We start from the raw sequence: 53,320 nt of genomic DNA, 5'->3' as shown, positions 1-53,320 counted from the left end.
ATCGGATGCTTGGTCATAGGACTACTCCTAGTGTTTGCACTAGGACTTCCGATGTTCGCATCAACCTCGCAAGACGGCCCTCACCGTGGGCTTACTCTGTGAGATCGATCGCGGCAATTCTAAAGTTGGCCGTGGCGCTGAACATAGTTCCGAAATATGACCCTGCGTTATTGGTGTTGAGATGGACACCGCGGCCAACTTCACCATCCGACCCCATATTATAAGGTTTGCCGATGTTGATGCTCAGAACTTGCCTCCGACGAAGCAGATCCGTCCCATGGCAGAACAGGTCCAACTCATAACCCACTGTTGACCCGGCGGTATCCGCATCAAGGACTTCAGGCAGGTCCATCACTTCGGTGTAATTGCCAAAGATCTGATCGCGCGGCCCGAGGCCATCAGCCAAAGCGTCGGCCGGCCGCTTCATCGCGGATACAAGGCCTGCATGCTGACCGCCGCCTCGCCCCTTGCTGGATGTGACGAATAGGCCGCCCCATACAAAGTTAGGCGAGTTCGTCTCGATGGTCGTGTTGACGAGAAAACTGTTTATGACGTTGCCTTCGACGCCGCCAACGTGATCAAACTTTCCGTCAATGCGGACGATAGGGCCTGCATTCGGATAGCTGGCGGTGCGCAGGAAGAACTTCGACCCGAGACCGAAGAACTCCTGCGTGTCGGCGCCGCTGTAGACGCCGATAACCGGGTTGCCGCTTTCGCCGGACGTCGCACCGTGGAACTGCCAGAGCTTTGCTTTGTCGCCGGCCTTGATACCCGTTGGCCATGCCGAAATATTGAACTTGCCGGGCGGGACTTCGATCGTGCCCCCACTCGGCGCGGCAGCGTAAGCCTTGGCCACCGCGGCCGTGTCATCGACGCCGGTAATCATTCGGGCGCCGTGATTTTTAATGTTCTGTGGTCCGGTGTCCTTCAGCGACGGAGCAACCTGGAACACATTGCCGCTCGCGTCTTTCGCGTGCAGCTTCTGGTCAGGCATGTTCAACCCGAGTTCGCCCTCGAGAAGCTCGCTGGGCGCGAAGACCTTGCCGGCCGTGGGCGTGCGACGGGTCTGGAAGCGAGTAGGGGTTGAAGCCATCAGATGGACCCTCCGTCGGTTATGTCGAATGCTGCCTTCACGGCGGCCATTGTCGCAATTTGCGTGGTGTTCGTGCCAAGGACCGCGGTGGGCGCGTTCGAATAGGAAAATTCAGGGAAGGTCTCAGCGGGCATAGGCGCTCCATAACGACCACATCGAGCAAGGCAGCGCATGGGCTGCCGCGTTGGCTTGATGTTGGTTGACGTCCTTCCGGTCGTGACCGGAAGTGGTGAGCGCGGTGCCTCGAATTCCGCAATTAGCGAGAGCGTTTTGCATAGCAGAATTCCTGCGCAGATGCCAGCGCACGGACCAGCGCGACACGGCGTTTCCGGGCTCTTTCGTTAATTTCCTGGAGCAGGACCTGGTTGTGCGCGGCATTACGAAGCCAACGCGCGTGCGCCGTCGCATCCGTCATCAGATGCCGGCTCTTGTTGCGTTCACCTGGCAACATGGCCCAGAACTCGACGTTGAGGAACAGCGCGCGGATGCACCGTTCCATCAGCTCGGTCGGTTCGAGAGAGAACACGTCCTGAATGATCGGCGCCGCGACCCGGATTTCGTTGATTAGCCGATCGCGGAGCTCGACCGGAAGCCGCGGGGCGTTGGCTCCGACGGCCGCCTGCAGGCTGTAGATCGCTTCCGACAGGTTCGCCGCGGCGTCGGCCTGGGGCTGCACCCTGACCCGCGCGAAGGCGCACACGATGTTCTCCGCCCGCTCGACGGTTCGTTCGTCGGGAGCTTCGGCGTCTCCGGGGAGTGTGGCTTTGAGGGCAAGGCGCTCGTTCATCATGGTCGGATGATCATGCGTTCCCCTGTTCGAAGAAATGGGCAAACGTGCTTGGCGGTTTCGAACACTATTCGGCTCGCAGGGACGGGCCTGAAAGTTCCAGCGGGGCGGATTTTGGTAAGGGCTTCTGATGCCGTTTCCGCGGGCTCGCGGCGACTATGCCGGGGGGCGGTCCCCGGGGTGGCCGGGGTCTCGTCCGGCAACCTACCGGGCAACGACGCGACTGTCTGCCAATGTCTTTCTACAGATAATACAGTTAGATAGGTTGGTTTACCGAAGCGTGGTCCAGCGTTAATAACGTCGCCATGGATAGCACGAGAAAATCGCAAGAGTTCCTTTTCATCATACAGGGCATGATCCTGACCTCGTTCGCGCGAAGCGGCGGCAAGCTCCCAAGTATGGCGTCCTATCTTTCGATCGCGCACAGTGCATCGGAACGCTTGCCGAACGACAGAGATGCCTTGCTGTGCGCATTGGACTTCGCGCAAGCGGCGTTGCCAGAGTTTGCAACGGGCAGGCAACTTGCAGGTTATCGTCTACCAGATTGGACAGGGCTATCCGATGATTGGATTAACAGCCCGACTGAAGAGCGCATAGACGGCAAGTGGCAGCCGGAGAACCCGCGCTGGGCAGGCTTGCCAAGTGACAGATCAGACCATCTGGAACTCATGGCGCTGCTGCGAGACGGAGGAAGGAAAACCGTCTTCGAACTCAACAAGGCAACCGGTCATTCGCACGCAAAGATAAGAGCACGTCTTCGTGCCATGGAGCGTCTCGGCACTGTCACCTGTTTGGACGTCGAGAAGCAATGCTGGACCTTAGCAGACCTTAAAAGCTTGCCCGATTAGCATTCGCGTGTCCGCACTCGCATGTCCGCAAGGGTATACCGCCGCGGACAGCTGATTATCCGCACACGGACATGTCCGCATGGGTTGACATCATATCAGCGTACACTATTATCAAAGTACACACCCAAACGGACATTGACGCAGGATTGATCATGACCAGAACCGTTTTCTATGCTCGCGTCTCCACAAGCGATCAAACCCTCGAACATCAGATCACGCAGGCCGAACAGGCGGGGCATGTGATCGATGAGGTCGTGGCAGATCATGGCGTCTCCGGTGTGAACATTCCACTCGCCGACCGCGCACAGGGCCGACGTCTTTTCGATATGCTTCGCCGAGGCGACACCCTTGTCGTGCGCTGGGTCGATCGCCTGGGGCGGAACTACGATGACGTGACGGCTAGCCTTCGGGAGTTCCTTAAGCGCGGCGTGATTGTCCGGACGGTCATCAACAACATGACGTTTGATGGTGCGACGCGCGACCCAATGGCAATGGCGGTCCGCGACGCGCTGATCGGCTTCATGGCGGCAATGGCCCAAGCGCAATCCGAAGCGACGAAGGAGGCCCAGAAAGCCGGCATCGCCCATAAGAAGGCGCAGGACCAGCCCAAGGCCTACCGGGGGCGGAAACCATCCTATTCGCGGCCGCAGTTCAACATGATAACCGAAATGCTCGACGCCGGTGCCGGTCCTTCGGAGATCGCAAAGGCTTCTGGCCTCACGCGTCAGACGGTCATTCGGGTGCGCTCCGACAGGAACGCCGCGGAAACTGGCCTTCGGGATTGGGGCCTGTAGGCTTTGGTTGGCGGATGCACGTCGTCAATCGAAGATCCCCAAGTCACGGCGCCGCAAGTTCGTTTCCAGATTGCCGATAGCTGACGCGAGCTCATCCGCCGTCATCTCGTGCGGCTCTTTCCCGCCCGCGGCAGTCGTGGGGGCGTTGAAATATCCAGCGACACGAAACAGCGTGGCTGCCGCGGTCGCTCTTGCCGGGCTCGTGCTCTTCGGAGAGCGGCAAACGTCGAGCGCGGTTTCGTAGGCGACCAACACGCCTTCGGTCTGAATTCGCCTCAGCAGTTCACGCTGCGTTTCGACCACTTCCTGCATATTTGCTCCTACTGAAAAATATCTATGTCCGCGGTGTCGATACTTGAGGCCGCAAGCAGGGCTTCCAGGCGGTCGATCTTGCGCTGTAGCTCGGCTGCTTCCGGGCTGAAGACCTCGGGCAACGCGGCGGCCTGCCGGATCTCTTTCGCCATAGCCCGCTGACGGCGCTTCTCCGCGCGGGGTGCCGCGGGGCCCGGTTGCCTGGCTTTGTGCCAAGCGTCGTGGCGCTCGCGTTCGGCCGGCGTCATGGCCGCAAGGCGCGCTTCCCGACGTTTCTGATCGCGCCTGACCTGACGGAGCTTCGCCTGAAGCTTCTTCTCTCCGCCATCGGGGCCCTTAGCGCTCGGCAAGCTTGTGACGTGGAACTTGTCACCGCGCGGCGTCGCGCCGCCGTGAAAGCGGCATTTGCCGTTGGTCATGGGCAGCTGCCGGCATTGCTCGCCCGTCCGCTTCGCCTTTGCGGTGCACGTCGGCAGCGTCGCGCGTTTCAGGTTCCAGGCGGTGATCGCCGCTCTACCAATAGCGCGGAACGCGGCGGACTGCGACCAGCCGGGCGTGCGCGTGGGCTTGGCCATGATCAACCCCGCCCTGTTCGAGAAAAGCCCCGATGGGGTATACCGATGTTCAGCGCAGACAGATGCAGCGATCGAACCCACGACCCCAAGACGGCCAGTTCGGGAAGCAACCGTTCTGGACAGAATGTCCATGCGACGGCCTTGTTTTGATCCTGAAGAATTGCGCCAGTTATTGGAAGGGTCACTCGTCTTTTGAGCCGTTGCGCCGCTCCAGTGTGCTCCAGTCCTATAAATAGGGACTGGCGCACTGGCGCACTGGCGCAGTACAGGTTTGCGCCAGTTCTTGCGCCAGTTATTTGAGGACTGGCGCACTGGCGCAAATCACCCAAAAATGCTGTTTTCGCGGACATCTTGTCCCTCCGCCACTCGAACAAAGGTTCTTTGCTTCCTGCTGGCGTCTTTCCTATTGAACTCGACAAGCCTCTTGCTCTTGATCCAATCGGACACAATGCTGCTTATTCGACCTTTGTCCTCCGCGTCTTGGACGTCCAACCCCATCGCTTGAGCAATGGCGACGCCGACCCAAGCTTCGCCTGCTCGCACGTCGCGACGCCATTCGCCGGCACGAATGATATCAAGAGCAGCCGCTTGTTCGTCGTAATCGACCTCCACTGCCTCAGACGAGACAGTCCGACTTGTTACAACGCCGACTTGGTCGCCGTTCAAGAAAGCGTCTGCAGCATCGCCGGATCCGTTGCCGAGCGGACGATTTACCAGCTCGAACCAGCGTGTTTTGTCGTCGGCTGGAAGTGCCAGATTGTTCTTCCCGTCGCCGAAACGAAACAAGCGCTTGTGCGCGGCCTCCAGCCCTAGCTTAAGCCCTTCTTGCCTGGTCATGCGGCTGATGGCCCGCGCTGAACGAGAAGTAGCAAGCAAGGCTGACGCCCCGCGACTGTCTTCAACGGTGATCTCTTGCCCGTTCAACTTCCTGACGTGGTGCACGAGTTCGACCGAGCAGTTTCCGACGTCGGCGATTTTCGCCCATTGCTTAGTAACGGCGTCGATCGCGCCGTTATCGTTTTCGGACACCCGATGCGAGGAAACGAACGGGTCGATCTGCAGCACGTCTATTTTATTTTGCTGGATCTGCTGAAGGACCGCTTGCGCGACAGGCACCGATATCTTCGCGCCTTCGCGTGTGTCACTGGCCAGCAAAATTTCAGTGTCCCGGCCACTATCGACAAAAAGGCGGTCACCGATATCATCCGAAGATAACCCGTAATGCAGCATCGCAGCACCTATGCGTCTGTCCAGTTCGTCGCGCGGGTCTTCTCCGTTCCAAAGCCACACGCGGAACTGCCCCTTCGGCTCTACGCCGAGCAGAGGCTTTCCAGATGTCATCGCCAACGCCTCTACAATTTCGAGGGACGATTTGCCGACCCCGGAAGGGGCAACCGTCGCTGAGACAAATTTTCGGATATAATGCTGGCCATAAAGCCATTGGCGCGGCTGGATCCGGCCCGGTTCCGGAAAGTCGTAAGGCGTTGCGCGTATCATCGGCGCGGCGGTTGTCTCAGAGGAAGGCAGCGTGGCGAATGGGTTGTCGGGATCATCGAGGTCGTTGAACCAAACTTCGGCAACGGAAAACGTGTCGTCGGATGCAAATCGGTCAGCCTTCTCGTAAAGCCATCCCGCACCCAGACCATAAGGAGGCTTTATACCGCCCCAGTCCTTTTCCCATAGTTCAGGAGTACCGCCCTCGTCTTTGGCCGCCCAGTCACACCATAGATCGAAAGCCAAGCGCTCATGATGCGGCAACGCAGCTTTGAGCGCGACGCCGACGCGGATGTAATCGTCGCGATCAGGGAAAAGGTCACGGTTGTTCGGGAGCGCCTTCGCAGCACGCTCGACAAGCTCAGGCTTGCCGAGAAGTCCTGCCTGGTCGATGTTTTGTCGTTCCGAAGCGGCCTCATGCTTGCTGTGTTTCGCTCTTGGCAGCTTCGCTTCCTGCGAAGCTATGAAATCGGCCAGCTTTTGGGGCGTGATGCACGTCAGCTTATCGATAGCGACAAGAGGCCGACGCCATTCGTAGAACTTGCCTGTCTTCGGGTGCACGCCGGCAACAACCATCTGCCGCCCGCGCGCCGCGATCTCTATCTTTTCGTCATCTCCATCGACACCCGCAAAGACAATCTGCTGGTAAGGCACGTCTTTCGTGATGCTGTAGAACAGCGCGCGCCGCGGCCATCGTCCGACACGCATGGGAGATGGTCCAAGAATGTCGAGCGCGTCGGCCTCGATCGCGTTTGCGGTTCCAAGATCCGCAGCGTCGATGTCGACCGAAATAAGTCCGTCGCCCATCCGCAGGCCGACCCCGGCGCCCATGCCAAACCACTCGTCCAGATGCTCGTCAGTCGCAACAATCGTTTGCCACTCGCTAAGCCCTGTCCATTTGCCGTTCCGTTCGATGCCGGGCGTTTTGCCTCGAGCGTCGTTTGTCGTGCCTGCGAGCTTCGCAAGGCGCGACTTCTCATGCAAGGGCGCGTCAGGCGGTATAATGGGTAGGATATTCCTATAGCCATACTCACGGAGGCGCCTGAAGGTGATTTCCGGCACCGTCGGAACCGATCCATCTAAGGCTTGGGCTGCCGCTTGCTGCTGACGAAACGACAATTGCGGTATTTGTGCCTGCGGCGGCGATGTGGTATTCTGGGAATGCATTGGAAAGTGCCTTTCGGCCGGTTGCGCATTGCCCGCGCGCCGGCCTTTCCTTTTGGGGTCAAGCGTTGTTGATGACGCGGAACTGGCGACGCAGCGCTTCAGCCTTCCGCTTCCGGCGCGTCGCGGCTGCAGTAAGGCGCGAGGTATCCGCCAGCACCAGGCGATCAACATCACGGACGTCGATCAGTATGCGGCCGCGGCTGCGGTCTGCAGGTAAACGGCCATCGGCCACCCGGTCGTAAATCCAGCCCTGGCACCTACCCGCCCGTGTTGCGGCTTCGCTGACGGTAAGAAATGTGTCGTCCAATTGCACCTTCATGCTCCGTCCTCTTCTCTCGAGCGGACAAGGTGCAATGATGGTTTGTTCGATAATAGAGGCGATCGTGGAGGATCAATTCGACCAAATCGACGGCCGGAGGCGATACCGAGGACGTTGGATACCGCCTTCAGCGCTGCAGGGCCGTCGTCTTCAAAAAGCATTTTCCCTGCCTTGCTTCTGAAGATCCGGCGGACGACACCGCGGTCGACGCCAAGCTTTTCGCCGACCCGTTTGAAGTTCTCGTTCAGCGAACGACCGCCGACATAGCAAGTCATCAGCGTTGCAAGGATAGCCAACTCGGCCGCCCATGCCGTGCTCACTTCCTGCGGGCCCCGCCTATGCGCAGCGGCCTCCCGTTCGAGCCTCTCTGCATGTAGTTTAGCGTAGTCCCGGAGCGTCGAAGGCGTTTCAAGGTGCGCCTGCACTGCTGCGGCGCCGTTCTGCGCCTCAATAAGCGGCAGCACAATTTCCTGAATGAAAATGTGCTCCGGCCATTTCCAAGACCGTAATTCCTGCTGCTTCAGGCTATATATGCCCAGAGCGCGATAGCGCTCGTCTTCGCTATCCCAAAGCTGTTTGTGCCAGAGAGCATTCAATTCCTCGACATACTTCGCCAGAATTGTGCCGTGAGGCGGATTATGCTTGATCGACATGGCCGCCTCCCTGGACAGCGTTACGGAAGAGCGGATGCGCAGCAGCGTAGCGCCGGGCCGCCGGCGTGCGGGCCGCGGCCTTCAGGTGCTCGAGCTGCCGGGCTGCATCCGGGTTCTGTGCCTCAACGAGCGCCAGGGCGAGCCGGATGTTCTCGGCACTTGGCGCCCGGTACTCAGGCGGCACCCACACGGGCACCTCAAGAGACATAGCGTACTGCCCACCCCCGTCAGCCAAAGGCGGCGTTTGCATGCGCAACAGCATCAGGTCGGGCCGATACTCGTAGCCTGGGATCATGTCGGCGAACCGCATGGGTCGGAACTCGACGAACCGCATGGGTCGGAACTCGACGAACAACGGTGCCGATGGGCCATGCTCTGATTTGCGGTTATTCCGCGTTGTTCGAGCGCGCTGGGTCATCCGAAAATTCCGAGATCAGGATCTGCACGTCGTCCGCGGCCGGCCGGGTTCCTGGCAATACCGGCGACGAAAGGCTTACCGGCGGTTCCAATCAGGCGCTGGAGGTCCGTGCGATGAATGAGCGTACGCCCGCCAACCTTGACCGCGTCCAGTTCACCCCGCCGCAGCAGCGCGTATATCTGACCCCTCGACGAGCGCAAGTATTCCGCCGCCTCCTTGATGCTTAGAACAGGAAATTCATTCGTCATGTTCACCCTCAATCTAGTGAGGGTACATGATGAGATGAAGGAATAAGACTGTCAATATAGACCATGCAATTTATTCACGATCATTGCTTTTAACATATTGTCCACGTCTCGTGTAATCCTGATATTCAAGGATATAGACTATGGTGACATACAAGTGACATACATAATCATAGTATATCTCCGATAGAGGCGGGCGACCCAGCAAAATTCGTGCGTGGAACCGCGTCAATGCACAGCGCAAGGAAGCCAAGCGGACACGCGTAGAGCCGCGCTTGGGTAAACTCTAGGGCGAGCGACCAAGAACGGAAATTTACGCAATGAAATCAATGGGAAGTGGCGGAGAGGGTGGGATTTGAACCCACGATGCCCTTGCAGGCATGCCGCATTTCGAGTGCGGTGCATTCGACCACTCTGCCACCTCTCCGCGGGGTCAGATGGCGCTCTGGGAGCGCGACGCGGTTCATAGCGGCAGTTCGGGGGGATGGCAAGAGGGGGAAAGGCTTGAATTTGAGGGATTTGAGGGGTTTTATCTTGACAGTTTTCTAAAGCTCGCGTAACGGGCGCATCTGAAGTGGTGCGAATTCCGTCATGGGGTTGCGGTGCCGCATCAGACCGAATGTTCGAAAGGATGTTCGTTTCGTGGGCCGGGGAGAACCTTCCCTTGGCCATTCCGACTGATAAAAAGACGGCCGTTCTCTTCGCTCGAAGAGGCAGAGCCGGACCGAACAGACAAGGACAAGACATGTTCGCAGTCATCAAGACCGGCGGTAAGCAGTACCGCGTAGCCGCAAACGACGTCATCACCATCGAAAAGCTGGATGGCGCCGAAGGCGACAAGATTGAATTCACCGAGATCCTGATGGTCGGCGTCGGCGCCGACGCCACGATCGGCCTTCCCTTCGTCGAAGGCGCTATCGTCAGCGCAGAAGTCGTCAGCCATGGTCGCGCCAAGAAGGTTATCGCCTTCAAGAAGCGCCGTCGCCAGAACTCCAAGCGCACGCGCGGCCATCGCCAGCACCAGACGACTGTCCGTATCCTGGACATCGTAGGCGCCAAGTAAGATCGATCGAAGGTTTAAAGGAGAAGACCCATGGCACACAAAAAAGCTGGCGGTTCGTCGCGTAACGGTCGCGATTCGGAATCCAAGCGCCTTGGCGTGAAGAAGTTCGGCGGCGAAGCCGTCATTCCAGGCAACATCATCCTGCGCCAGCGCGGGACGAAGTGGCATCCGGGCGCCAATGTCGGCCTCGGCAAGGACCACACCATTTTCTCGCTGACGACAGGCAACGTGGACTTCCGCACGAAGGCCAATGGCCGCGTGTACGTCTCGGTGATGCCGAAAGCAGAAGCAGCGGAATAAGCCGGTAGCGCTCTAAAACAGCCGGCGTCTCATCGACCCGGCTGGCCGTTTCAGGTTCAGACCACGACAAAAGGGGAGATGGGGCAAGACCCAGCTCCCCTTTTTTCACGTCTGGAGGACGAGACATGCAGAGCGAATTGTTACGGGAAGACCGGTCAAGGTCTCCCGAAGAGCGGCCAAGGCCGCAACGGACAAGGACCGATTGCCCGATATTATTGTCACCAAGGCTCGTGCTGCGCGCGCCCCATGAAGACGATATCGACGCCCTTGCCCATCTTGCCAACAACGCCAACATCGCCACCATGGTTTCGCGCATGCCGCATCCCTACACGGTGGCGGATGCCGCGGATTTCGTGCGACGCACGAATGCCGGCACGATTGGCAAGTGCGTCTACGCCATCACCAAAGCGGACACAGGCGCATTTCTCGGGTGCTGCGGCGTCGAGCCGCATGAGGACGGGCGCACGGCCGAGCTAGGCTACTGGTTGGGAGAGCCCCACTGGAACAAGGGCTATGCGACGGAAGCAGCCCAGGCGCTGATCGACATGGCTTTCCGCACGCGTGACATCGCGCAGCTGGATGCACGCTGCCGCGTTATGAACATCGCCTCGCGGCGGGTCATCCAGAAGTGCGGCTTTCAGTACCAGGGTGGCGGCATGGTCGGGAGCCTCGCGCTCGGTGGCATGGTGCCGGTCGAATGGTTCCGACTGGACCGCAAGACCTGGATCTCGCTCAGAAGCTGGGGAGGCGGACGATGACGCTCGACCTCGACATGCCGGCACGGCACAGGCCCGAGATGTCAGGCTCCATGAGCCGGACAACCGGAAACCTGCCGCCCTGCCCGGTCATCCGGACACCGCGTCTGACCTTGCGGCCGCATGTTCTCTCCGATGCGGAGGCGATCACCGCCTCGCTTTGCGACTTCGATGTCGCCCGCATGCTCCTGCGCGTGCCCCAGCCCTATCATCCGGGTGACGCGCGGGATTGGCTGGAGACGGAGGCGAATGGCGACACTGCCTGGAACGCCGCCATCACCGGGAAGGGCGGCGCTCATATCGGCGTGGTCTCGATCGAGAGGCAGCAGAACGCCTGGCATCTCGGCTACTGGCTGAACCGGCAGGCCTGGGGCCGCGGCATCATGAGCGAAGCCGCATGGGCGCTCATCGATGCGTTCTTCCGGGAACGGCCGGACAGCACTGTGCGTTCCGGCGTCTTTGCCGACAACACGGCCTCGCTGAAGGTTCAGGCAAAGCTCGGCTTCACCATCTCGGGCATTTCGGATGTCTATGTCCCGGCGCGAGGCGCGACGGTGAACCGGATCGAGACGCATCTGACACGGGATGCTTTTACGCCCGCACGATCATGACGCTGCGGGCGGCTTCAGTCATCAAGGCTGGAGCCGCCGGCATGAAGGATTTCTTTGACCTGTCCGGGCCACGCCTATATCGATGGCGGCATTTCCGGCAGTAACCACGAACGGCACGACGATGAAATTTCTTGATGAGGCTAAGGTCTATATCCGCTCCGGCGACGGGGGTGCCGGCGCGGTATCCTTCCGGCGCGAGAAGTTCATCGAGTTCGGCGGGCCGGACGGCGGCGATGGCGGCCGTGGCGGCGATGTCTGGGTGGAGGCCGTCAACGGTCTGAACACGCTCATCGATTTCCGCTTCCAGCAGCATTTCAAGGCCGGCACCGGTATCCACGGCATGGGCCGCAACCGCACAGGCGCTGGCGGCGATCACGTGACGCTGAAAGTGCCGGTCGGTACGCAGATATTCGAGGAGGACGGCGAAACCCTGATCATCGACATGATCACCGAAGGGCAGCGCTTCCGCATCGCGGCGGGCGGCAATGGCGGCTTCGGCAATGCGCATTTCAAGTCCGCCACGAACCAGGCGCCGAGCTGGGCCAATCCCGGGCTGGAGGGTGAGGAAAAAACCATCTGGCTGCGGCTGAAGCTGATCGCCGATGCCGGGCTCGTAGGCCTGCCGAACGCCGGCAAATCGACGTTCCTCGCCACCTGCACGCGCGCTCGGCCGAAAATCGCGAATTACCCCTTCACCACGCTGCACCCGAATCTGGGCGTCGCCACCATCGATGGACGCGAATTCATTCTGGCCGATATTCCCGGCCTGATCGAAGGCGCGCATGAAGGCGTCGGCCTTGGCGACCGCTTCCTCGGCCACGTCGAGCGCACGCGTGTCCTCCTCCATCTTGTCTCCGGGCAGGAAGAGGATGTGGCCAAGGCCTACAAGACTGTAAAACACGAGCTGGAAGCCTATGGCGGCGAGCTGACGGACAAGCCGGAAATCGTGGCGCTGTCGCAGGTCGATACGCTCGATCCGACGGAGCTCAAGAAGAAACAGAAGGCCTTGGCGAAGGCTTGCGGTACGACGCCATTCCTGCTTTCGGCCATCGTCGGCACCGGCATGACGGAAACGCTGCGCGCTCTGCGCGACATCATCGTCACCGCCCAGACGGCGGGGAGCGACGACTGATGCGCGCTGCCCGCAAGCCCCTTTCGACCTATCGCCGGATCGTCATCAAGATCGGATCGGCCCTGCTGGTCGATCGGGCGAGCGGGCTGAAGACAGCATGGCTCGATGCCATCTGCGCCGACATCGCCGCCCTGAAGGCAAAGGGCGTCGACGTTCTCGTGGTCTCCTCGGGCGCCATTGCACTCGGCCGCTCTGTGCTGAAGCTGCCGGCCGGCGCCCTCAAGCTGGAGGAAAGCCAGGCGGCGGCGGCCGTCGGGCAGATCGCGCTCGCACGCGCCTGGTCGGAGAGCCTGTCGCGGGATGCCATCATCGCCGGGCAGGTGCTGCTGACGCTCGGAGATACGGAAGAGCGCCGCCGTTACCTCAATGCGCGCGCGACCATGAAGCAGCTCCTGAAAATGGGTGCCATTCCCATCATCAACGAGAACGACACGGTCGCGACGAGCGAGATCCGCTACGGCGACAATGACCGTCTGGCAGCGCGGGTCGCCACCATGATCGGCGCCGATCTGCTGATTCTCCTTTCCGATATCGATGGCCTGTACACGGCACCGCCGCATCTCGATCCGCAGGCGCAGTTCCTCGAGATCATCCCGTCCATCACGCCCGAGATCGAGGCGATGGCCGGCGGGGCCGCATCGGAACTGTCGCGCGGCGGCATGCGCACGAAGATTGACGCGGGCAAGATGGCGACGGGCGCGGGCTGCGCCATGATCATCGCCTCTGGCAAGGTGGACTACCCCTTGAGCGCACTTGGCGAAGGCGCCCGCTCCTCGTGGTTTGCGCCCTCCACCACGCCGGTCACTGCGCGCAAGACATGGATTGCCGGGCAGTTGCTGCCCTCCGGCAGCCTGAGCATCGATGCAGGCGCCGAAACAGCCTTACGCTCGGGCAAGAGCCTGTTGCCGGCCGGCGTGCGCGACGTCACCGGCTCCTTCAGTCGCGGCGATACGATCGCGATCCTGAGCGCGAACGGGCGCGAGATCGCCCGCGGCCTTGCCGGCTACGATGCCGATGAAACGCGGCAGATCGCGGGACGAAAATCGGGAGAGATCGCGGATATTCTCGGCTATGCCGGGCGTGCCGCCATGGTGCATCGCGACGATCTGGTGATGACCGGGGCGACGCAGGAGCCGATGTCTCGGGAGCCCGCGTCTCGGGAGCCCGTGACCGAGGAAACGGAGAGGAGCGACATCCATGCTTGACGATCCCCGCAAGCGCGAAATCCAGGACCTGATGGCGACCATCGGCCGGCAGGCGAAGGCATCGGCCCGCCCGCTTGCCATGGCCTCACCGGATCAGAAAACCGCCGCCCTCAAAGCCATGGCGGATGCGATCCTGAAGCGGACCCCGCAGATTCTTGCCGCCAATGCGCTCGATCTGGAAAACGCCCGGGAAACCGGCGTTGCCGCCTCCTTCATCGATCGGCTGACGCTGAGCGAAACCCGCGTCGCGGACATGGCGAGCGCCATCCGCGATATCGCCGCTCTGCCGGATCCGGTTGGCGATGTCATGGCGGAGTGGGACAGGCCGAACGGCCTTCGCATCCAGCGCGTTCGCACGCCGCTCGGCGTCATCGGCGTCATCTACGAGAGCCGGCCGAACGTGACGGCGGATGCGGGTGCGCTCTGCCTCAAGGCTGGCAATCCGGTGATCTTGCGCGGCGGCTCCGATAGTCTCAATTCCTCGCAGGCAATCCATGCCTGCCTGCTCGAAGGCCTGGCTGCGGCCGGCCTCCCCGAACATGCGATCCAGATGGTTCCCGTTGCCGATCGCGCCGCTGTCGGGGCCATGCTGACCGGGTTGAACGGCACGATCGACGTTATCGTGCCTCGCGGCGGCAAGAGCCTCGTCGCTCGCGTGCAGAACGAGGCCCGCGTTCCCGTGTTTGCCCATCTCGAAGGCCTCTGCCACGTCTATGTCGATGCTTCGGCCGATCTCGACATGGCGCGCGCCATCATCGTCAATGCCAAGATGCGACGTACCGGCGTCTGCGGATCGGCTGAAACCCTGCTGATCGACAAGGCCGGCGCGGGGCGCTTCGTCGAGCCGCTTGTCATGGCCCTGCAGGCCGCCGGCTGCGAGGTACGCGGCGATGAGACGGTTCGCGCCATCGTTCCCGGCCTCATCGCTGCGACGGACGAGGACTGGGCGACCGAATATCTCGACGCCATCATCGCCGTGCGCATGGTGGATGGCATTGCCGGGGCCATCGAGCATATCGGCCTCTGGTCGTCATCTCACACCGAAGCCGTCATCGCCGAGGATCCGCACGTCGTCGGCCGCTTCTTCACCGAAATCGATAGCGCCATTCTCCTGCACAATGCCTCGACCCAGTTCGCCGATGGCGGCGAGTTCGGCATGGGCGGCGAGATCGGCATTTCCACCGGCAAGATGCATGCGCGCGGGCCGGTCGGCGTCGAGCAGTTGACGTCCTTCCAGTATCGCGTGCACGGCACCGGCCAGGTTCGGCCCTAGGTGACGCAGAACGAAGCCGTCGCCGAACGTTATCTCCGGATGCCGCATGTCGAGCCGGGCATGACGGTCGGCCTTTTCGGCGGCTCGTTCAATCCCCCGCATGACGGCCATGTGCTGGTGGCGGACATCGCCTTGCGCCGCCTGCGGCTCGATCAGCTCTGGTGGATGGTAACGCCCGGCAATCCGTTGAAGAGCCGGCGCGAACTGGCTCCGCTTGCCGATCGCATCGCGCTCAGCGAGGCCATCACGGAAAACCCGCGCATCAAGGTCACCGCGTTCGAGCAGTCGCTTGGCCAGAGCTACACGGCGCGGACGCTCGAAAAGATCCGCGCGCGCAACCCGGCCATTCATTTCGTCTGGGTCATGGGCGCGGACAACCTGAAGACGTTCGATCGATGGCAGCGCTGGCAGGAGATCGCCCGCAGCGTTCCCATTGCCATCGTCGATCGCCCGGGCGCCACGCTCGCCTACCTCTCCTCGAAAATGGCGCAGACGTTCGACTATGCCCGTGTGGACGAGGAGGATGCCGCTCTTCTCGCGCGCAGACCCGCGCCCGCCTGGACATTCCTCCACGGCCCGCGCTCGCCCTTGAGTTCCACGGCGCTGCGGGCGGCGAAGCCTGTGCGGAGCTGACGATCTTTTCAGCGGCGTCTTGAAACATTAAGGCTTTGATGACTACATTTATGAAGCAGGCTGTCCGACAAGCAGCTGCCCGGCGCGAGACGCGTCGAACGTGCATGTTCTGGTCATTGGGAAAGGAAAAACTCTGACAACAGTACACGCCAAGGGAAATGTTACCCGCATCTTCCCGAAAAGCACGGAACGTGGCGACGATGCCGCCGACCGGGCGCTTCAACTGGTTCTCGCAAGCCTCGAGGACTCAAAGGCAGAAGATATTGTCACGATCAACATTGCCGGGAAGTCGGCGCTGGGCGACTACATGGTTGTGGTCTCCGGACGATCGAGCCGCCATGTTGCAGCGATCTCAGACCACCTGGTGTCCGACTTGAAGGATGAAGGCCTGGGCGCTCCCCGGGTCGAGGGCCTCGAGACGGCAGACTGGGTTCTGATCGACGCTGGCGATATCATCATCCACGTGTTCCGTCCCGAAATCCGCGAATTCTACAACATCGAGCGGATGTGGGCGGCACCCGAGATGGATGACGGCACGCGCCATTGATTCCTGATCCCGGGCTTTCGACGGCTTCTGCAAGGGATCGTCGAAAGCTCCATCTTGCAGCCTTTGACGGCCCGTTGTCGCTGCGGATCATCCGGCCGACGGCCGACAGCAAATGTCGGTTCACAAAATAGCTGCGCCGGAGGCCAGGGTTGAAAATCGGACTTTTTGCTGTCGGGCGCCTGAAAGCCGGCCCGGAGAAGGATCTTGCGGCGCGCTATCTCGACCGTTTTGCCAAGGCTGGCCCTGCCATCGGCCTTGAAGCCGGCCGTATGACGGAAATTCCCGAGAGCCGCGCTTCCTCCAGCGACACGCGCAAGCGGGAGGAAGGTTCCCAGCTTCTGAAGTCTCTCCCCGACGCCGGTCTTCTTATTCTTCTGGACGAACGCGGCAAACACCTCGACTCCCCCGATTTCGCCAACCTCATCGGAGGTTTTCGCGATCAGGGTAAACGCGATATGACCATTGCGATCGGTGGCGCCGATGGCCTAGACCCCGACCTGCACGCCCGCGCGGACGCCGTGATCTGCCTCGGACGCATGACATGGCCACACCAGCTCGTGCGGATCCTCATTGCCGAGCAACTCTACCGCGCGGTTACGATTCTCTCCGGCCACCCCTATCATCGCGTCTGATCTCCCGGTGAACGCCATCAAGCTTGCGTCATCACGCTGTCTGGCCACGCGTCCGCCGCATTTGTGCCAATAGGCTTGGACCTTCACTCCACCCGCAAGCTTCGGGCAAGGCGGACGACGGCAGATGGCGGGATGACCAGAAGCGGGCAGACCAGACGCGGGACAGCCGGGGCAGGCGACCGGACGATGCGGCACGGCCATAGACTCCTTTGCATTCTTCTCGTTTCCACGGTTCTCGCCGCCTTCGCACCGCTCGGCCCTGCGGTACATGCTCAGGATGCGGAACGCGGCGACCGCCCGGCAGCCACCGCGCCGGAAGATCCCGCTGCCGCCCTCTCGCAGCGGCGCAACAATACCCGCATCGAACTCGAAGCCCTGTCGAAGACGATCAACCTCTCGCAGGAGCGGGCGCTCGCGCTCCAGTCCGAGATCGCCGATATCGAGAAGACCAATGAGTCCCTGCGGCAGGCTTTGGTGGAGTCCGCCGGAAAGCGGCAGGCGCTCGAACAACAGATCGCGGATGGCGAGACGAAGCTTGCCGATCTGCGCGTTCGCGAAGAGACCGTACACCAGTCGCTGAAGGCCCGGCGCGGTGTGCTGGCGGAGGTTCTCGCCGCTCTCCAGCGCATGGGTCGCAACCCACCGCCCGCCCTCCTCGTCACCCCGGAAGACGCGCTCGGTTCCGTGCGCAGCGCCATCCTGCTTGGCGCCGTCGTGCCGGGCATCCGCCACGAGACGGAGAATCTTGCCGCCGACCTTCAGGCCTTGGCAGGTCTGCGCACCGAGATCGTCAATCAGAAGCAGGCACTGGGCAACGACATGACCGCGCGGCTCGAGGAAGAGCGGCGGATGAACTTGCTGGTGGCCGAGAAGGAAAAGCTCAAAGACCGCAATACCAGCGAGCTTGCCGCCGAACGGCGCAAGGCCGAACAGCTCGCCTCGCAGGCAACAAGCCTTCAGGGCCTGATCGGTTCGCTCGAAACCGAGATCGGCTCCGTAAGGGCCGCTGCCGAAGCGGCCCGTGCGGAGGAGGAAGCCCGCACGCGCCTGTCGGATGCCGAACGCGAGGCAGCGCGCGAACTGGCGCGCAACGCGGTGCCCGACAAAAACCGTATTGCCCCGGCATATGAATTTTCCGAGTTGCAGAAGAAACTCGCCTTTCCCGTCGCCGGCTCCGTCCTGCGCCGCTACGGCGAAGACGACGGCACCGGGCATTCCTCGCAAGGCATGATGCTGCGCACCGAAGCCGGCGCGCTGGTGACTGCTCCGGCGGACGGATGGGTCATGTTCGCAGGCGCATTCCGTAGCTACGGACAGATGATCATCCTCAACCCGGGCGATGGCTATCTCGTTGTTTTGTCGGGGATGGAAACGGTCGCCGTCCAGCCGGGCCAGTTCGTCGTTGCCGGCGAACCGCTTGGCCAGATGGGGGCAAAAAGAGTGGCGAGTGCTGCGGCTTTGGCGCTGGAAACAGATCGACCAACGCTTTACATTGAATTCAGAAAAGACGGTAAACCGGTTGATTCTCGACCATGGTGGACCGCCTCAGACACCGGAAAGGTACGAAATGATTCGTAGGGCTTCACTAGTTCTGGTTGGGGCATTGATGGGCGCGACGGCGATGAGCGTCGTCTACTCCGCAGTCGTTCCGGCCGTTGCGGCCAATCCGTCCACCTATCGTGAACTGTCGATCTTCGGCGATGTCTTCGAGCGCGTCCGCGCCCAGTACGTCACACCGCCGCAGGACGACAAGCTGATCGAGAACGCCATCAACGGCATGCTCTCTTCCCTCGATCCGCATTCGAGCTACATGAATGCGACCGACGCGGAAGACATGCGCACCCAGACCAAGGGTGAATTCGGCGGTCTCGGCATCGAGGTCACGATGGAAGACGAGCTGGTCAAGGTGACAAGCCCGATCGACGATACGCCCGCCGCCAAGGCCGGTGTTCTCGCTGGCGACTTCATTTCCAAGATCGATGGCCAGGACGTTCGCGGCCTGAAGCTCGAGGAAGCTGTCGACAAGATGCGCGGCGCCGTTGGCAAGCCCATCAAGCTGACCATCCTGCGCAAGGGTGCCGACAAGCCGATCGAGCTTACGATCGTGCGCGACGTCATTGCCGTGCGGGCCGTCAAGTCGCGTGTCGAGGGCGATGTGGGCTATGTCCGCGTCATTTCCTTCACGGAAAAGACCTATGACGACCTGAAAAACGCGATCGAGAAGATCAAGAAGGATGTGCCGGCCGACAAGCTGAAGGGCTACGTGCTCGACCTGCGTCTCAATCCGGGCGGCCTGCTCGATCAGGCGATCAACGTCTCCGACGCCTTCCTGGAGCGCGGCGAAGTCGTTTCCACCCGCGGCCGCAATGCCGACGAGACGCGTCGTTTCAACGCGACGCCGGGCGACCTGACGGACGGCAAGCCGGTCATCGTGCTCGTCAATGGCGGCTCGGCTTCGGCATCCGAAATCGTTGCCGGCGCCCTGCAGGACCTCAAGCGCGCCACCGTTCTCGGCACGCGGTCCTTCGGCAAGGGCTCCGTCCAGACGATCATCCCGCTCGGCGAAGCCGGTGCGCTCCGCCTGACGACGGCGCTCTATTACACGCCATCGGGCAAGTCGATCCAGGGCACCGGCATTTCGCCGGACATCAAGGTCGATCAGCCGCTGCCGCCGGAACTTCTCGGCAAGGTCGAGAACACCAGCGAATCCAGCTTGCGTGGTCATATCCAGGGCCAGAACGAAACGCAGGAAGGCTCTGGCTCCATCGCCTATGTTCCGCCGGAACCCAAGGACGATGTCCAGCTGAACTATGCGCTGGACCTGCTGCGCGGCAAGAAGAGCGATCCGAGTTTCCCGGCTAACCCGCAGAAGGCCGAACTCGCACCGTAAGGTCGAGTGCCCTGGCTTTTCCTTTTAAGCGCCGTCCGGTTCGCCCGGGCGGCGTTTGTGTGCGAGGCGTCGGTGACGCACAAGCTTCGGCCGGTAAGACGTTCGGCAGAGCCGGGGCAGATGGCTATCTGACCACAGGCCCCCGCCTGACGTATTCGACGGTCGGGCTGACGACACCGCTGCAACATTCCTGTCGGGATGCTTCAGCTATCAGTACAGGACAACTTTGGGGACGGATCTCAACGCACCGCTTGGCCAGGACAGGCGACCGGCAAAGACAAAGGCGCGGCTCCGCAAAGGGCAGGCGACGCTTGGCCTGTTTGCAGCTGCCATCGCCGGCGTCACCGTCTTCACGCTGATGTCGCCCTCGGGTCTTCTGCCTCCGAAGCCGGAGGACGTCGCAATGGCGCCAACGAGCGAACCGGTCGATAGGACGCAGGACGCAGCAGAAGCACGCACCCGGTCCGCACCTGAGGCATCTTCATCGGGCGCGAACGTCAACCGGACGCTCCTCAACGACGGCAATGTCGTGACGACCTATTCACCCGGCAAGCGTGGCAAGGACGGCCCTGCCATCATCGAGGTCGGGCCGATACGGGGCCAGGATCCGCGCATGGCGGCACAGCCGAACGACCTCCTGCTGGAAGACGCGCCCGAAGGTCGCCTGCCGGTTGTCGGGCCGGATGGGTTGCGGCCGATGGATCAGTATGCGCGGCCATGGTCGGGCGCACGCGGCACGCGGATCGCCCTTGTCGTCGGTGGATTGGGGCTGAGCCAGACAGGAACGCAGAGCGCCATTCGTACGCTTCCGCCTGCCACCACCCTTGCCTTCGCCGCCTCGGGCAACAGCCTTCAGCGCTGGATGCAGGAAGCACGGCGGACGGGCCACGAGATCCTGTTGCAGGTGCCGTTCGAACCTTTTGACTATCCCGCAAACAATCCCGGGCCGCAGACCCTTTTGGTCGGGGACAGCGCCAAGCAGAACCTCGCTCAGCTGCGCGACGCGCTCGGCAAGATCACCAACTATACCGGCGTCATGAACTTCCTGGGCGGGCGATTCCTGTCCGACTCCGGTGCTCTCGAACCGGTGATGCGTGATCTCGGGCGGCGCGGACTATTGTTCCTGGATGACGGCACCTCGGCGCAATCGCTCACATCCACTCTCGGCGATGCGCTCGAAGTACCCTATGCTTTCGGCGATGTCGTTCTGGATACCCAGCTCGACCGCACGGCCATTTTGCGCAAGCTCGACGATCTCGAACGGATTGCCCGGCGCAACGGTACGGCGATCGGTACGGCGTCCGCCTTCGACGAAAGCGTCTCGGCCATTGCACAGTGGATGCAAGAGGCGGAGAAGCGCGGTATCGAATTCGTCGGCGTTTCTGCGCTGGTGAAGGATACGAAGAGACACTGAATGAACACTCCGTGCGCGCTGCAGGACAGCCGCCACACGTCTTGAGGAAACCCGATGAGCAAGACTGGCAAGAACCCTCCCCTCCGCGCCGAAGATCTCCCCTACCGGCCGTGCGTCGGCATCATGGTGCTGAACAGCCAGGGCCTTGTCTGGGCAGGGCGTCGCATCGCGCTGGGCAACTCCGAATATGACGGGTCGGGCCAGCTCTGGCAGATGCCCCAGGGCGGCATCGACAAGGGCGAGGATCCGCTGGAGGCGGCAAAGCGGGAGCTTTACGAGGAGACCGGCATGCGCAGCGTATCGCTGCTGATGGAAGCGCCGGACTGGATCAACTACGACCTGCCGGCCCATCTGATCGGCATCGGGCTGAAGGGCAAATTTCGCGGGCAGACCCAGCGATGGTTCGCGTTCCGGTTCGAAGGCGATGACAGCGAGATCGCCATCAACCCGCCGCCGGGTGGGCACGAGCCGGAATTCGAGGAATGGGCGTGGAAGCCTATGACCGACCTTCCCGCTCTCATCGTATCCTTCAAGCGGGAGGTTTACGACACCGTTGTCGGTACGTTCGCGCATCTGGCAACGGAAACCGTTCGGTAGAGCTGGACGCGTCAACAAAACGGCAGGGTGCGGCTGTCACGCATGTTCAAGACAAAAGGATGCGGCAAAAATGACCGCCGCATCCTCTCGAAGCCTGTATCAGGCGTCTTCGCTACCGACTTCAGCCTTGTCGGCAGAGGTCGCGTTCAGCTGACCGTACTTCTCGGCGCCGATCGAGTTGAACAGCTGCAGCTGGGTTTCGAGGAAGTCGATATGGCCTTCCTCGTCGATCAACAGCTGTTCGAACAGCTTCATGGAGACGTAGTCGCCAGCGGCGTGACAGATGTCGCGCGACTCCTTGTACGAGGCGCGGGCGTCATATTCGCCGGCAAGATCCGCCTCGAGAACTTCCTTGACGTTCTGTCCGATGCGCAGCGCACCGACGGTCTGGAGGTTCGGATGGCCGTCGAGGAAGATGATTCGCGCGATAATCTTGTCGGCGTGATGCATTTCCTCGATCGATTCGGCCCGTTCCTTCTTGGCCAGGAGCGTGTAGCCCCAATCCTCGAGCAGCCGGAAGTGCAGCCAGTACTGGTTGACTGCTCCCAGTTCGAGATAGAGGGCTTCGTTAAGCCGCTCTATGACCCTTGTGTCGCCTTTCAAGATCCGCTCTCCTGTTTTCTTCATGGAAATTTTTGAGACGGGTCATGAAATCAAATATTTGATCATCCGTCGAGTGCCGCAGGGCATGATAGCGCTCTGTGGTCCGGATAATCAGGTCGACGACATTCGGGAAACAGCCACAGCAGCGGCCGCGCTTGGCCATGGCATGATACACCTTCGCAGGCACGATCAGCTGCCAACAGTCCTCATCGAGAAGGGCGTTGATCGTGTCCTCGATCTCCTTTTCGGAGATGAAATTGCAACTGCAAACCAGCATGACGTCTTGCCTGTTTTCGCATCCTCGCTGAGGTCAGCAGTAAACAAACAGGATAATTGGTGTCAAGAAAAAAGGCCGTGAGAAGCGCCGGTGTAGTTTAGAACAATTCCAAAGAGATAACCGGTAAGAACCGGCTGGAGAAAGGCCGTTTATTTGCGGACACTCATGAACGACAGGCTGCCGCCGCTCCTCATCTTCGAGCGCGAGGCTTTGGCGCGGGAGTCCACCCGTAGCATTCCGAACTCGCATTTCATCCGGGCCGGAGTTCGCCTCTCATCTTACGTCTCTTTTAGGTTTGCGGGCTGCGCGGCGTTCGAGAATTTCGGGTGCCTCACGACGATCTTCGGCGGCTATCGTCATGAGCGAGAAGGGACATACGAACTGTCTAAAATAAATTTGGGGATCCGCGATTTCCACATCCCGCAACGCCGCAAAACCGAACCTCAATGGAAATTCCGCCCCTTCGGCATGACCTGCGCCGTGTCCATAAGACCGGATTTGATTCGCGCCTCGCGGCGGGCGCGCTCCCGCAGAGCCTGCTCCGTCGCATTTCCCTTTTGTCGCTGATCCACGGTCGGACGCAGCACTTCGTCCGCACGTTCGTTGACGGCAAAACGTCGGGCCTCGCCCTTCAGCAGCCCCAGCGCCTCGGTCATGTCCTCCATGCTTTCCGCAACGACATGGATGACACCGTTCTGGCTTTGCAGACGGCCGGTGACCTTGACCAGCCTTGCCCCCATGACGACAGCACGGAACGTTTCGAAGACCGCCTTCCAGACGATGATGTTGGCAACGCCCGTCTCATCCTCCAGCGTCATGAAGATGACGCCCTTGGCGGACCCTGGTCGCTGCCGTACGAGAACGAGCCCGGCCACCGTGACCCGCCGTCCGGGACGCAGACCTGATAATCCCCGGCTCGCCACCACACCGTCTTTGGCAAACGCCTCCCGCATGAAGGAAACCGGATGCGCCTTCAGTGACAGGGACAAGGCCCTGTAATCGTTGACCACTTCCTCGCCGGCCGGCATGGTCGGCAGGCGCATCGTCGGGTCCGCCCTGAGATCCTCCTCCCCAGCTGCGGCAAAGAGCGGCAGGCGCTCGGCAGGTGCCCGCTCGTCGAGCGCCTTGATCGCCCAGAGCGCACGGCGGCGATCGAACCCGATCGAGCCGAAAGCATCAGCGTCCGCCAGCCGCTCCAGCACACTGCGCGTCAGCCCCGAGCGCAGCCAGAGATCATAAATCGAAACATATCCCTCATCTCGGCAAGCCACGAGCCGCTCCATGTCGCCCTCCCGCAGGCCCTTGACCAGCCGGAAACCAAGCCGGACGGCATATTTTGTGCGGATGACGTCGCGCATGTCGCGATGCCGTGGGTCGATCGCTCGACGGTCAAAGACGCTTCCCCGCGCGCCACTCCCATCGTCCCGCCCTTGCGGGTCGTTACTCTCCAGAATCGTTTCCCAGTCGGAGCGATTGATATCGACGGGCCGCACCTGCACCCCGTGCTCGCGCGCATCGCGCACCAGCTGTGCCGGAGCGTAGAACCCCATCGGCTGGGCATTGAGGAGCGCCGCGCAGAAGATGTCGGGATAGAAGGTCTTGAACCAGCAGGAGGCGTAGACGAGCAGGGCGAAGGAGGCTGCATGGCTCTCGGGAAAACCGTATTCGCCGAAGCCCTTGATCTGATTGAAGCAGCGAACGGCGAAGTCTCGGCTGTAGTTATTGGCGACCATGCCCTCGATCATTTTGGTTTCGAAGTTCGCGACCAGCCCGGACCGCCGGAAGGTGGCCATGGCGCGGCGCAACTGGTCGGCCTCGGCCGCCGTGAACCGCGCGGCCGTCATGGCGATCTGCATGGCTTGCTCCTGGAAAAGAGGCACGCCCAGCGTCCGCTGCAGCACGGCTTTCAGTTCGAGGCTCTCATAGGGGATGGCCTCGCCCCGCAGCTTGGCCTCCCGGCGCTTGAGATAGGGATGAACCATATCGCCCTGGATCGGCCCCGGCCGGACGATCGCCACTTCGATAACGAGATCGTAGAACTCCCGGGGTCGCAGCCGCGGCAGCATGCTCATCTGCGCCCGGCTTTCGATCTGGAACACCCCCACCGTGTCGGCCCGGCAGATCATGTCGTAGACCGGATTGTCGTCGTTCACATAATCGAGCTCGGTGTCGTAGACCTGCGACAGCAGCATCTGCTTGCCGTAATGGGTCTCCAGCATCCGGAACGCCTTGGCGAGACAGGTGAGCATGCCGAGCGCGAGAACGTCCACCTTGAGAATCTTCAGCGTATCGAGATCGTCCTTGTTCCACTCGATCATGTAGCGACCGGGCATGGCCGTCGGCATGATCGGCACCACCTCGTCCAGCCGGTCATGGGTGATGACGAAACCGCCGACATGCTGGGAGAGGTGCCGCGGCATGTCCATCAGCCGCCCGGCATAGGTGAACATGCGCATGACGGTGGGGTCGTTGAGATCGAGCCCTGCGGCCTTCGCCTGTTCGTCCGTGAACGACGACGTCCACCAGCCCCAGATGGAAGCGGCAAGCGCCGTTTGCACATCCTCGGAAAAGCCGAAGACCTTGGCCACCTCGCGCCCGGCCGAGCGCGCGCGATAGCTGATGGCGGCCGCCGCAATGTCGGCATGCTCCTTGGTATAGGTATCGTAGATAAACTTGATCACCTCATCGCGTCGGGCATGCTCGAAGTCGATGTCGATATCCGGGGGCTCGTCGCGGTCCATCGACAGGAAGCGATCGAAAAGCAGGGTGAACTTGACCGGATCGACCTCCGTCACATGCAGGCAGTAACAGACGGAGGAGTTGGCCGCAGATCCGCGGCCCTGGCAGAGGATGCCTTTGTCTCGCGCAAAGGTCACCAGCCGATGAACGGTCAGAAAATATGGTTCGTACTGTTTCCTGGCGATGAGATCGAGCTCGTAGGCGATTTTCGTTTCCACAGACTCCGGCACGCCCTGCGGATATCGCCGGGCCGCCCCTTCCCGGACCAGCCGCTCCAGGGTCTGCGCCGAGGTCTCGCCCAGACCTGCTTCCTTCGGATAATTGTGCTTCAGCTCGTCGAGCGTGAAATCGAGCGTCCGGAAGAAGCGCTCGGTATTGGCAACCGCCTCCGGGTAGCGACGGAAGATGCGGACCATCTCGGCCGGCGCCTTGATAAAACGTTCGGCATTGACCTGTAGCCGAAAGCCCGCCTCCGCGATCGTCACATGCTCTCGGATGGCCGTCATGACATCGGCCAGGGGACGGCTGTCCGGGGAATGATAGAGCACGTCGTTCGTGGCGATGAGACGCACGTCCGTGTTGCTGGAAAGCGCCGCGAGGGCCGCGAAATCCTGCGCGTCGAACCCGTCATAGCGGGGCGTCATGCCGAGAAAGAGCCGGCCCTTCATAAGGGGTTGCAGCGATCGCAGGGTATCGCCGAGCATCTTCCAATCACGGCCCTCGTTCCCTCGAAGGCCATTACCGGTTCCCGCTTCGGATGCCTCTTCGGGCAGCTCGCCCGCCGCCTTCTCCTGCGGCTCGGCCTGACCGCCCTGATGCTCGCGATCGCGGGTGCACCCCTTCATCACGATCACCTGCAGGTGCTCCTGCCACGTCACGAGATCCGAAAGGAAGAGGGTGCAGTTCCCCTTGTCGTCGGCGCGCAGGTTGCCGGCGCTCAGCAACCGGCAGAGATGCGCCCATCCTTGCCGGTTGCGCGGATAGGCCAGCATATCGGGCGAACCATCGGCAAAGACGAGGCGTGCGCCCGGCTGGAAAGGAAATTTTTCCTCTCGTGCTTCGGCATGGACCCGGACGACGCCGGACAGTGTATTGCGATCGGCAATCCCCAAGCCCTTGAGACCGATCCGCTTGGCCGTGACCACCATCTCCTTGGCGCCCGAGGCGCCGCGCAGGAAAGAGAAGTTCGTGCAGGCACCCAGTTCGAAAAACGTCGGCGGCTGAGCTTCGGACGACCCGCGACCCGCGTCCGTCGGCCCTCTTCCGAACTCACGGCCGCTACCGGACTTAACGCCGGTCATGCGAAAATACCGTGCATGAACCAGTCGGGATGCATCCGTTCGCGCTGGAAGAGGCCATTGCGAAACATCCAGAAACGGCGACCGGTCTCGTCCTCGATGCGGAAATAGTCGCGCGTCGGTGCATCCTCACCGTCGATCCACCACTCCGCGGCAATGCGCTCAGGCCCTTCCGCCCGCGCGACCCTGTAGGCCGTGCGTCGCCAGAAGAACCGCTCCGGCGCGCCGTCGGGAACATCGGCCGCGGGAACCTCCACCCGTTCGGGATGGGTCAGAAGGCGGAGCGGCCGCACGGGCACGATCGGCCATTCCTCCGCCTGCAGCATCTTTGCGGCGGGAACGACGACATTGCCTGCCGGCTGCAGGCTCGCTGCGCGCTCGGGGATGTGGCTCGCGGCAAGAACCACGATCGAAAGCACATCCTCTCCGAAGCGGGCGATAACGCGATCGGTAAAGTCGGCAAGCGCCCGGCTCTGGTCCGGACGGCCGGAAAAATCGTCCTGGATGGATGTGATCGGCTCGACTTTCAGGACGCAGAGCCGCAGGATCTCGAAACCGTAGCCGGCATCCAGATCGTCATGCACAGCCGCAAGCCGTTCCTTGTAGAGCGCCGCGATCCGCTTTGGATCCCGCACCGGGGACGAAGTGCCGGCAAGCAGCCGGAACACCTTGCCATCGACGCGAAAAAGCAGGAGCTCGAACTGGCGCCCACCCTCTCCCCGCTCCTCCAGCTTGGTCTTGAGGCCTGTGGCAAGCTGCAGCGCAAGCCCGAGAATATCGTCCTCGCCCGAGACCGGCGAGAGCAGCCGGCGCTCGACCGAAAGCTCGGCTACCGGCCGGCGCGGCGACAGGGGCTCGTCGTCATGTCCGAGCGCCTGGTCGAGCCGGAGAAAGACGAGCGGCCCGAAGCGGCGCGCAAGTGCTGCCCGGGGCGCCTCCATGAGATCGGCGACATGGGTCAAGCCCAGCCGGATCAGCGTGTCCGTCAATGTTTCCGGCAGTCGAAGCGCCGTCACGGGCAAGGGACCGAGCGCTGCGGCCTCCTCTCCCGCCTCGATCACGTTGTCATCGGAAAACCGAGCACTGGAAAATCGCGAGAGAGCCCAGGCAAGACCGGGAGATGCGGCAATCGCTCCGCGCGCCTCGACGCCCAGCTGAAAGAGGCGTGACAGGACATCGTCGAGCAGCGCCTTTTCCCCGCCATGCAGATGCGTGCAGCCGGTAATGTCGAGCGCCAGCCCATCGACACCGGCATAGGCAACCAGCGGCGTGTAGCGATCGCACCAGTCGGCGAGGGCCGAGAGAAACGCCTTGTCGGCGGCAGGGTCGGCTGGCAGCACGTCGATCTGCGGATGCATGGCGCGGGCTTCGGCCACGCCCTGTCCCCGTTTCAGCCGCAGGCGCTCGGCAACGCTGTCGAGCGCCACGATCCGCATGGCATTCTCGACCTTGTCGGAAAACACGACCGGCGGGTGATCAGGACGCCCGTTTGAAAGCCACGACGCGCCCCACCGCCGGCGTGCCACCCTGTCGGCCGACAGATGTGGAAAGGACAGGGACAGGATCCGCTGCGTTGGCCGGAAGAGGGACGGCGACGGGGTCGAGAGGGTAGAACCGGCGCGCATGGGAACTCCATTCAAGGTAGGCATCGACAGGGGAAAAAGCCCGGGTCTTCTCGGCAACGACGTGAAAGGCGGGATGCCCGATGCCGGTCGAAAGCATCGTGCCATCGGGCAGCATGAATGGGGCGGCGGGAGCGGGACGGACGAGAAGGCGCAGATGTGCGCTGCTCGACTCCTCCTCGCCCGCCTGCCGGAGCAGAAAGATCGGAACGCCGCTGGCGACCGAGCGCAATTGCAGCCGCCGGCTTTCGGGAAGCCCGAGACGCGCCGGATTCCCGCGGATCTCCAGAATGACGGCGGAAAACACGGAAAACCCGAGCGCCGCCTCGGCAATCCACAGCGCCTGCTGGAGGTTGCGAGGCCGCGAGAAGAGCGCTGCACGCAGATCGATCCCGAGAAGCGAAAGGCCGACACCGTAAGGCTCGCCGGCCTCTTTTCCCGCCATGGTCTCGGAGATCCAGAGGATGGGACCGAGTTCACCGAGGGCTTTGCGCCGCGTCTGGTAGAGGGCGGCAAGACCGAGCGTAAACCCCGTGGCGGCACCGACATCGCGCGTTTCCGCCACCCGTATTTCGCTCAAACCCTTCAGCGGCAGGCCGCCGGACATCGCATGGTCGAGGTCGGGAACGCCGAGCGGCAGCACGTCGTCCTGCCCGCCCTGCTCGATCCTGTACTGCTTGGCCCTGCACTGCCCGGCAACATCCTGCCCGCCGAGAGACCGCGCGGACGCTGAAAATCCCGCACGTTCGCCCTCCGTCTCGAAGGTGGGACGACAGGAACCGGATGGCCTGTCTCGTTCCAGTCGGGCAATGGCGTCGCGCAGGGCGAGCACCGTCTCCCGCGGCACAGCGTTTTCAGCCATGGCAGTCAGCTCCTATTCGTTCCTGATATGTTCTTATTGATTCCAGAGCTTCAAAAAAGAGTCAACGCAGTTGGGAAAAGATTCCGCAGTTTCTGCACAATCGCCTTACATTGCGAATTGCTTCTCGAAATGAACCGGAAAATGGCTATATAAAAAGGACAAGGAGTATCCATGGCCCGGATTGACCAAAGCGACGATTGGCGGGAACGTCATGCGCCGACCATCAGCACGTTCGAATCCCTGACGCTGGAAGCCTATGGGCATCTTCCCGAGGAATTCCGGCTGCTGGCCACAGACCTCATCATCGAGATCGAGGATTTTCCGGATGACGACGTGTTCGAGGACATGGCGCTGGAAACGCCGTTCGACCTGCTCGGCCTGTTCGAGGGTCGTGGTATCGGCGAGCGTTTCACCATGGAAACCGGCACGATGCCGAACCGGATCACGCTCTATCGCCGGCCGATCCTCGATTACTGGGCCGAAAACGATGAAACGCTGGGCGACATCATCACCCATGTGCTGATCCACGAGATCGGTCACCACTTCGGCCTGTCGGACGACGATATGGAGCGTATCGAGGCGAGCGTGGAGCATGTCGGCGGGTAGCACCCGCCGCAGGGAATGTGAAGCCTTGGCCTCTGTCTACTGCTCGGACAGCTTCATGTCCGGCACGTAGTCCTTGCCCTCGACATCCTTCACCACGGCCTGGCCGCACTGCATGACCTGTGCATCGGCATTGAACGTGTAGGTCGGCGAGCCATGAAGATGCCAGCCCTTGTTGAGGGCGGCCGTCACCTTATGACAGAAGCTCGCATCGTCAGGGCCGGTGAGAAAGCGGTAGAGTTTCACAGCTGCATTCCTTTGTTTCTGATGGCCTCGACCTTTGCAAGACAGGTCATCGCCTGTTCGAGATGCAAGGCTTCGACCATTTTGCCCTTGTGGACGATGACCGACCTGCCTGCATTGTCCGGATGAGCAAAGGCCGCGACGATCTCCAGAGCCTCCGCCTCATCCTGAACGGAGGGACCGAATGCGGAATTGGCCGGCGCGATCTGCTGCGGATGAATCAGCATCTTTCCATCAAACCCCATGTCGCGTCCCGCCGCGCATTCCTGCGCGAAGCCGTCGGCATCGCTGATATCGTTGAAGACGGCGTCGAGAACATCGAGCCCGCTGCCACGTCCTGCAAGCAGGATCTGCATGAGCCAGGGCACGAGGTAGCCTCGCCCGGGAAGAGCGGCAACGCCGGTTTCCTTGCGCAGATCGTTGAGGCCGGGGATGAGACAATCGAGCCGCCCGCCCCGCGTGCGTCCGGCCTCGGCGATCGCCGCCACATTGAGAACGCCCCTCGGCGTCTCGATCATCGCCCAGAGCCGCAAGTCTTCCGGACCGTTGCCCTCATCCAACCCTTCGGCAATGTCGAGAATATCGCGTGGCCCTTCCACCTTCGGCAATAGAACGGCATCGAACCTGCAGGCGGACAGCGCTTCGAGATCCGCCTCGCCAAAACCCGAGGCAAGACTGTTGATACGGACGATTCGCTCGATGCCAATCGCAACATCCGCCAGATGGCGCACCAGCGCATGGCGCGCATCGGCCTTGCGCTCCGGAAGCACCGCGTCCTCCAGATCGTAGATCACGGCATCGGGTGACAGGCTCGACACTTTGGCAAGTGCGCGCTCGTTGTCGGCTGGAACGCAGAGCACCGAGCGACGGAGACGGACGGGATGGCGATCGGACAGGGACATCATGCCATGTTGTGCCTGTCTCATCTCATCTTCGCAAGTCTCACGCGGCATGTGAGAACGCTCCTGTCGCTCGACACGAAAAAACCGGCCCCATCGCTGGATGGAGCCGGTCGAAAATGTCTTGCGGAAAAGGGCCTCAGGCAGCCTTGCGGTCGTGACGGCCTTCTTCCACTTCCTCGACGATCTTCGCCACGAAGGCATCGAGATCGCCGGGATTGCGGGAGGTGATGATACCCTTGTCGGTCACCACGGCTTCATCCGACCACAGGCCGCCGGCATTGACGACATCCGTCTTGATCGATTTGTAGGACGTGACCTTCCGCCCCTTGATTGCGCCTGCTTCGACCAGCAACCAAGGTGCATGGCAGATGGCGGCGACGACCTTGCCGGACGACACGAAGTCACGAACGATCCGCAACGCTTCGTCTTCAACGCGCAGCTTGTCGGGGTTGATCTGGCCGCCCGGCAGAACGAGCGCATCGAAGTCCTCGATTTTCACGTCCTTGGCTTCGAGATCGACGTCGACGCTGTCGCCCCAATCCTTTTCGTCCCAGCTCTTGATGCTGGTCTTGCCGATCGATGCAATCTTTACGGTCGCGCCCTGCTTTTTCAGGCTGTCATAGGGAACGCGCAGTTCAGACCGTTCGTAGCCATCCGTGGCGAGAATGAGAATTTTGGATTCCTTGATAGAAGGCATGAGCCTGTTCCTTGCTGTATCTCGGTATCGTGTCACTAATCATCCCCAACCTCTTTGGTCGGCGATATCAGACGCGAATGTCATGACGGGTTCGCCGTATTAACGAGGCGCCCCACCGATCGTTCCGAAAAAACATCCGTGACATTGCCAACCGCCTGATTCCAGGCAGGCTGCAGATTCGAAAACCGAAACCATCAACGCACACAACATTGACGCGAGCAGCAAAAGAACATATGTAGAACAATATGAAGAAATCGCTGAAAGAGCGTTTGGCCATCCTCTCAGATGCCGCCAAATACGATGCGTCCTGCGCCTCCAGCGGAACGACGAAACGCAATTCGTCGGCCAGCGGCGGTCTTGGCTCTACGGAGGGATCCGGCATCTGTCATGCCTATGCGCCGGACGGGCGATGCATTTCCCTGCTCAAGATTTTGATGACGAATTTCTGCATCTACGATTGCGCCTACTGCATCAACCGGTCATCCAGCAATGTGGAGCGTGCACGCTTTTCGGTCGAGGAAGTGGTGTGGCTGACGCTCGAGTTCTATCGGCGCAACTACATCGAAGGCCTGTTCCTGTCCTCCGGCATCATCCGCTCGTCCGATCACACGATGGAAGAGATGGTGCGCATCGCACGCGAGTTGCGCGTCACGCATAATTTCCGCGGCTACATCCACCTGAAGTCGATCCCCGAGGCGTCCCCGGCGCTGATCGAGGAAGCCGGACTTTATGCGGATCGCCTGTCGATCAATATCGAACTGCCGACGGATGCCGGGCTGACGCGCTATGCGCCGGAAAAACGGCCGGACGGCATTCGCAAATCGATGGGCGATCTTCGCCTGAAGATCGAGGAAATGCGCGACCCGACACTCCAGACCAAGCGCACCCGGCGCTTTGCGCCCGCCGGCCAGAGCACGCAGATGATCGTCGGTGCCGATCAGGCAAACGACAGTGTGATTCTCGGCACCAGCGCCCGGCTTTACGGTAGCTACGGCCTGCGCCGCGTCTATTACTCTGCCTTCAGCCCCATTCCGGATGCATCCCGCAACCTGCCTCTCGTCAAGCCGCCTTTGATGCGCGAGCACCGGCTCTATCAGGCTGACTGGCTTTACCGCTTCTATGGGTTCGGCATCGACGAGATCACGCGCGACCAGCCGGATGGCATGCTCGACCTCGATCTCGATCCGAAGCTCGCCTGGGCGCTCTCCAACCGACATCGCTTTCCCGTCGATATCAACAAGGCGGATCGCGAGATGCTTCTCCGCGTGCCCGGTTTCGGTACGAAGATCGTCCGCGCCATCCTCACCGCCCGCAGGCATCGCACCCTGCGGCTGGAAGACCTCGTGCGTCTCAAGGTTTCGCTGAAAAAGGTGCAGGCCTTCATCATCGCCGAGGGCTGGACGCCGTCGCGCCTTATCGACCGGCCGGACCTGCGCACCATGTTCGAACCGAAACCGGAACAACTGGTCCTTCTGTGATGCCGTCGCCGGGCCTCGAGAGGCAAACCGTCACGCTCGACGGCAAGGGCGATTTCGGCGAGTGGCGGGATGCCGCGCGCCGGCTGCTGGTCGCGGGAACGCTGCCGACAGCCGTGGACTGGCGCGAGAAACACGGAACCACCGATCTGTTTGCCGACCCTGTGCCGGCGGAGCGGAAACCGGAGGAAGCGCAGCGCGACATCACCGTCCCCCGCGCCTTCATGACGCTTGCCGAAACCGTGATCTGCCACTCCGATCCCGGACGTTTCGGTCTTCTCTATCGCACGCTCTGGCGTCTGCAGGCCGAGCGTAACCTGCTCGACATCGTCTCCGACGCGGATGTCGTCCGGCTCAATGCCATGGAGAAATCCGTTCGGCGCGACAGCCACAAGATGAAGGCCTTCGTGCGCTTCAAGGAGATCGGCGCCGATACACCGACGACAGGCGCGCCGGCAACGGACGTAATGGAGGTCATTGCCCGCCCCGTCTCTCTGGAGCCGGGCAGCATGACGATCGGCCGTCGGCGATTTTTCGCCTGGTTCGAGCCGGATCATTTCATCGTCGCCCGCGTTGCTCTTTTCTTCCAGCGGCGTTTCACCGACATGGACTGGATCATCGCCACGCCAAAAGGATCCGCCGCCTGGGATGGAACCACGCTGACGGTGACGTCCGAGCCGGCGGACGATCCCAAGCTGACCGATGACGCGGATACGCTCTGGCGCACCTATTACAGCAATATCTTCAATCCGGCGCGGCTCAAGGTGAAAGCGATGCAGTCGGAAATGCCGAAGAAATACTGGAAGAACCTTCCCGAAGCCGAACTCATCCCCGGCCTGATCGCCGGTGCGGAGGAGAAGGTGCGGGCAATGGCGAAACAGGCGATGAAAGACCCGCCGGCCTTCCACGCGAAGGTGCGCGAAGCCGCCATGCCGAAGAGCGAGGAAAACACCGCCCGTCCCGGCACGCTGGATGCGGCACGGGCGGACGCGCGCGACTGCACCCGCTGTCCGCTCTACTGCAAGGCGACGCAGACCGTCTTCGGCGAAGGTCCCGACGATGCGAAAGTGATGTTCGTCGGCGAGCAGCCGGGCGATCAGGAGGACCTCGCCGGCCGGCCGTTCGTCGGCCCTGCCGGCAAGATGTTCGACACGATTGCCGGCGAAGTCGATCTCGATCGCAAGACGGCCTATGTCACCAATGCGGTGAAGCATTTCAAATACGAGCCGCGCGGCAAGCGCCGCATCCACCAGAAGCCCAATATGGGCGAAATCCGCGCCTGTCGCTGGTGGCTCAAGCTGGAACTCGACCTGATCCAGCCGAAACTCGTGGTCGCGATGGGCGCGACGGCGCTGACCTCCGTCATGGACCATGCCGAGCGCCTGGGCGACTACCGAAGCCGCAAGGTCGATCTCGACGACGGGCGCACGCTCTACACCACCGTCCACCCCTCCTACCTCCTGCGCATCCCCGACGAAGGGCGCAAACGCGAAGAGATCGACCGCTTCCGAGAGGATCTCAAGACCATCAAGACCTTGAGCGATAAACTGTAGGACCAGGGTATGCAATGAATCGGCTTAAAGGTGATAAGACGAGGGCTTCTTAGGCGTTTGGGAGACATCAAGTTCCCGGAGCTTTCAGACGACGTTTACGTCGCTGATCTAGGGTGCTTTCTCAGCTGAGAATCAGCCTCTACAAGGCTTCAGTTCATCGTAAGTGCTGACGAAGCATTGACCCGAAAAGTAGAAGGGCAGCAAAAGCAGCCACTGCCGAGGCCACCAGAACAACGGTTCGGAAATTGTAAGCTTGCGCTATAAGGCCGGTTGCGGGGCCTGCGAGAATGCCGCTGACACTCAGGACATTCCAGTACAGCGCGGTAGCTTGCGCCGGGCGATTACCAGAGAAAGATTGCATAAAACTAATGCCAATGCTGGCATAGAGGCCATAATACAGTCCCTCCAAGGCCGCACCTGCCAGCATCTGCGGGTAGGTTTGCACATATGAAATCAGCAGGATCGTCACGGTGGCCATCAGCGCCACCACGACAAGTGGGCCCTTCAGACCGAAACGGGAAATGATCATAGGCGTTGTAAAGATCGCAAAGACCTCCACGAAGGTCTTCATGCTGAAGGCCATGCCGGGCGCATCGCCTGGCAGCCCGACTTCCCTTACGTAGAACAGCGGCAGGGCGCTGAATGTCAGCGAGTGGGCCGAAGACAGACAGAAAACGAATACGGCGGCCAACCACAAGCCATCAGGCTTCCGGATAGAAGCTGACTCCACTGAGCCTGTTCTCGGGCGAAGTGTCATTTCACGCGGTATAATCCTCCACCACATCAATGCCCAAATGATTGCGAGTACCAAAGCGAGCTTGAAAACGGCAGCTTCACCAAAGCGCTCCGAAAAGAGGAACGCCATCGCTGGACCTACCATCCAGGCAGTTGATACCGTGGCGCGTAGGAAGGCATTGGACCGACCACGCGGCATCATACAACGTTCTGCGACGACTGCCCCGAGGCTGAACATGGTAGACACGGCACTACTGCTGAGGCCAAAGCCAAGCACGCCAAAGCTCAGAACGATCCAGAAGGACGGTGAAATCGACAAGGCAGTGGTGGCAAGAAGATAACCCCCAAGTGCTGCCCCAATCAGCGGAAAAGGTGCAACTCCAGCATCCAGCCATCGACCAAAAGTGCGGGTGCAGATGATGCCAAGAACGGTGACACCGGCCGCGTAGAGGCTGATTGTCCAAGGTGCTCGCCCCAACCCCTCCACAATGTAATAAGCCATGAAAGACCCAACCATGGAACTGCAAATTGTGCCTATGAATAGCACCAGCAAGAAAGGATAAATCGAAAGCGAGCGAATGCTTGTCGTCGCAGTCATGGAGGCGCCTTTCGAGATGCTGTTGCGGATCTTTCCGCAAGCGCAACTTCAGGTCGATAATCAAAAAACATGACAGCCGTGCAACAGATGCACATTGATACAATCAATTGGGCAATACAATGTGATGCATCATAAATGACGTGGTCAGGTCTGCTTTGTATTTATACTTGCAGCATCACCTTATCCTGAATACGATTTAGACTTGAGGTATGCAGCAGCAGCTTTTATGTCTCCGCCCCTCGTCCGCATGTTGAATCGGCTCTAAAGATGAACGGGAAAGGTCGCAGCATTTCGCCGCAAAGCCTGATGAGAGCCGATTTTCAAACAGACACCAACCCCCATGGCAGGCTGTTCATCACCTCGTGACCATCCGCCGTGATCAGGAGCTGGTTCTCGATGATCATGCCGCCGATACCGTCGATATACCAGGGTGTCTCGAAGGCGACGACCATGCCCGGCTCCAGCACCACGCTGCTTGTTGCGGAGAAAAAGGGCCATTCCTCGCTTCCCAGGCCGGCACCGAGACCATGACCGAAGTGTCCGCGGCTGAAACCGGGGAAACCCGCTTTCGCCATCGCGGTGGTCGCTGCCGCATGCACGGCCCGCATCTCGACATCGGGCCGGATCTGCGACAGGCCAACGTCAAAGGCCTGAGACAGCGCATCGAATAGCTGGCTTTGTACGGCCGTCGGCGTGCCGCAAACGAATGTCCGACCGGTGTCCGATGTGTAACCCTTGATGAGACAGCCGACATCGACCTTGATCAGGGAGCCCTCCTCGACCACACCTCCTCGCGACCACGGATTGGCGCCGACGGACACATATTCCCAAAGTCCGCTCAGGGTGCGGATATCCCTTTTCCGCGCCTCGGCCTGCACGGCCGAGGTCCAGACCTCAGCCAGCGCATCGCGCGTCTGCCCGGGCGCGATTGCCGCAGCCAAAGCACCGATCCCGATCTCGGCCAGCGTAACGGCCGTTCGCAGATGCTCGATCTCCTGCGCCGACTTCACCATTCTCAGCTGGCGAAGCACATCGCTGCCGTCGAGCAGCTGGCAACCCGGCAGTGATGTCGACACTTGCGCGAAATCCAGAACCGAGAGGCTGTCGAGTTCGACGCCCACACGCGCACCGCCGAGCTTCCGGGCGGCCAGAAGATCGCCGGCCAGACGGAAACCCAGCGCCGCATCGAACGTTTCCGGGCGCGCAAAGCCAGCGGAGCGGCCCGAGCCCGCCCATGCGGCGGCAATCAGATCGGGCAGAGGCTGGGATGAATCCTGCGGCCGCACATCCGTTGTTTCCACCCAGAGCGGATGGATGCGGATATCGGTCACGTCGCTCGACGCGCGAAAACTTTCCGCAAAGAGATCGCTGACCACGGCACCGATGGGAACGCCCGGATCTGCGGGAACGATGGCTGCAACGGCGCCGGCCCGCCTCCACATCGTGCCGACACCGGGGCTTGCACCCGTCGCATAGGTAAAGCCTTCGGGCGTGAACAGCAGCAGCGCGTCGAGGCCGGCTGCGGCCATGAGCCGTGCCGCCCGGTCCCGGTCGAGATACGCCATATTCGTCTCCATTCGCGCAAGGTCGCACGTCCCAAGGGAACGCGTTCAGATATTGCCCATGCAGAGATATTTCATGTCGAGATAATCCTCCATGCCGTGACGCGACCCTTCGCGACCGATCCCCGACTGTTTCAACCCGCCGAAGGGCGCCGCTTCGGAGGACATGCGACCGGTATTGATGCCGATCATGCCGTATTCCAGCGCCTCGGCCACCCGCCAGACCTTGCGCAGCTCCGTGGCGTAGAAGTAAGCCGCCAGCCCGTAGATCGTGTCATTCGCCTGATGGATGACGTCCTCGACCGTTTCGAACCGGATAACCGGCGCAACAGGGCCAAACGTCTCGTCGCAGGCAACCAGCATGCCGTGATCCACATAGGTGAGAACCGTCGGCGCAAAGAAGGTACCGGTCTCACCGACCCTTCCACCGCCGCACAGCACCTTGGCGCCCCTGAGAACCGCATCCTCGACATGATGCGCCACTTTGCGCAGCGCTGCCTTGTCGATTAGCGGACCGACAGAAACGGTCGGCTCGAAGCCGTCGCCAACACGCAGATCGGCGACATCGGCCGCCAGCTTCTCGGAAAACGCGTCGTAGACTGCGGACTGGACATAGATGCGGTTGGCCGAGGTGCAGGTTTGCCCGGCATTGCGGAACTTTGCCTGAATGGCGCCATCGACAGCAGCATCGATATCCGCATCGTCGAAGACGATGAACGGCGCGCTTCCGCCTAGCTCCAGACTGACCTTCTTGATCTGGTCGGCGCATTGCCGCATCAAAAGCCGGCCGACCTCCGTCGAGCCGGTAAAACTGATCTTGCGCACCTTCGGATGCGTGCAGAGCTCATAGCCCACCGCTTGTCCCTCGCTGGCAAGAACGAGCTGCAAGACCCCTTCGGGGAAGCCGGCATCCAGCGCCAGACGGTGCAGCGCGACGGCCACCAGCGGCGTCTGTTCGGCCGGCTTCAGGATCACGGGACACCCTACGGCCAGTGCCGGCGCAACCTTCCGCGCCACCATGGAGGCCGGGAAATTCCACGGCGTGATCGTGCCGACAATGCCGACCGGCTGCTTGATGACGAACATCCGCCGGTCCGTGGAGGGTGCGGGAAACGTCTCGCCATAGACGCGCTTTGCCTCTTCCGCATACCATTCGATATAGGCCGCGGCGTGCTGCACCTCCGAACGGGCTTCGCCCAGCGGCTTGCCCATTTCGGCCGTCAGGATCGCTGCGAGATCGTCGATATGAGCGAGAACGAGATCGTGCCAGCGCCGCATGAGCTGGCTGCGGTCTTTGGCAGGAAGCCCCGCCCAGGCAGGCTGCACAGCCGATGCCCGTTCGATGGCCGCGCGCGTTTCGGGCACACCCATATCCGGCAAGGTCGCCAGCAGAACGCCGGAAGAGGGATTGCGAACCTCGAATGCCGCACCTGCCACCTCAGCCTCCGGAAGGAGACGCGGATCCCGGAGATGGCGGGTGAGATCGGATGTGATACGCATGGCAGGCTCCCGGGATCGAGGCATTCCCCGAAGCGTTGCACAGTGCGGATACGTCCGGGAGAAGGCTGCGGACATTGCCGCGATTGCCCCGATATGACCAATGAAATCCGCTGATCCGATGACCACGCCAACGAATGATCGGCGCGAAGGATCTTCAGGTGTCGTCGGAGACCGCGGGAAAGGCCACCCGCACTTTCAGACCACGGCCGGCCTCGCCTTCGTCCAGGCGGGCTGGCCCGAGCGAGAGACGACCCTCGAAACGAACCGCGATCTCCTCGACGATCGGCAGCCCGAGCCCGAGGCCCGGTGCCTCGCTCTCGCCGCGGGCAAAGCGCTGCCGCACGGCGGGCAGTTTTTCCGGCGGAATGCCGGGACCGTTGTCTTCGACGTCGAGCAGCACGACGCCCTGCTCGCACCTAACCCTCACCGTCACCTCGGCACCCCGTCCGGCATAAGCGAGCGCATTTTCCACGAGATTGCGCAGGAGTTCGCCGATCAGCAGCGGCTCTGCGGCGATGAAGGCCGTTCCCTCGCCTTCGAAGCCAAGGTCGATGCCGACATCCGCAGCGCGGGGCACGTACTCCGCCGTGATCTCCCGCGCGACCATGGTCAGGTCCATCGGCACCAGAGCGGTCGAGGAACCCGAACCGGTCGCATCGATCTTCGCCAGAAGCAGCAATTGCGCGAGAATTCGCTCGGCATGGCCGACCGCCTCGTCGCTACGGGCGATGAAGGCCTTGATGTCCTCAGGCTTTTCGGACCGGGCGGCCAGCGCAAGCTGCGTCCGCACGACGGCCAGCGGCGTCCGCAGCTGGTGGCCTGCATTGCCGGAAAAATGGCGCATGGCGTCGAGCGCCGATTGCAGCCTTACCATGAAGGAATTGACCGTTTCGACCAGGCCCTCCACCTCCCGTGGCACGGATTGCCGGATCGGACGAAGATCGTCGGGACTGCGCTCGGCAATGGCATCGCCCAGCCGGTAGAGCGGACGCAGCGACAGCGTGACGGCGATCCAGACGATGGCCGCTGCTCCGAAGATCAGGAGGAACAGCCGCAGCGCCGAGCGAAACAGCAGAGCGCGCGCGAGCTGCTGCCGCGCCACCGTGGTTTCCGCCACGGTCACGACGAAGGGCACCGAGTCGATCCCCGTCGAGGCAGATCGTTCGAGCGCGGCAATGCGGATGGGCTCGCCGCGGTAGTCGGAATCGAGATAGACGGCCTGCCGTCCCTGCATCTCGGCAATGCCTGGCAGGGTGCGGTAGCCGGTGATGAAATGGCCGGGCGGGCCATCGACCCGATAGAACACCCGGTCCTGCGCCGCAGATGTCAGCATTTCCAGCGCCACATAGGGCATGTCGACCTCGAGCGTGCCGTCTTCGGCCACAACCACCCGGTCGGCGATCGCGAGCGCCGACCCCGCCAGCACGCGATCCGAGACGCTGTTCGCCGTCTTCACGGCTTCCCGGTAGGTATCGCCAAGCGCGATGATGCCGATGACGGCGGTGGCCGCGAGCAGCCAGGCCAGAAGCCGCCTGCGCAGCGAATGCGCCGCACGCACACCGCTCATGGCGTATCCGGTGAAGGGTCTGCGGGCGCCGCCTTGTCGAGATAATAGCCGATACCGCGCGCCGTGCGCACCGTCAGCCCATGCGGTAACAGGCGCTTGCGCAGGCGGCTGACATATTGCTCGATGGCATTGGGGCTGAGATCGTCATCGAACGCCGTCAGCGACTGCATGATGGCATCCTTCGCCACAACCTTTCCGGCACGCATGAAGAGGATCTCCAGAAGCCCGGTCTCGCGCAGGGGAATGTCGATGGGTATGCCGTCGGACGAGAAGGTCCGCGAGGTCAGGTCCAGCGAAACGGGGCCGAAAGTGACCATGGAGGAGCGCAGGCCTGCCTGCCGCCGCAGGAGAACGCGCACCCGTGCCTCGAACTCGCCGATATCGAACGGCTTGATCATGTAGTCGTCGGCGCCGAGATCGAGCCCGCGGACCTTTTCCTCGGCACTGCCTCGCGCCGTCAGGATCAGCACGGCCGACCGGTTCTGACGCGCCCGCATGGAACGCAGCACGTCGAGCCCGTCCATCTCGGGCAAGGTCAGGTCGAGGATCACGAGATCGAACCGCTCGGTTGCCGCCGCAGCATCGGCCGAGGCACCGTCTTGCACCACATCCACAGCATAACCGCTGCCGCGCAGGATGGCGGCAAGCCCTTCCGACAGGACCTTGTTGTCTTCGACCAGAAGAATTCTCAAAATATGGCGGCTCCTCGACCCCCTTGATCCTAGAATAAGTCCCTGCGCGGACAAAACGTTTTTCCGGCGCTATCGCGCCATCGATCTGGAATTGCAGAGGAAGCCGTCATCCCGATGCTTGTGCGAAGGACACCGCTGGCGCACACTCCGCTCATGTTTCGCCTTGCCGCAGTCCTTCTCCTCTTTCTCGCCGGTACGGCCGCTGCTGCCGCCGCGCCGGATTTTTACCCGGCGCGGAGCGGCCGGGCGGATGCGCCGGTGCTCAACGTTTATTCGTCACTGGACGATCCCTTGGCGCGACCGCTGATCAACGGGTTTCAGGGCGCCAATCCCGACATTGCCGTTCGTCACGAGAACATGCTGACGGGGGAAATCTACGACCGGATCGTCCGGGAAACGGATGCAGGGCAGAAGACGGCCGACTTCGCCTTTTCCTCGGCGATGGACCTGCAGGTGAAGCTGACCAATGACGGCTACGCCCAGCCGAGCAACCTCCCCCTCACCCGGTCCTGGCCGGCTTGGGCGAACTGGCGCAATACGGCCTATGCCTTGACCTTCGAGCCGGCTGTCTTCGTCTATCACAAACCGAGCTTTGCCGGGCGCGAACCACCCTCGACGCGGGCGGAGTTCGTGCGCTTTCTCCGCGAGGCCGGCCGTGAGGCCGTGGGCCGCATCGGCACCTACGATATCGAGCGTTCCGGTGTCGGCTTCCTGTTCATGGCGCGCGACCAGGAACAGTTCGGCGACATCTGGTCGGTGATCCGCGCCATGGGCGAGGCCGGGGTGAAGCTCTATGCAACGAGTTCCGATATTCTGGAGCGGGTCTCGGACGGCCGCTTTCTGCTCGGCTACAACATCGTCGGCTCCTATGCGGCAGACTGGGCGGAACATCATCCCGACCTCGGCATCATCCTGCCGACCGACTACACCGTCGTCATCTCCCGGATCGGCCTCGTGCCCGAGGCAGCGGCTGCACCGGAACTCGGACGGCGCTATCTCGAATTCTTCATGTCCGCCGAGGGACAGTCAATCATGGCGCGCGAGCTTCATATCGCCGCCGTCAACCCACAGGTCGCCGGCGACAATACGGCAAGCACGCTGCAGGATATTCTGGGCGCGCAGCTGCGTCCCGTTCCGGTCAGCCCGGGCCTGATGGTCTATCTCGATCAGGTAAAGCGCGCACGCCTCATCGCCCGCTGGAGGGACGTGCTCGGCCTTCCCTAAGCCTTGATCCGCTGACAGAGACCAAATCTCCCGCAAAATCCGGCGCGATCGGCCCGAGTTATGCACTGGATGCATGGATGTCAGGTTGATGTCAGCTTACTATGGTGGCTTAGTGGTGTTCGTCAGCCGTGGAGGCGGTGACGAAGCGGTGCGGAGGAGTGTCTCACCCAAAACGGCCCGAGCGAAGATCCCCGCGATCTGACATGCGCGCCTGTTTTAAAAGCTCCTCGCGTCAAGAATTGAAACACAGCGCGCAAACGCGTTGACGGAGGACGTCCCTTGAAACAGTTTCTTATCGCATCCCTGATCGCCGGCGCCATGGCGCTTCCGGCGGCGGCCGCCGACTACACCATCATTGCACCGGCAAACCCCGGCGGTGGCTGGGACCAGACGGCGCGCTCGATGCAGACCGCCCTGCAGCAGGAAAAGATCGCCGGCAATGTCCAGGTTCAGAACGTGCCCGGCGCCGGCGGCACCATCGGCCTGGCACAGTTCGCCAGCCAGTCGGCCGGCAACCCCAATGCCCTGCTTGTCGGCGGCTACGTCATGGTCGGCGCGATCCTGACGAACAAGTCGCCGGTTTCGCTGAACGAAGTCGAGCCGATCGCCCGCCTGACCGGCGAATACGAAGCGATCGTCGTTCCCGCCGAATCGCCGCTGAAGACTATGGGCGACCTCGTCGAGGCGCTGAAGCAGGATCCGGGTTCGGTATCCTGGGCTGGCGGCTCGGCCGGCGGCACGGACCACATCGCCGTTGGCCTCATCGCCAAGGCAGCCGGCGTCGATCCGACCAAGATCAACTACATCGCCTTTTCGGGCGGCGGCGAAGCACTGGCCGCCATCCTCGGCAACCAGGTCACCGCAGGTATCTCCGGCTACGGCGAATTTGAATCGCAGGTGAAGTCCGGCACGCTGCGCCTTCTCGCCGTCTCCAGCGCTGAAAAGATCGCCGGCGTTGACGCGCCGACACTGAAGGAAAGCAACCTCGACGTGGTCGTGCAGAACTGGCGCATGGTCGCCGCTGCACCCGGCCTCTCGGCCGAGCAGAAGGCAGCCGTCACCGCCGACGTCGAGAAGATGGTGAAGTCCGCCTCCTGGCAGGAAACGCTGAAGACAAAGGGCTGGCAGGACACCTACCTTTCGGGCGACGCCTTCAAGGAGCAGCTCGCCAAGGACGTCTCGGCCACCGAAACCATCCTCAAAGAAATCGGTCTCGTTCAATGAGCGAACTCCCGCGCAATCCAAGCGCAAGCTCGCGCCGCCCCGACAGGGCGGCGCTTGCCGTTGCGGTCTTCCTCGCGAGCCTTGCCGGGCTGATCTTCTGGGATAGCTCCCGCCTTGCGGCCATGGCCAATTATTCCAAGATCGGCCCGGCCACCGTTCCTTTCGTAATTGCCTGGTGTCTTCTCGGCCTTGCCGTCTGGACGGCCGTCGCGGCCTTCCGCAGCGAATTCCCGACGCGCGAACGCCAGGAAATTCCGCCTGTCGCCTGGATCGTCGGGGGTCTCGTCCTGCAGATGCTGCTTCTGCGCACCGTCGGCTTCTCCATCGCCACGGGCCTGCTCTTTGCGTTCACGGCTGCTGGCTTCGGCCGGCGCAAGCTGTGGATCACCATTCCGGTCGGCATCGCGCTCTGTCTCGCCGTCTGGCTCATCTTCGCCGGTCTCCTGCAGCTGTCGCTGCCGGCAGGGCCGCTCGAACACCTCTTCTTTTAAGAGAGCGTCATGTCGACATTCGAATTCCTGCTCCAGGGCATCGCGATTGCGATGCAGCCGATGAACCTCATCTACGCGCTCATCGGCGTGACGCTCGGGACGGCGGTGGGCGTTCTCCCCGGCATCGGCCCGGCGCTGACCGTCGCGCTCCTGCTGCCCGTGACCTACCGGCTGGATCCCGCGGGATCGCTGATCATGTTCGCCGGCATCTATTATGGCGGCATGTATGGCGGCTCCACCACCTCGATCCTCCTGAACACGCCCGGCGAAAGCGCCTCCATCGTCACCGCGCTGGAGGGCAACAAGATGGCCCGGAAGGGGCGCGGAGGGCCGGCACTGGCCACAGCCGCCATCGGCTCCTTCGTCGCCGGCCTCATCGCGACCATCGGCCTGGCGTTCATCGCGCCCTTCGTGGTCAAGGTGGCCCTCGTCTTCGGACCGCGCGAGTATTTCGCCCTGATGGTTCTCGCCTTCGTCACGGTATCCTCGGCCTTCGGCGATTCCACGCTGCGCGGTCTGACCTCGCTCTTCATCGGCTTTGCGCTCGCCATCGTCGGGATCGACCAGCTGACCGGTCAGGCGCGCATGAGCTTCGGCGTGCCGGATCTGCTCGACGGCATTGAGGTCACCACGCTTGCCGTCGCCCTCTTCGCCATCGGCGAGACGCTCTACATCGCCGCACAGGGCGCGACCGGACCTGACAAGGTCGAGGCCGTCAAGGGCTCGGTGTGGATGACGAAACAGGACTGGGCCCGCTCCTGGAAACCCTGGCTGCGCGGCACGTTGATCGGCTTCCCGATCGGCGCCATGCCTGCCGGCGGTGCGGAAATCGGCACCTTCCTCTCCTACGCCACCGAAAAGCGCCTGACGAAGTACCCGGAAGAATTCGGCGAAGGTGCGATCGAAGGCGTCGCCGGGCCGGAAGCTGCCAACAATGCGTCTGCCGCCGGCACACTCGTACCGCTCCTGACGCTCGGCCTGCCCACGACGGCCACCGCCGCCATCATGCTTGCCGGCTTCCAGCAATACGGCCTGCAACCGGGCCCGCTGCTCTTTGCGACCAACCCGCAGCTCGTCTGGGGCCTCATCGCCTCGCTGCTGATCGCCAACTTCATGCTGCTCGTTCTCAACCTGCCGCTGGTCGGCCTCTGGGTGAAGCTGCTGACGATCCCCAAGCCGTGGCTCTATGCCGGCATCCTGCTGTTTGCGACGCTCGGCACCATCGGCGCCAATCCGTCGGTGTTCGAGCTTGGCATGCTGCTCGCCTTCGGCCTGCTCGGCTACATCATGCGCATCCTCGGTTATCCCATCGCGCCTGTGGTCGTTGGCCTTATTCTCGGGCCGCTTGCCGAACAGCAGCTGCGCCGGGCTCTGGCCATCAGCCAGGGCGATCCGAGCGTGCTCTTCACCTCGCCGATCGCCGCCGTGCTGCTGACCATCGCAGCGCTCGCCCTGATCGTACCGCTGATCCTGCGCGCCCGCGGACGCGGACAGGTGCTTTCGCAACTGGCCGCCAGCGAAGACTGATCCGAGGCTTCATCGCGGATAATACATGGCCGGATGCTCCCTTGGGACGTCCGGCCATTCCCGTTTTTCGGCTTCGGGCGGCGACAATATAATCGGTTTAATTCCGACGATACTTGTCTCCGCAAACGTCTTACCGGCACCTCGGCAAAGTAATATCTTCTTAAGACATCCGTATTGCTTGTCACGCATGGCTGCAATGAACACTTGTGCATTGTGAAAGAGGCTCCGGAGGCCCATCTTCAGGTCACACAAGAAGAGAGAGCAGGAGACGAAGACAATGACCAGCAAGCGTAACATTTTCGGCCGTGCCTTTGCCGTTATCGGCGCAGCATCCGCAGCAGCAGCAGCCATCGAAGGCGGCCGTCGCCCGCAGGCTCGTGACCTCAATACCCTCGGCATCGACCCGACCAGCTTCCCGGCTCCCTATCGCCGCGGCTGATACGATCGCCAATGCCGTTGCGGTCAGAGCGCCGCAGTGGAAGGTTTTGCCTGGGATCATTCATCCCGGGCTGCAAAAAGCCCGCAGGTCCATGACGGACCGGCGGGCTTTGCTTTTGTCTGCAAGCCGATGGTTCAGCGACCAGCGAAAATCTTGGTCCGCGCTTCGCTGCCACGCATGAAAAAACCCGCGATCCTCTCGAAACGCGGGTCTTCACGTAACCGGGATCGACGGCGACCTTCGCCGACGACCGCGATATCAATGCTGGGCGACAGCGTCGGCCCCGACAGGGTGATGTTTCTTGTTGTACCGGATGGACGACCAGAGGGCGATGCCGATCAGCGTTGCGCCGCCGAGACCGGTGATGACCTCCGGGATATGGACCAGCGTCTGGACGTACATGATCACGGACAGGATCAGGATTGCGTAGAACGCGCCATGTTCCAGGTAGCGATATTCCGCAAGCGTGCCCTTCTCCACCAGCATGATCGTCATGGAGCGCACATACATGGCGCCGATTCCGAGACCGATGGCGATGACGAAGAGGTTCTGCGTCAACGCGAAGGCGCCGATGACACCGTCGAACGAGAAACTGGCATCGAGCACTTCGAGGTAGATGAACGCGCCAAGGCCGCCCTTCGCCGCTTCGCTCATGGTCTTCTGCGATGCGTCGAGCAGGCCGCCGATGACTTCCACAACGAGGAAGGTGACGAGGCCATAGATGGCGGAGAAGACGAAGGTCGTGCTCTCGACGGCGGGTGTTGCCGCATCGTCCGGGATCAGCGCGGAGAAGGCGAGGATCAGAATGAGAACGAAGGCGATTTCCACGCCCTTGATGCTGGCCGCCGCCGATAGACGCTTCTCGATGAAGGAGATCCAGTGGATCTTCTTGTCATGATCGAAGAAGTAGGAGAGGCCGACCATCATCAGGAAGGTGCCGCCGAAGGCTGCGATCGGCAGATGTGCGTCGTTCATGATGCGCGCATATTCGTCGGGACGTGCGGCAGCGAGAATGATGGCATCCACCGGTCCGATGCCGGCTGCAATCACCACGATCAGCAGCGGGAAGACGATCCGCATGCCGAAGACGGCGATGAGAATGCCCCAAGTCAGGAACCGCTGCTGCCAGATCGGCGTCATGTCCTTGAGCTTGTTGGCATTGACGATGGCGTTGTCGAAGGAAAGCGAGATTTCGAGCACGGCGAGCACCGTGCAGATGAAGAAGACGGTCGCCATGCCGCCTATCGTGCCGGTCTCGTTCCAGCCGAGCCAGGCGCCGAGGGCAAGGCCGAGGCCAGTGACGATAAAGGCCCAGGTGAAATAGCTGAGGGTCGATGTCTGTGTGGAGGGGTTCATGCGCCCGTTCTCCCCTTCGCAGCGACCTTTGCTCCGGTGCTGATCGGAGCAGGAGTGACAGAAAGCGATGCCATGCCCGCACGGGTACGCATCGTCAGAAAGACGTTCTTTGTCATGGGAATTTACATCCGCCGGCTCAGTGTGCTGGCGGTACCGACATCGCGAGAGCGCCGTTAAAACTCTCGCCAGAGGGGCCCGGCACCAAGTTCGTCCCGCGCGAGTGTCGATGTCGTATGCGCGGTATTGCTGAACTAATTAGCCATCCCACCTGCCGCGTCAAGATGTCACCCGCGCAACGGCTCGACTCATTTCCTTTTGTCATGAAGCCATCGCCAACCGACACTGGATTGAACCCGCCTTTTATGGCAACTGGCAGAGCCTCTTGCCGCGCCCGATCGATCGCGCATCGGCCCCATCTCCGATCATGCGCCCGATCACGCCGAGCAGCCCGCCATGCCCTCAACCGTCTCCCCGAAACCGTCCGCCCCTCAAAACGGTTCAGCCAGCCTCGGCATCGTCTTCATGCTTCTCGGCATGCTGATGTTCTCGCTGAACGACACGATGGGGAAGTGGCTGGTCGAGACCTATCCGGTCCTGCAACTGATGGCGATCCGCAGCGTCGCGGCTCTCCTCGTGCTGATGCCGCTCGTGCTCCGCCGCGGCATCATGACGGTGGTTCGGGTCGAGCGCCCGGGACTTCAGGCGCTGCGCGCGCTGCTGTTCGCCATCGATGCGACGGCCTTCTATTTCGCCGTCGGCTACATGCCGCTGGCGGACGCCATGATCTACTGGCTGGCGGCCCCTATCTACGTCGCGGCGTTGTCGCCCTTCCTGCTCGGCGAGAAGGTCGGATGGCGACGCTGGACCGCGATCCTGATCGGCTTTGCCGGCGTGCTGATCGCACTCGATCCCTCGCGCGAGAGCCTGTCAATGCCCGCACTGGTCGCGCTCTTCGGCAGTGCCTGCTTCGCCTTTGCCATCATGCTCGGCCGTACGCTGCGCACCACGCCGGATACCACGCTGGTCGTCTGGCAGTTCGTCGGCTCGCTGGTCTTCTCGCTCATCGGCGTCGCCATCGTTCCCGGCAGCTGGAAGCCGCTCGATCCCGCCACGATCCTTCTTCCAGCCCTCCTCGGCATCGTCGCCATGCTCGCCCATATTCTCGTCAGCCGCTCCCTGAAGCTCGCGGATGCAGCCACCGTCGTGCCGCTGCAATATACGCTTCTCTTCTGGGCCGTCGTCTTCGGCTGGATCTTCTTCGGCGACACGCCACGCCTGACCGTTATCATCGGCGCGGCCCTCATCGTCGCCTCCGGCCTCTTCATCTTCTTCCGTGAGCAGAAGCTAAAGAAAATCACGCAACCTGGAGAATAGCGGCGTTCTCCGTTGCCAAAACAATCGCGATCCTTATGCTGGTCAACCAGATGGAGATCCCGCGGCAATCGCTCCGAGGGTACAGCGACGTCGCATCGGAAGCCCGCACGGAACGCGGAAGAATGCTGCAGCAACCAAAGCGGCCAGCACAGAGGGAGAGAATGAATGGGACTGATCAGCCTTCGGCAATTGCTGGATCATGCGGCCGAAAACGACTATGCGGTACCAGCCTTCAACGTGAACAATCTGGAATATGTCCAGGCCGTCATGCGGGCAGCGGACAAGACCGACAGCCCCGTTATCCTTCAGGCCAGCCGCGGCGCGCGGGCCTATGCCGGCGACGGCTTCCTGCGGCACCTCATCCTCGGCGCCGCCGAGGAGTATCCGCACATTCCGATCTGCCTTCATCTCGATCACGGCGACCAGCCTTCCACCTGTATCTCGGCCATCACCAACGGCTTCACCTCCGTCATGATGGACGGCTCGCTGCTGGCCGACGGCAAGACGGTCGCAAGCTATGAATACAATGTCGCAGTCACTTCCGAAGTCGTGAAGATCGCGCATGCGGCCGGCGTTTCCGTCGAAGGCGAGCTTGGCTGCCTCGGCAATCTGGAAACCGGCGCGGGCGAAAAGGAAGACGGCCACGGCTTCGAAGGCAAGCTGACCCGCGAGGAACTGCTGACCGACCCGGAACAGGCGCTCGACTTCGTGAGCAAGACCGGCGTCGATGCGCTCGCCGTCGCCATCGGTACCAGCCATGGCGCCTACAAGTTCACCCGTGCGCCGGATGGCGACATCCTGTCGATCGATACGATCGAAAAGATCCACAAGGCGCTTCCCAATACCCACCTCGTCATGCACGGCTCGTCCACGGTGCCGCAGGACCTGCAGGACCTCTTCACGGCCTATGGCGGCGAGATGACGCAGACCTGGGGCGTTCCGCTGTCGGAAATCCAGCGCGGCATTCCCTTCGGCGTCCGCAAGGTCAATATCGACACCGACCTGCGTCTCGCAATGACCGGAACAATCCGCAAATGCTTCAAGGAGAAGCCCGAGAATTTCGACCCTCGCAGCTACCTGAAGCCAGCAACGGCCCTGATGACGGATGTCTGCTTGGAGCGTTTCGAGGCCTTCCGCACGGCAGGCCACGCACCTTCGATCCGCATCAGGCGCATGGCTGACATGGCGGCCACCTACGCGAAGATGGCCTGATCATCGTGCAGAACGTCAATACCAGAACCGGGGGGCCCTCTGCCCCCCGCACGTCGCAGCATGAAGGCGGAGCGGCGCACCTCATCGCTCCCTTGGTGGTCATGGGTGTCAGCGGCTGCGGCAAAAGCTCCGTCGGCGAGGGCATCGCCGCCGCTTTCACAACCGATTTCATCGAGGGCGACGCCCTGCACCCGCCGGAGAACATCGCCAAGATGTCGGATGGCACACCGCTGACCGATGAGGATCGCTGGCCATGGCTCGATGCCGTAGGCAAGGTTCTGCAGGAGGGATCCACAGCAGGACACGCTGTCGTCGTTTCCTGCTCGGCGCTGAAGAAGGTCTACCGCGATCATCTGCGCAAGGCCGCTGGCGGCAGGCTCGCCTTCGTCTACCTCACGGGCACGAGAGCCGTGCTCGAATCGCGTATGGGCCATCGCACAGGCCATTTCATGCCGACGTCCCTTCTCGACAGCCAGTTGAAGACGCTGGAGCCTCCGACCGGCGAAGATCTCGTCGTCACCGTCGATATCGACCGCCCGCTTGAGGCTGTCATCGCCGCAGCCCTCGAAGGCCTCGCCGGTCTCGCGACGGAGTGAAAGCCTTCCGGAACATTGCCCGAGGCGGTTTCCGGCACCGGCTCTGCGGCATTTTTGACGCAGCGCACCCCTGCGTGTCCGGAAGCCCACGCACCTCGTGACCCGATGGCAAAAGCGCTTTAAGGACCGTCTGTGGGACGGCCTCTGTGATTCTCCGGTACGTGTCGGCACGAAAATCTGGCCGAAGGTGACGTGACGGGGGGAACCGCAGGCGATGTCATGACGTCGTCACATGAGAATGAGACCCGTGCCGCAAATGACGGCAAACACCCACATCCGCTTCGACACGCGTCTCCTGGTGCTCGGACGATGTGGAACAGGAACGGTCGCCGAGGCTTTGCGGAATGCGCGGAGACGAGGTAGGCCATGATCGAGGATGCGATGCGCTACGCTCTTTACTTCACCCCGCCGAAAGATGACGCCCTGACGCTGGCTGCCGCTGCCTGGCTGTCGCGCGACGCCTTCCTCGATGGCCGGGTGCCGACACCCGATGTTCCCGGCTTCACGACGGAAGAGCTGGGCACGCTGACGGCGGAGCCTCGGCGATACGGTTTCCACGCCACGCTGAAGGCCCCCTTCGAACTTGCACCCGGCCGCACGGAGACCGAACTTCTTGCAGCCCTCGACGAGTTTTCCGCCGAATGCGCGCCCTTCGAGATCCCGTCCCTGACACTCGGGCAGCTCGGCCCCTTCTTCGCGCTCGTTCCCGGCGGCCCGTCGGATGCGCTCTCGAGCTTTGCCGCCGAGACCGTGCGCCGGTTCGAGCCGTTCCGTGCAGCCCTGTCGGCGGAAGACGTCGCCCGGCGGAAGCCTGAAGCGTTGCCCCCGGCCGAGCGGCAGAACCTCGAGAACTGGGGTTACCCTTACGTTTTTGACGAATTCCGCTTTCACATGACGCTGACGGGCGCGGTTCCCGAGGAGCGTCGCCCTGCCGTGCGCGCAGCCCTCGAAGAGGCCTTCGCAGGCTTTCTGGACAAGCCGCTGCCCATTACTACGCTCGCGCTCTTCATCGAGCCGAAGCGCGGCAGCCCCTTTACCGTCCACTCGCTGATGCCGCTGGGCGATGCCGCGATCGAAGGAGACAGATGAATGGCCGTCGAGCAGATCTTCACCAATGCCAGCATTGTTCTGCCGGATGAAATCGTCAGGGGCTCCGTTCTCGTTCGCGACGGAGAGATCGCCGATATCGCGACCGGCCCGCTTCAGAGCGGCGAGGACTTCGAGGGCGACTTCCTTATTCCGGGCCTCGTCGAACTGCACACGGACCATCTGGAAACGCATTACGCCCCGCGTCCCGGTCTGCGCTGGATGAAGATGGCGGCGATCCAGGCACATGACGCGCAGATCGTCACCTCCGGCATCACCACGGTCTTCGATTGTCTGCGCATGGGCTCGGCAGAAGGCGACGATGGCTTTGCCACCGGCGAGATGCGCGCCATGGCCGATGCGCTGGCGCAGGCCGAACGGGAGAACCGTCTGCGTGCCAACCACCGCATCCATCTGCGCTGCGAGGTTTCGACGGACAATGTTCTCGACCAGTTCGACGCCTTCCGCGACGATCCGAAGGTCGGCCTCGTTTCTCTCATGGACCACGCGCCCGGCCAGCGACAGTTCCAGACGATGGATCAGTACATCCTCTACTACAAGATCAAGCGCGGCCTCTCCGACGAGGCTTTCGCGCTCTATATCGAGAAGCAGCTGGCGCTGTCCGAGCGCAACTCCGCCCGCCACCGGATCGCACTTGCCGACATCTGCACGGCGCGTGGCATCCCGATCGCAAGCCACGACGATGCAACGGCGGCTCACGTCACGGAATCCATCGGCCTTGGCGTCAAGCTGGCGGAGTTCCCGACCAGTCTGGAGGCCGCAGATCTCTCCCACGAGGCAGGCCTGAGCGTGTTGATGGGCGCGCCGAATGTCGTGCGTGGAGGCTCGCATTCGGGCAACATTGCCGCGCGCGATCTTGCCGAACGCGGCGTGCTCGATGTGCTCTCCTCCGACTACGTCCCCTTCAGCCTTATCCACGCCCCCTTCCTGCTCGCCGATGCGATCGAGGGCTTCGGGCTGGAAAAAGCGATCGCCCTCGTTAGCGACAATCCGGCCCGCACGGTCGGACTGGAGGATCGGGGGCGGATCGCGGTCGGGCGGCGGGCAGACCTCGTGCGCGTCGAACGGCCGAGCGGCGTGCCGATCGTCCGTTCCGTCTGGCGCAACGGACGGCGTGTCGCATGACCCCGGATCACCCGACCGGCGGCACCGGTGCCATGATCGTCGTCGTCGGCCCAAGCGGTGCCGGCAAGGACAGCGTCATCGACTATGCCATGGCCCGGCTGAAGACCACATCGGTCGAGGTCGAACTCGTCCGCCGCGTCATCACCCGCGCGCAGGATGCGGGTGGTGAGGATCATGAGGCTATCTCGACCGACGCGTTCCGGGCCTGTGCGGAACGGGGGGCCTTCGCCGTGCATTGGGAGGCCCATGGTCTGCATTACGGCATTCCCGCTGCATGCCACGCCAAGCTTGAAGAGGGCCGCACGCTGGTCGCGAATGGCAGCCGCGCCGTGCTTGATCGGTTCCGGGAAGCATTTCCGC

The 53,320-nt window shown here is 62.0% G+C and carries 53 protein-coding genes and 1 tRNA gene (1 of these 54 running past the window's edge); 30 read left to right on the top strand and 24 right to left on the bottom strand.

Translation table 11 applies throughout. The features are described 5' to 3' along the window. Window positions 1–91 precede the first annotated feature (91 nt). Window positions 92–1,093, bottom strand: coding sequence for a hypothetical protein (locus BSG19_RS22530; RefSeq protein ID WP_092990241.1), 1,002 nt, complete (start codon window positions 1,091–1,093; stop codon window positions 92–94). Between the two features lie 256 nt (window positions 1,094–1,349). Beyond that, window positions 1,350–1,883: a hypothetical protein gene (locus BSG19_RS22525; protein ID WP_092990240.1), complete on the bottom strand. Its 534-nt coding sequence runs from the start codon at window positions 1,881–1,883 to the stop codon at window positions 1,350–1,352. A 302-nt stretch (window positions 1,884–2,185) separates the two neighbouring features. Here BSG19_RS22525 and BSG19_RS22520 point away from each other — a divergent pair, with 302 nt between their 5' ends. Continuing rightward, window positions 2,186–2,728: a hypothetical protein gene (locus tag BSG19_RS22520; protein WP_092990239.1), complete on the top strand. Its 543-nt coding sequence runs from the start codon at window positions 2,186–2,188 to the stop codon at window positions 2,726–2,728. Window positions 2,729–2,880: 152 nt separating this feature from the next. Next, the gene (locus BSG19_RS22515) at window positions 2,881–3,522 is read left to right on the top strand and encodes a recombinase family protein (protein WP_092990238.1); all 642 of its coding nucleotides are present in this window, start codon (window positions 2,881–2,883) and stop codon (window positions 3,520–3,522) included. Between the two features lie 24 nt (window positions 3,523–3,546). Here BSG19_RS22515 and BSG19_RS22510 read toward each other — a convergent pair whose 3' ends face one another. From BSG19_RS22510 to BSG19_RS22480, 8 genes are all read right to left on the bottom strand, one after another. Further along, the gene (locus tag BSG19_RS22510) at window positions 3,547–3,834 is read right to left on the bottom strand and encodes a hypothetical protein (RefSeq protein WP_092990237.1); all 288 of its coding nucleotides are present in this window, start codon (window positions 3,832–3,834) and stop codon (window positions 3,547–3,549) included. Window positions 3,835–3,842: 8 nt separating this feature from the next. Beyond that, the gene (locus tag BSG19_RS22505) at window positions 3,843–4,409 is read right to left on the bottom strand and encodes an HGGxSTG domain-containing protein (RefSeq protein WP_139274810.1); all 567 of its coding nucleotides are present in this window, start codon (window positions 4,407–4,409) and stop codon (window positions 3,843–3,845) included. 321 nt (window positions 4,410–4,730) lie between these two features. Further along, on the bottom strand, window positions 4,731–7,070 hold the full coding sequence (locus BSG19_RS22500; RefSeq protein ID WP_170866079.1) for an AAA family ATPase: 2,340 nt from the start codon (window positions 7,068–7,070) through the stop codon (window positions 4,731–4,733). Window positions 7,071–7,128: 58 nt separating this feature from the next. Then, window positions 7,129–7,389, bottom strand: a complete 261-nt coding sequence (locus tag BSG19_RS26200; RefSeq protein WP_170866078.1) for a helix-turn-helix domain-containing protein — start codon at window positions 7,387–7,389, stop codon at window positions 7,129–7,131. Further along, the gene (locus BSG19_RS22495; protein ID WP_092990234.1) at window positions 7,386–8,042 is read right to left on the bottom strand and encodes a hypothetical protein; all 657 of its coding nucleotides are present in this window, start codon (window positions 8,040–8,042) and stop codon (window positions 7,386–7,388) included. The genes BSG19_RS26200 and BSG19_RS22495 overlap by 4 nt, the downstream gene beginning before the upstream one ends. Then, window positions 8,026–8,460 (bottom strand): hypothetical protein, encoded by a 435-nt coding sequence (locus tag BSG19_RS22490; RefSeq protein WP_092990233.1) that lies wholly within the window; start codon window positions 8,458–8,460, stop codon window positions 8,026–8,028. Before BSG19_RS22490 ends, BSG19_RS22495 begins: the two co-directional genes overlap by 17 nt. Further along, on the bottom strand, window positions 8,457–8,708 hold the full coding sequence (locus BSG19_RS22485) for a helix-turn-helix domain-containing protein (RefSeq protein ID WP_092990232.1): 252 nt from the start codon (window positions 8,706–8,708) through the stop codon (window positions 8,457–8,459). Before BSG19_RS22485 ends, BSG19_RS22490 begins: the two co-directional genes overlap by 4 nt. 334 nt (window positions 8,709–9,042) lie before the next feature. After that, window positions 9,043–9,132: transfer RNA gene (locus BSG19_RS22480), tRNA-Ser, on the bottom strand. Window positions 9,133–9,450: 318 nt separating this feature from the next. On the opposite strand from BSG19_RS22480, the gene rplU reads away from it, so the two are divergent. The 14 genes from rplU (at window position 9,451) to BSG19_RS22410 (ending at window position 21,757) form a co-directional block, all read left to right on the top strand. Then, window positions 9,451–9,768, top strand: a complete 318-nt coding sequence (rplU, locus tag BSG19_RS22475) for a 50S ribosomal protein L21 (RefSeq protein ID WP_092990231.1) — start codon at window positions 9,451–9,453, stop codon at window positions 9,766–9,768. Between the two features lie 30 nt (window positions 9,769–9,798). Continuing rightward, complete coding sequence (gene rpmA / locus BSG19_RS22470) at window positions 9,799–10,068, top strand: 50S ribosomal protein L27 (RefSeq protein ID WP_062477551.1); 270 nt, start codon at window positions 9,799–9,801, stop codon at window positions 10,066–10,068. Window positions 10,069–10,193: 125 nt separating this feature from the next. Then, window positions 10,194–10,826 (top strand): GNAT family N-acetyltransferase, encoded by a 633-nt coding sequence (locus BSG19_RS22465; protein ID WP_092990230.1) that lies wholly within the window; start codon window positions 10,194–10,196, stop codon window positions 10,824–10,826. A gap of 38 nt (window positions 10,827–10,864) precedes the next feature. Beyond that, window positions 10,865–11,434: a GNAT family N-acetyltransferase gene (locus tag BSG19_RS22460; protein ID WP_244529389.1), complete on the top strand. Its 570-nt coding sequence runs from the start codon at window positions 10,865–10,867 to the stop codon at window positions 11,432–11,434. 121 nt (window positions 11,435–11,555) lie between these two features. Beyond that, complete coding sequence (gene obgE, locus BSG19_RS22455) at window positions 11,556–12,566, top strand: GTPase ObgE (RefSeq protein ID WP_092990260.1); 1,011 nt, start codon at window positions 11,556–11,558, stop codon at window positions 12,564–12,566. Next, window positions 12,566–13,771: a glutamate 5-kinase gene (gene proB / locus BSG19_RS22450; protein WP_092990228.1), complete on the top strand. Its 1,206-nt coding sequence runs from the start codon at window positions 12,566–12,568 to the stop codon at window positions 13,769–13,771. Before obgE ends, proB begins: the two co-directional genes overlap by 1 nt. Next, a complete protein-coding gene (locus BSG19_RS22445) occupies window positions 13,764–15,044 on the top strand; it encodes a glutamate-5-semialdehyde dehydrogenase (RefSeq protein WP_092990227.1) in 1,281 nt (426 codons plus the stop codon). Before proB ends, BSG19_RS22445 begins: the two co-directional genes overlap by 8 nt. Window positions 15,045–15,083: 39 nt before the next feature. Beyond that, the gene (locus BSG19_RS22440; protein WP_092990259.1) at window positions 15,084–15,677 is read left to right on the top strand and encodes a nicotinate-nucleotide adenylyltransferase; all 594 of its coding nucleotides are present in this window, start codon (window positions 15,084–15,086) and stop codon (window positions 15,675–15,677) included. A 100-nt stretch (window positions 15,678–15,777) separates the two neighbouring features. Then, window positions 15,778–16,224: a ribosome silencing factor gene (gene rsfS, locus BSG19_RS22435; protein ID WP_092930983.1), complete on the top strand. Its 447-nt coding sequence runs from the start codon at window positions 15,778–15,780 to the stop codon at window positions 16,222–16,224. Window positions 16,225–16,373: 149 nt separating this feature from the next. Further along, on the top strand, window positions 16,374–16,856 hold the full coding sequence (rlmH, locus tag BSG19_RS22430; RefSeq protein ID WP_092990226.1) for a 23S rRNA (pseudouridine(1915)-N(3))-methyltransferase RlmH: 483 nt from the start codon (window positions 16,374–16,376) through the stop codon (window positions 16,854–16,856). 186 nt (window positions 16,857–17,042) lie between these two features. Next, window positions 17,043–18,434: a murein hydrolase activator EnvC family protein gene (locus BSG19_RS22425; protein WP_092990225.1), complete on the top strand. Its 1,392-nt coding sequence runs from the start codon at window positions 17,043–17,045 to the stop codon at window positions 18,432–18,434. After that, window positions 18,424–19,746 carry a S41 family peptidase gene (locus tag BSG19_RS22420; RefSeq protein WP_092990224.1) on the top strand — a complete coding sequence of 441 codons (1,323 nt, stop codon included), beginning with the start codon at window positions 18,424–18,426 and terminating at the stop codon, window positions 19,744–19,746. The genes BSG19_RS22425 and BSG19_RS22420 overlap by 11 nt, the downstream gene beginning before the upstream one ends. 226 nt (window positions 19,747–19,972) lie before the next feature. Further along, the gene (locus tag BSG19_RS22415; RefSeq protein WP_092990223.1) at window positions 19,973–21,160 is read left to right on the top strand and encodes a divergent polysaccharide deacetylase family protein; all 1,188 of its coding nucleotides are present in this window, start codon (window positions 19,973–19,975) and stop codon (window positions 21,158–21,160) included. Between the two features lie 54 nt (window positions 21,161–21,214). Next, a complete protein-coding gene (locus BSG19_RS22410; protein WP_092990222.1) occupies window positions 21,215–21,757 on the top strand; it encodes an RNA pyrophosphohydrolase in 543 nt (180 codons plus the stop codon). Window positions 21,758–21,856: 99 nt separating this feature from the next. Here the strand turns inward: BSG19_RS22410 and bfr are convergent, their stop codons facing one another. From bfr to BSG19_RS26475, 5 genes are all read right to left on the bottom strand, one after another. Beyond that, window positions 21,857–22,360 (bottom strand): bacterioferritin, encoded by a 504-nt coding sequence (bfr, locus tag BSG19_RS22405; RefSeq protein WP_092930996.1) that lies wholly within the window; start codon window positions 22,358–22,360, stop codon window positions 21,857–21,859. After that, window positions 22,326–22,637 carry a (2Fe-2S)-binding protein gene (locus BSG19_RS22400; protein ID WP_092990221.1) on the bottom strand — a complete coding sequence of 104 codons (312 nt, stop codon included), beginning with the start codon at window positions 22,635–22,637 and terminating at the stop codon, window positions 22,326–22,328. Before BSG19_RS22400 ends, bfr begins: the two co-directional genes overlap by 35 nt. 443 nt (window positions 22,638–23,080) lie before the next feature. After that, window positions 23,081–26,677, bottom strand: a complete 3,597-nt coding sequence (locus BSG19_RS22395; protein WP_092990220.1) for an error-prone DNA polymerase — start codon at window positions 26,675–26,677, stop codon at window positions 23,081–23,083. Continuing rightward, window positions 26,674–28,200 (bottom strand): DNA polymerase Y family protein, encoded by a 1,527-nt coding sequence (locus tag BSG19_RS22390; protein ID WP_244529387.1) that lies wholly within the window; start codon window positions 28,198–28,200, stop codon window positions 26,674–26,676. The genes BSG19_RS22395 and BSG19_RS22390 overlap by 4 nt, the downstream gene beginning before the upstream one ends. Further along, window positions 28,151–29,158: an ImuA family protein gene (locus tag BSG19_RS26475; RefSeq protein ID WP_244529382.1), complete on the bottom strand. Its 1,008-nt coding sequence runs from the start codon at window positions 29,156–29,158 to the stop codon at window positions 28,151–28,153. The genes BSG19_RS22390 and BSG19_RS26475 overlap by 50 nt, the downstream gene beginning before the upstream one ends. A gap of 171 nt (window positions 29,159–29,329) precedes the next feature. Here BSG19_RS26475 and BSG19_RS22385 point away from each other — a divergent pair, with 171 nt between their 5' ends. Further along, window positions 29,330–29,764: a metallopeptidase family protein gene (locus BSG19_RS22385; protein ID WP_062477507.1), complete on the top strand. Its 435-nt coding sequence runs from the start codon at window positions 29,330–29,332 to the stop codon at window positions 29,762–29,764. Window positions 29,765–29,800: 36 nt separating this feature from the next. Here BSG19_RS22385 and BSG19_RS22380 read toward each other — a convergent pair whose 3' ends face one another. The 3 genes from BSG19_RS22380 to BSG19_RS22370 all read right to left on the bottom strand — a co-directional run bounded on the left by BSG19_RS22380 (window position 29,801) and on the right by BSG19_RS22370 (window position 31,603). Continuing rightward, on the bottom strand, window positions 29,801–30,007 hold the full coding sequence (locus BSG19_RS22380; protein ID WP_092931004.1) for a DUF1737 domain-containing protein: 207 nt from the start codon (window positions 30,005–30,007) through the stop codon (window positions 29,801–29,803). Next, a complete protein-coding gene (locus BSG19_RS22375; protein WP_092990258.1) occupies window positions 30,004–30,906 on the bottom strand; it encodes an HpcH/HpaI aldolase/citrate lyase family protein in 903 nt (300 codons plus the stop codon). Before BSG19_RS22375 ends, BSG19_RS22380 begins: the two co-directional genes overlap by 4 nt. A 136-nt stretch (window positions 30,907–31,042) precedes the next feature. After that, a complete protein-coding gene (locus BSG19_RS22370) occupies window positions 31,043–31,603 on the bottom strand; it encodes a type 1 glutamine amidotransferase domain-containing protein (protein ID WP_092990218.1) in 561 nt (186 codons plus the stop codon). 245 nt (window positions 31,604–31,848) lie between these two features. On the opposite strand from BSG19_RS22370, the gene BSG19_RS22365 reads away from it, so the two are divergent. Further along, window positions 31,849–33,081, top strand: a complete 1,233-nt coding sequence (locus BSG19_RS22365) for a putative DNA modification/repair radical SAM protein (protein ID WP_092990217.1) — start codon at window positions 31,849–31,851, stop codon at window positions 33,079–33,081. Further along, a complete protein-coding gene (locus tag BSG19_RS22360) occupies window positions 33,081–34,631 on the top strand; it encodes a UdgX family uracil-DNA binding protein (RefSeq protein WP_092990216.1) in 1,551 nt (516 codons plus the stop codon). The genes BSG19_RS22365 and BSG19_RS22360 overlap by 1 nt, the downstream gene beginning before the upstream one ends. Before the next feature lie 154 nt (window positions 34,632–34,785). Here BSG19_RS22360 and BSG19_RS22355 read toward each other — a convergent pair whose 3' ends face one another. The 5 genes from BSG19_RS22355 to BSG19_RS22335 form a co-directional block, all read right to left on the bottom strand. Continuing rightward, the gene (locus BSG19_RS22355) at window positions 34,786–35,964 is read right to left on the bottom strand and encodes an MFS transporter (protein WP_092990215.1); all 1,179 of its coding nucleotides are present in this window, start codon (window positions 35,962–35,964) and stop codon (window positions 34,786–34,788) included. A gap of 320 nt (window positions 35,965–36,284) precedes the next feature. Then, window positions 36,285–37,529: a M24 family metallopeptidase gene (locus tag BSG19_RS22350; RefSeq protein ID WP_092990214.1), complete on the bottom strand. Its 1,245-nt coding sequence runs from the start codon at window positions 37,527–37,529 to the stop codon at window positions 36,285–36,287. Between the two features lie 45 nt (window positions 37,530–37,574). Next, window positions 37,575–39,026: an NAD-dependent succinate-semialdehyde dehydrogenase gene (locus BSG19_RS22345; protein ID WP_092990213.1), complete on the bottom strand. Its 1,452-nt coding sequence runs from the start codon at window positions 39,024–39,026 to the stop codon at window positions 37,575–37,577. A 154-nt stretch (window positions 39,027–39,180) separates the two neighbouring features. Continuing rightward, entirely contained in the window at window positions 39,181–40,584 is a 1,404-nt protein-coding gene (locus BSG19_RS22340) for a sensor histidine kinase (protein WP_170866081.1), read from the bottom strand. 5 nt (window positions 40,585–40,589) lie between these two features. Then, a complete protein-coding gene (locus tag BSG19_RS22335; RefSeq protein ID WP_092990211.1) occupies window positions 40,590–41,285 on the bottom strand; it encodes a response regulator in 696 nt (231 codons plus the stop codon). Window positions 41,286–41,438: 153 nt separating this feature from the next. Between BSG19_RS22335 and BSG19_RS22330 the strand changes: the two genes are divergently transcribed. The 5 genes from BSG19_RS22330 to BSG19_RS26195 all read left to right on the top strand — a co-directional run bounded on the left by BSG19_RS22330 (window position 41,439) and on the right by BSG19_RS26195 (window position 46,190). Continuing rightward, the gene (locus BSG19_RS22330; RefSeq protein WP_092990210.1) at window positions 41,439–42,509 is read left to right on the top strand and encodes an ABC transporter substrate-binding protein; all 1,071 of its coding nucleotides are present in this window, start codon (window positions 41,439–41,441) and stop codon (window positions 42,507–42,509) included. A 279-nt stretch (window positions 42,510–42,788) separates the two neighbouring features. Next, window positions 42,789–43,733 carry a Bug family tripartite tricarboxylate transporter substrate binding protein gene (locus BSG19_RS22325; protein ID WP_092990209.1) on the top strand — a complete coding sequence of 315 codons (945 nt, stop codon included), beginning with the start codon at window positions 42,789–42,791 and terminating at the stop codon, window positions 43,731–43,733. After that, entirely contained in the window at window positions 43,730–44,224 is a 495-nt protein-coding gene (locus tag BSG19_RS22320) for a tripartite tricarboxylate transporter TctB family protein (protein WP_092990208.1), read from the top strand. The genes BSG19_RS22325 and BSG19_RS22320 overlap by 4 nt, the downstream gene beginning before the upstream one ends. A gap of 9 nt (window positions 44,225–44,233) precedes the next feature. Beyond that, complete coding sequence (locus BSG19_RS22315; protein ID WP_092990207.1) at window positions 44,234–45,751, top strand: tripartite tricarboxylate transporter permease; 1,518 nt, start codon at window positions 44,234–44,236, stop codon at window positions 45,749–45,751. 277 nt (window positions 45,752–46,028) lie between these two features. Continuing rightward, window positions 46,029–46,190, top strand: coding sequence for a hypothetical protein (locus tag BSG19_RS26195; protein ID WP_092931024.1), 162 nt, complete (start codon window positions 46,029–46,031; stop codon window positions 46,188–46,190). A 258-nt stretch (window positions 46,191–46,448) separates the two neighbouring features. Here BSG19_RS26195 and BSG19_RS22305 read toward each other — a convergent pair whose 3' ends face one another. Then, window positions 46,449–47,546 carry a DUF475 domain-containing protein gene (locus BSG19_RS22305; protein ID WP_092990206.1) on the bottom strand — a complete coding sequence of 366 codons (1,098 nt, stop codon included), beginning with the start codon at window positions 47,544–47,546 and terminating at the stop codon, window positions 46,449–46,451. A 453-nt stretch (window positions 47,547–47,999) separates the two neighbouring features. On the opposite strand from BSG19_RS22305, the gene BSG19_RS22300 reads away from it, so the two are divergent. From BSG19_RS22300 to phnN, 6 genes are all read left to right on the top strand, one after another. Continuing rightward, window positions 48,000–48,920 carry a DMT family transporter gene (locus BSG19_RS22300; protein ID WP_092990205.1) on the top strand — a complete coding sequence of 307 codons (921 nt, stop codon included), beginning with the start codon at window positions 48,000–48,002 and terminating at the stop codon, window positions 48,918–48,920. Between the two features lie 165 nt (window positions 48,921–49,085). Then, on the top strand, window positions 49,086–50,132 hold the full coding sequence (gene fba, locus BSG19_RS22295) for a class II fructose-bisphosphate aldolase (protein WP_092990204.1): 1,047 nt from the start codon (window positions 49,086–49,088) through the stop codon (window positions 50,130–50,132). Between the two features lie 101 nt (window positions 50,133–50,233). Then, window positions 50,234–50,728 carry a gluconokinase gene (locus BSG19_RS22290; RefSeq protein ID WP_092990203.1) on the top strand — a complete coding sequence of 165 codons (495 nt, stop codon included), beginning with the start codon at window positions 50,234–50,236 and terminating at the stop codon, window positions 50,726–50,728. 381 nt (window positions 50,729–51,109) lie between these two features. Further along, on the top strand, window positions 51,110–51,817 hold the full coding sequence (locus tag BSG19_RS22285; protein ID WP_092990257.1) for a DUF1045 domain-containing protein: 708 nt from the start codon (window positions 51,110–51,112) through the stop codon (window positions 51,815–51,817). Further along, a complete protein-coding gene (locus BSG19_RS22280; protein WP_092990202.1) occupies window positions 51,818–52,960 on the top strand; it encodes an alpha-D-ribose 1-methylphosphonate 5-triphosphate diphosphatase in 1,143 nt (380 codons plus the stop codon). After that, on the top strand, window positions 52,957–53,320 hold the 5' portion of the coding sequence (gene phnN, locus BSG19_RS22275; protein WP_244529381.1) for a phosphonate metabolism protein/1,5-bisphosphokinase (PRPP-forming) PhnN. It continues 227 nt past the right edge of the window; 364 of the gene's 591 nt are visible here — the first part of the coding sequence; it begins with the start codon at window positions 52,957–52,959; its stop codon lies off the right edge, out of view. The genes BSG19_RS22280 and phnN overlap by 4 nt, the downstream gene beginning before the upstream one ends.

This window comes from Rhizobium sp. NFR03 (genome assembly GCF_900111275.1).
GTDB lineage: Bacteria > Pseudomonadota > Alphaproteobacteria > Rhizobiales > Rhizobiaceae > Ferranicluibacter.
Note: the sequence above shows the minus strand (reverse complement) of the source record. Positions and strands in the feature narration are given on the sequence as shown.

Bases quoted from the DNA above. Each gene is read 5' to 3' on its own strand.
- BSG19_RS22530 (WP_092990241.1), bottom strand. From the start codon at position 1,093: ATGGCTTCAACCCCTACTCGCTTCCAGACCCGTCGCACGCCCACGGCC.
- BSG19_RS22525 (WP_092990240.1), bottom strand. From the start codon at position 1,883: ATGATGAACGAGCGCCTTGCCCTCAAAGCCACACTCCCCGGAGACGCC.
- BSG19_RS22520 (WP_092990239.1), top strand. From the start codon at position 2,186: ATGGATAGCACGAGAAAATCGCAAGAGTTCCTTTTCATCATACAGGGC.
- BSG19_RS22515 (WP_092990238.1), top strand. From the start codon at position 2,881: ATGACCAGAACCGTTTTCTATGCTCGCGTCTCCACAAGCGATCAAACC.
- BSG19_RS22510 (WP_092990237.1), bottom strand. From the start codon at position 3,834: ATGCAGGAAGTGGTCGAAACGCAGCGTGAACTGCTGAGGCGAATTCAG.
- BSG19_RS22505 (WP_139274810.1), bottom strand. From the start codon at position 4,409: ATGGCCAAGCCCACGCGCACGCCCGGCTGGTCGCAGTCCGCCGCGTTC.
- BSG19_RS22500 (WP_170866079.1), bottom strand. From the start codon at position 7,070: ATGCATTCCCAGAATACCACATCGCCGCCGCAGGCACAAATACCGCAA.
- BSG19_RS26200 (WP_170866078.1), bottom strand. From the start codon at position 7,389: ATGAAGGTGCAATTGGACGACACATTTCTTACCGTCAGCGAAGCCGCA.
- BSG19_RS22495 (WP_092990234.1), bottom strand. From the start codon at position 8,042: ATGTCGATCAAGCATAATCCGCCTCACGGCACAATTCTGGCGAAGTAT.
- BSG19_RS22490 (WP_092990233.1), bottom strand. From the start codon at position 8,460: ATGACCCAGCGCGCTCGAACAACGCGGAATAACCGCAAATCAGAGCAT.
- BSG19_RS22485 (WP_092990232.1), bottom strand. From the start codon at position 8,708: ATGACGAATGAATTTCCTGTTCTAAGCATCAAGGAGGCGGCGGAATAC.
- rplU (WP_092990231.1), top strand. From the start codon at position 9,451: ATGTTCGCAGTCATCAAGACCGGCGGTAAGCAGTACCGCGTAGCCGCA.
- rpmA (WP_062477551.1), top strand. From the start codon at position 9,799: ATGGCACACAAAAAAGCTGGCGGTTCGTCGCGTAACGGTCGCGATTCG.
- BSG19_RS22465 (WP_092990230.1), top strand. From the start codon at position 10,194: ATGCAGAGCGAATTGTTACGGGAAGACCGGTCAAGGTCTCCCGAAGAG.
- BSG19_RS22460 (WP_244529389.1), top strand. From the start codon at position 10,865: ATGTCAGGCTCCATGAGCCGGACAACCGGAAACCTGCCGCCCTGCCCG.
- obgE (WP_092990260.1), top strand. From the start codon at position 11,556: ATGAAATTTCTTGATGAGGCTAAGGTCTATATCCGCTCCGGCGACGGG.
- proB (WP_092990228.1), top strand. From the start codon at position 12,566: ATGCGCGCTGCCCGCAAGCCCCTTTCGACCTATCGCCGGATCGTCATC.
- BSG19_RS22445 (WP_092990227.1), top strand. From the start codon at position 13,764: ATGCTTGACGATCCCCGCAAGCGCGAAATCCAGGACCTGATGGCGACC.
- BSG19_RS22440 (WP_092990259.1), top strand. From the start codon at position 15,084: ATGCCGCATGTCGAGCCGGGCATGACGGTCGGCCTTTTCGGCGGCTCG.
- BSG19_RS22425 (WP_092990225.1), top strand. From the start codon at position 17,043: ATGCGGCACGGCCATAGACTCCTTTGCATTCTTCTCGTTTCCACGGTT.
- BSG19_RS22420 (WP_092990224.1), top strand. From the start codon at position 18,424: ATGATTCGTAGGGCTTCACTAGTTCTGGTTGGGGCATTGATGGGCGCG.
- BSG19_RS22410 (WP_092990222.1), top strand. From the start codon at position 21,215: ATGAGCAAGACTGGCAAGAACCCTCCCCTCCGCGCCGAAGATCTCCCC.
- BSG19_RS22400 (WP_092990221.1), bottom strand. From the start codon at position 22,637: ATGCTGGTTTGCAGTTGCAATTTCATCTCCGAAAAGGAGATCGAGGAC.
- BSG19_RS22395 (WP_092990220.1), bottom strand. From the start codon at position 26,677: ATGACCGGCGTTAAGTCCGGTAGCGGCCGTGAGTTCGGAAGAGGGCCG.
- BSG19_RS26475 (WP_244529382.1), bottom strand. From the start codon at position 29,158: ATGGCTGAAAACGCTGTGCCGCGGGAGACGGTGCTCGCCCTGCGCGAC.
- BSG19_RS22385 (WP_062477507.1), top strand. From the start codon at position 29,330: ATGGCCCGGATTGACCAAAGCGACGATTGGCGGGAACGTCATGCGCCG.
- BSG19_RS22375 (WP_092990258.1), bottom strand. From the start codon at position 30,906: ATGTCCCTGTCCGATCGCCATCCCGTCCGTCTCCGTCGCTCGGTGCTC.
- BSG19_RS22370 (WP_092990218.1), bottom strand. From the start codon at position 31,603: ATGCCTTCTATCAAGGAATCCAAAATTCTCATTCTCGCCACGGATGGC.
- BSG19_RS22365 (WP_092990217.1), top strand. From the start codon at position 31,849: ATGAAGAAATCGCTGAAAGAGCGTTTGGCCATCCTCTCAGATGCCGCC.
- BSG19_RS22360 (WP_092990216.1), top strand. From the start codon at position 33,081: ATGCCGTCGCCGGGCCTCGAGAGGCAAACCGTCACGCTCGACGGCAAG.
- BSG19_RS22355 (WP_092990215.1), bottom strand. From the start codon at position 35,964: ATGACTGCGACGACAAGCATTCGCTCGCTTTCGATTTATCCTTTCTTG.
- BSG19_RS22350 (WP_092990214.1), bottom strand. From the start codon at position 37,529: ATGGCGTATCTCGACCGGGACCGGGCGGCACGGCTCATGGCCGCAGCC.
- BSG19_RS22345 (WP_092990213.1), bottom strand. From the start codon at position 39,026: ATGCGTATCACATCCGATCTCACCCGCCATCTCCGGGATCCGCGTCTC.
- BSG19_RS22330 (WP_092990210.1), top strand. From the start codon at position 41,439: ATGTTTCGCCTTGCCGCAGTCCTTCTCCTCTTTCTCGCCGGTACGGCC.
- BSG19_RS22320 (WP_092990208.1), top strand. From the start codon at position 43,730: ATGAGCGAACTCCCGCGCAATCCAAGCGCAAGCTCGCGCCGCCCCGAC.
- BSG19_RS22315 (WP_092990207.1), top strand. From the start codon at position 44,234: ATGTCGACATTCGAATTCCTGCTCCAGGGCATCGCGATTGCGATGCAG.
- BSG19_RS26195 (WP_092931024.1), top strand. From the start codon at position 46,029: ATGACCAGCAAGCGTAACATTTTCGGCCGTGCCTTTGCCGTTATCGGC.
- BSG19_RS22305 (WP_092990206.1), bottom strand. From the start codon at position 47,546: ATGAACCCCTCCACACAGACATCGACCCTCAGCTATTTCACCTGGGCC.
- BSG19_RS22300 (WP_092990205.1), top strand. From the start codon at position 48,000: ATGCCCTCAACCGTCTCCCCGAAACCGTCCGCCCCTCAAAACGGTTCA.
- fba (WP_092990204.1), top strand. From the start codon at position 49,086: ATGGGACTGATCAGCCTTCGGCAATTGCTGGATCATGCGGCCGAAAAC.
- BSG19_RS22290 (WP_092990203.1), top strand. From the start codon at position 50,234: ATGGGTGTCAGCGGCTGCGGCAAAAGCTCCGTCGGCGAGGGCATCGCC.
- BSG19_RS22285 (WP_092990257.1), top strand. From the start codon at position 51,110: ATGCGCTACGCTCTTTACTTCACCCCGCCGAAAGATGACGCCCTGACG.
- BSG19_RS22280 (WP_092990202.1), top strand. From the start codon at position 51,818: ATGGCCGTCGAGCAGATCTTCACCAATGCCAGCATTGTTCTGCCGGAT.